The following is a 46,061-nucleotide window of genomic DNA, read 5'->3' as shown; positions in this document are numbered from 1 at the left end:
GGCTACGCCAGGTCGGCGGGATGACACGAACCCCTACCTCTGCAAAGCGGCTGCCCCCCGCCCCGGGCCCGTTCGTCCCCGCGCTCGTCGGCGACCCCCGCGCGCTGTGCAACGGGCACGTCCTTCTCCCCAATAGGAGGGCTTCGTGTCATCCCGCCGACCTGGCGCAGCCTTACCGCACGTGTCAAGGGCGGCGCGTCCAGCTTTGCCCGCCACTTCACTGGAGCCTCGCGCCGCCCTTGACACGTGTGGTAACCCGGAGGGAGGTCGGTGGGATGACACGGAGTCCGGGACCCCGCTGGGTCAGCAGTTCCCAACGGAACAAGGGAAGGACGGAACCGGGGGATGTCATCCTGCTGATCTGCCCGTCCGGCGAGGACGCTTTTCAATGCTTTTCAATGCTTTTCAATGCTTTTCAATGCTTTTCAATGCTTTTCAATCTTTCAAAGCTTCCAAGCTTTCCGAGAACGCACCTACACCGGGGTGAGGCGGAACAGCCGCGCGCGCCGGCCGGAGCGCGCGGCGTACTCGTCGTAGACCGGTGCGGCGCCGCTGCGGGAGAGTTCCGCCCGTGCCGCGCCGACATCGTCACCCTCAGTCAACAACTCGGCCACCACAGGCACCACCCGACCGCGGAACGTCACCTCGGCGCGTGGCTGGTGCAGCAGGTTCGTGCTCCACGACGGGTGCCGCTCACGGCCCCAGTTGCTCGCCACGACATACCAACCACCCTGGTGCGGGAAGCACAGCAACGGCACCCGGCGCGGCATCCCGGTGCGTCGTCCCGTGGTCGTCAGCACCAGGGACGTGAACATCATCTCGCTCGGGATCACCCGGCCGCCCGTCAGCCGCGAGACCAGCAGGTCCAGCCGGGGCAGGACGCGCGGGCCGACGAGGGCGAACGGACGGCTGCGGGCGACGGCCCGGATCAGGGGGTGGACTCGGCGGGCCACCGGGTGCTCCCCTCCGCGGCGGGCGCGGCCGGCGGTTTGCCCGCCCGGAGCACCCGAAGCGCCGTGGCCGGCTTCATCAGCGCGGGCGCCGAGTCGATCAGGCCCGCCACGCGCAGGAACGCGTTCGACAGGTGCGGGTCGCGCGGCGCGCCGGCCTGGAGCCGGGCCAGGTAGGCGTTGACGAAGCGCACCTTCGCCGTCCGCTTCCCCTCCACCCCCGGGAACGACAGGTCGCCGGTCGCCGCGATCTCCCACGGGTTGTCGATCACCTTCGCGATGTCGGCGAACCACCGGCGGAACACCGGCGCCGAACCCCGCCGCAGGTGCTCGCGCAGCTTGAGCACTTCCAGCGCGGCCACCGTCATGCCCTGCGCGTACACCGGGTTGAAGCTGGTCGCGCCGTCGCCGAGCACCAGGATCCCCGCCGGGAACCGGGTCAGCTTCTCGTAGTGGCGCCGCACGCTCGCCGGGTAACGGATGGCGGTCGGCGAGTCGATGCGCTCCGCGTCGCGCACCCACTCGTGGATCTCCGGGATGGGCAGCGACTTGGCGTAGGCCAGGAAACCCTCCTGGTCGGTCGGCGGCTGGTCGCCCAGGATGCCGGTCAGCGACAGCTGGTACCGCCCGCACGCGCGGGAGAACACCGCGCCGCGCGGGTGGCTCGGCGTGGCCACCGGGATGCACGCCACGTCGTCGCCCAGCAGGTCCTCGGGCAGCCGGTAGTGCTGGGTCACGTAGCTCAGCCCGATCTTGATCTTCTCCTCGGGTGCGCGCTCGTAGCCCAGCTCCTCCAACCACGCCGGGGTCCGCGAGCCGCGCCCGGTCGTGTCGAGCACCAGGTCCGCCTCGACCACCTCGGTGGTGTCGCCGCCCTGCGGCCGCACCCGCACACCGGTGACCCGGCCGCGGTCCGGCGTGGTGACCAGGCCGAGGATGTCGGTGCGGTCCCGGAAGACCACGCCGGGCAGCGCCGCGGTCCGGCTGCGCACGTGGCTTTCCAGGAGGGGCCGCACCAAGGACACAGTGGACAGTCCGGTGTGGACCTTGGCGATCTGCTCGCCGTTGAAGAACCAGCGCATGTTGCCGCCCAGGTCCCCGATGGGCATGCCCAGGCCGACCAGCTCGTCGGTCACCCCGGGGTACAGCTCCTCCAGGATGCGCAGGCCGCGGGCGAGCAGGGCGTGGGCGTGCCCGCCCTGGCGCACGCTGTTGCGCGGAGTACCGCTCACCCCGGAGAGGTCGTCGCGGTCGACCACGACCACTTCGCCGTAGAACTCGGCGAGCGCCCTCGCCGTCAGCAGACCCGCCATGCTCGCGCCGAGCACCACGGCGCGTTGACCCACGTCGGCCACGACACCACTCCTCACCGGGAAGGTTCGAACTCGGAGGCATCCGGACGGCGCCGCCCCGACCCGCCAGGGGGACGGCGCCGTCCGGCTTCAATCGGCCGCACGGGCCCGCTCCGGCCCGGGTGCGGCGTGGAACGCCGGTTCAGGCGGTCGCGGCGGCGATGGCGGCCGGGGCGGGCGCCTGCCGGCCGAGGATCAGGTCGGCGGCCTTCTCGGCGATGGCGATCGTGGGCGCGTTGGTGTTGCCGCGGACCACGGTCGGCATCACGGAGGCGTCCACCACCCGCAGTCCCTCGACGCCCTGCACGCGCAGCTCCGCGTCCACCACGGTGCCCATTGCGCACGTGCCCGCCGGGTGGTACATCGTCTGCGTCGCCCGCCGGACGTGCTCGCGCAGGTCGGCGTCGGACTCGGAGGCCGGCGCACCCACGTGCCGCTCGGTGTAGGGCGACAGCGCCCGCTGCCGCGAGATCTCCAGACCCCGGCGCACGCCCTCGACCATCGCGCGCATGTCGGCGTCGTCGTCGTAGTAGTTGTGCTGGACCTTCGCCTTGGCGGTGGGGTCGTTGGCCGCGATGGTCACGCTGCCCCGGCTGGCCGGCGTCAGCAGGCACGCGCCGAAGGAGATGGCGTGGTCGGTCGGCGCGCCCAGGCCGCCGTCGGCGAACATCACCGGACCGGCGAGGAACTGCATGTCCGGCGCGGACAACCCGTCGTGGGACCGGAAGAAGCCGCCCGCCTCGCCGACGTTGGACGTCAGCGGACCGGTGCCGTGCTCCTCGAACTCCTGCCCGTACTTCGGGTCGCCCGCGATGAGCAGGCTCACCGGCTGGGAGTGGGCGAACACCAGCATCACGTGCGGGTGGTCCTGCAGGTTCTGCCCGACCAGCGGCTGGTCCAGCACGACCGGGACGTCCAGCGCCTGCAACAGCCCCGCCGGGCCGATGCCCGACAGCTGCAGCAGCTGAGGCGAGTTGTAGGCGCCCGCGGAGATGATGACCTCGCGCTCGGCCCGGATCTCCAGCTCCTCGTCCAGGCGCGAGGCGATGATGCCGGTCGCCCGGCCGCCGTCGAAGGTCACCCGGTGCACCTGGAGGTTGGTCTCCACGGTCAGGTTCGGCCGCGACATCGCCGGGTGCAGGTAGGCCACCGCGGCGCTGGACCGCCTGCCGTTGCGCTGGGTCACCTGGTACAGGCCGAACCCGTCCTGCTCGGCGGCGTTGAAGTCGTCGTTGGCCGCGTAGCCCGCTTGGAGCGCGGCATCGACGAACGCCGTGGACATCACGTTGCGCGACCGGCTGTCCGAGACGCCCAGCGGCCCGCCGACGCCGTGGTACTCCGACGCGCCGCGCTCGTTGTCCTCGGCGCGGATGAAGTACGGCAGCAGCTCGTCGTAGGACCAGCCCGGCTGGCCCCAGCCGTCGTAGTCGGCGCGGTTGCCGCGGATGTAGATCATCGCGTTGATCGAGCTGGAGCCGCCGAGCACCCGCCCGCGCGGCAGGTAGATCCGGCGACCGTTGAGGTTCGGCTCGTCGTGCGTGTCGAGGTCCCAGTCCAGCCGGGTGCGGAAGAGCCGGCCGAAGGCGGAGGGCACGTGCACGTTCTGAGAGGTGTCCGCCGGTCCCGCCTCGACCAGGAGGACCTTGACGTCCGGGTCCTCGGACAAGCGCGCCGCGAGCACGCATCCCGCCGAACCGGCACCGACGATCACGTAGTCGTACATCCGCTTCTCCTCTTCCGGGGGACTGCCGCAAAGAATGGCGAAACCCCACGGCGGGAAACATCTTCAAAAATGCGCCGAGTGGCCGTTTCTTCGAAAGTGCGCAGTTGCCCCAAATGCCGGATCGTGGCTGTCCGCGCGCCCTCCGATCTCGCTAGCGTGGAGTCCCCCGGACCGAGAGGCGCACGCGCATGCAACCTTTCCGCATCGAGATCCCGCAGGCCGACCTGGACGACCTGAACCGCAGGCTGGACAACACCCGGTGGCCGGACGAGGTGCCCGGCGCGGACTGGGCGCGCGGCGTGCCGGTCGGCTACCTGAAGGACCTGGCCGGGTACTGGCGCGACGGCTTCGACTGGCGGGCCGTCGAGGCCCGGCTCAACGAGCTGCCCCAGTTCACCACCGAGATCGACGGCGCGAACATCCACTTTGTGCACGTCCGCTCACCCGAACCCGACGCCACCCCGCTGCTGATCACGCACGGCTGGCCCGGGTCGTTCGTCGAGTTCCTGGACGTCATCGGGCCGCTCACCGACCCGCGGGCGCACGGCGGTGACCCGGCTGACGCCTTCCACCTCGTCATCCCGACCCTGCCCGGCTTCGGGTTCTCCGGTCCGACCGGCGCGGCCGGCTGGGACGTGGACCGCGTGGCCAGGGCGTGGCAGGTGCTGATGGCGGAGCTGGGCTACGACCGGTACGTCGCGCAGGGCGCCGACTGGGGCAAGCTCGTGACGCTGGAACTGGGCCGCATCGACCCCGAGCACGTGGCGGGCGTGCACCTGAACATGCTGGTGACGTTCCCGCCGCCGGACCCGGCGGAGATGGCGGGCCTGAGCGAGGCCGACATGGGCAGGCTCGGCAAGCTGCTGTACTTCGACCTGGAGGGGTCGGGGTACATGAAGATCCAGGCCACCCGGCCGCAGACGCTGGCGTACGGCCTGACGGACTCGCCGGTCGGGCAGCTGGCGTGGATCGTCGAGAAGTACATGGAGTGGACCGACTCGCAGCTGTCGCCGGAGGAGGCGGTCGACCGGGACCGGATGCTGGCGATCGTGACGATCTTCTGGCTCACGGCGACGGCGGGCTCGTCGGCGCAGCTGTACTACGAGTCGACCGACCGGACGAACCAGAACGTGGCCGCCCGCTGGGCCGGTCCGTGGCCGCTGACGGTGCCGGCGGGCGTGGCGGTGTTCCCGCACGACCCGGCTCCGCCGGTGCGCCGGTTCGCCGACCGGATCCTGCCGACCATCACGCACTGGTCGGAGTTCGAGCGCGGCGGCCACTTCGCCGCGTTCGAGGAGCCCGACCTGTTCGTGGGTGACGTGCGCGCCTTCGCCCGCTCGCTCAAGCAGGGCTGAGGCGCCGAGTACCGAGGACGCCGCCGGTAGCACCACCACCACCACCGGCGGCGTCCTCGCGCGTCCGGGGCAGGTTCCCCGGCAGCGGACGGGAAGTCACCGCTCGGGCCACCGGCCCGCCACGGCAAGCCCCGCACACGAAAAGAGGTCCCGCCCGGAGCACCGGGCGGGACCTCTCGAACCTGCTCGAACCGAACGCCGAACCGCGGTGTCAGCGCGGCGCGACCTGGCCGTCCGCACCCAGTCGGGACAGGACCTCGATGGTCGCCTCGGCCGTCCGCCGCACCTGGTCCTCGCCGATCACCAGCGGCGGGGACATGACGATCACGTTGCCGTACGGGCGCACGATCACGTTGTGCTCGCGGCGCACCGCGTCGGCCACGCCCTCGGCCACGATCGGGATGCCCATCGGCTGCTTGGTCTCCTTCGAGACCACCAGCTCGATGCCGACCGTCGCGCCGACCACGCGCACGTCGCCGACCTGCGGCAGGTCGATGGCGGGCGCGAGGGAGCTCTTGAACCACTCGCCGACGTTCAACGAGCGGCTGACCAGGTTCTCCTTCTCGATGATCTCCAGGTTGGCCAGCGCCACGGCCGCCGCCACGGGGTGGCCCGCGTAGGTGTAGCCGTGGAAGAAGCCCTCGTTGCTGGTGACGACCTCGGCGATGGCGTCGCTCATCAGCAGGCCACCCATCGGGATGTAACCGCTGGTCAGGCCCTTCGCGATGGTGATCATGTCGGGCTGCATGCCGCGCGGCGCCGAGTCGAACCACGAGCCCGTGCGCCCGAAGCCGGTCACGACCTCGTCCGCGATGAGCAGGATGCCGTTGCGGCTGAGCACCTCGCGCACCCGGGGCCAGTAGTCCGCCGGCGGCTCGTGGACGCCGCCGCCCGCCATCACGGGCTCACCGATCATCGCGGCGATGTTGCCCGCCCCGATGCGCTCGATCGTGGCCTCCAGCTCGGCGATCAGGGCGTCGGTGACGTCACCGCCGCCGTACATCTCGTGGTGGTAGGGCCACACCGGCGACAGCTTCTCCACGTTCGGCAGGTTCGGGCCGACGTAGGTCTGCATCATCTCGAACCCGGTCGCCGTGCCGCTGCCGTAGGAGGCGCCGTGGTAGCCGAAGTGCCTGGCCAGGATCCACGTGCGGTCCGGCTCGCCGCGGCGGTTGTGGTAGAGGCGGGCGGACTTGATGGCCGACTCGACGCTGTCCGAGCCGCCGGAGGTGAGGAACACCCGGTCGATGCCCTCGGGGGAGAGCTGGTTGAGCCGGTACGCCAGCTCGATCGCCTTGTCGTTGGAGTAGTCGAAGAAGCCGGTGTAGTACTCGAGCGTCGCGATCTGCTCGGCCGCCGCGTCGGCCAGCTCGCGGCGGCCGTGGCCGACCTGGGACAGCCAGTTGCCACCACCGGTGGCGTCGATGAGCTCGTTGCCGGCAGCGTCCCAGACCAGGGCACCGTCACCGCGGACGATCACCACCCGGTCGTTGCGGTCCATCCGCTGGTGCGGGTGCACCAGGAACTTCCGGTCGAGACCTGCCAGCTCGGTAGCGGACGCGGACTGCGTCGGCAACGCGGAAGAGATCGTCACAGTCACTGTTCCTAACGTGAGAGCGGAAAAATCATCGGTGGACAATCGAGCGGACGTGCGACTCGACTACGCGCCGTCACTTACTCGATGAAACTAGCCGGGAACGGGCCTCGCGCCCTTCTCCGAGAATGCGCATTCTCGACTCGGCGGAGAATTCATCGCGGAACCGGTGGAATCGGTGCCGCGGCGACGGCGCGGCGGGTCTTGAGCGCGAGCGCCAGCAGCCCACCGAGCGCGATGGCGCCCGCCGCGACGGCCAGCGCCGGTCGGCTCGCGGCCACGAAGGCGGTCCCGAACGCCTCCCGCGCCAGGGCGCCGAACTGCTCCGCCTGGTCCGGTGGGAGGCCGGCGGGTACCTCGACCCCGCCCTGTTGACCGGCGCCGAGCCGCAGCCCGTGCGCGGCGGCCTCCTCGACCGCGTCGAGGAACCGGGGTCGGACGTCCTCGGGCAGCCGGGTGGACAGCGCCGCGGTCTCCTCCCGCAGCGCCGCCACGAGCCGGTTCTGCAGCACCGCGCCGACGACCGCCGCACCGAGCGCGGCCCCGGTCTGCCGGGCGGTGTTGAGCACGCCGGAGGCGATGCCGACGCGTTCGGGTGGGATGCCGCGCATGGCCTCGGTGGTGGCGGGTGCCAGCGCGAGCCCCATCCCGAAGCCGACGAGCAGCATCGGCACGACGAACGTGGCGGGAGTCGACGTGGCGTCGGGTACGAACGCCACCCCGAGCACGCCGGCCGCGTAGAGCGCCATGCCGGCGGTCAGCGGTACTCGGCCCCCGATCCGGTCGGCCAGCCGCCCGCCGACCGGTGCGACGGCGCTCAGCGCGATCGTCCACGGCAGTGCCGTCACACCCGACATCAGCGGGCTCATGCCGAGCAGGGTCTGCGTCTCGATGACGAACACCAGCAGCAGCCCGTACACCGCGAACGACGAGATGAGCGTGATGCCCGTGGCGATCGAGTAGTTGCGGTCGCGGAACAGGTCCAGTGGCACCAGTGCTTCGCGCTGCCGCCGTTCCCACAGCACGAACGCCACCGCCAGCACCGCGCTCAGCACGAGCACCGCCGGGATGCTCACCACGCCCGTGATCGCGCCCCAGTCGTGCCGCTGCCCCTCGACCAGCGCGTACACCAGCGCCAGGAGCGCGCCGGTGGCGAGGACGACGCCGACCGCGTCGAACCGGTGCGGTCGGCCGGCGCGCAGGTCCGGCACGAACTTCAGCGCCAGCACCACGCCCAGCACGCCGAACGGGATGTTGAGCAGGAACACCGCCTGCCAGCCGAACGACGTGACGACCAGCCCGCCCACCGTCGGCCCGCTCACCGCCGCGACGCCCGCCACGGCGGTGAAGATCCCGAACGCCGCGCCCCGCCGTTCGGCGGGGAAGATGCCGGAGATCAACGTCAACGCCTGCGGTGTCAGCGCCGCCGCGCCGATGCCTTGCAGCACCCGCGCGCCGATGAGCAGACCGGGTGACGCGGCCAGCCCGCACAGGACCGAGGCGACCGTGAAGACGGCGAGCCCGGCCACGAACACCGCCCGCGGTCCGATCACGTCACCGACGCGACCGAACACGATCAGCAGCGAGGCGAACGCGAGCAGGTAGCCGTTGAGCACCCACAGCACCTCGTCGATGCCCGCGTCGATGCCCGACATGATGTCCGGGGCGGCGGTGTTGACGATCGTGGTGTCGAGCAGGATCAGGAAGTTCGCCAGGCACAGCACCACCAGCGCCCGCCAAGGCCGTTGCTGTTGCTGTTGCTGCACCTCACACCTCCGTCGCGCGGTGCAGCAACCCCGCCATCCGCCGGGCCGCGGTGAAACCGGCCCAGGACACCAGCTCCACCAGCCGCCGGTCGTCACCGCCGAACGCCGCCACGGTGCCGTCATCGACCTGGTAGGACGCCATCGCCACGAGTAACGCCAAAGTCGCACCCGGCCTGTCGTCGGCGGGCAGGTCGGCCACCGCCTCGGTGACCCAGGCGCGGCTCAGGCCCGGCGGTGTGCCGTCCCACGCGGCCACCCGGTCCAGCACCAGCTCCCGCGCGGGCCGCGACAACGCCCGCGCCCCACCGGCGTCGAACGCCGCCGCGATCCGGCCGAGCGCGTCGCCGATGACCGGGTGCCCGGACGACCAGGCCAGGTCGTCCGGCCGCGGTGCTTCCGCCAGCAGCCGCAACGAGCGGCCCGGCGGGTGTTCCTCGCGCGCGGTCGTGCCCATGAACCGGCCCAGGAACTTGCGGGCGGGCGCGGGCGCGTTGGGCGGTAGCGGCGAGTCGCCCAGGAAGACGTTCACCACGCGGTTGAGGTAGTGGAAGGCCACCACCACGCCGAGCAGCTCGGGCAGCTGCTCCGCCGGGAACGGACGCGGGCCTGCCCTGCCCGCCCACGTCTCGACGTCCTCGAACGTGGTGCTGGTGAGGCCTTCCAGGGTGGCGGTGTGGACGGAGACGCAGTAGGGGCAGGTGTTCGAGCGCGACACGGCCGCCGCGACCGCCTCCTTCACCGCGCGCGACGCGTGCCCCGACGCCACCAGCGTCTCGCGCAGCAGCGACCACGACGCGGCCAGCGCGACCGGCGCGGGGGAGTGCAGCGCGACCGGCGGCGCGAGCATCCCGAAGTCGGCCTCGACATCGGCGTACACGGCGGCCACCAGGCCGGTCGCCCCGCCCGGTCGCACCGGCTCGACGTAGCGGATCTGGTTCAGGGAACGGCGCAGCGCGGTGCGGACGATCCTGCCCATCGGAAGCTCCCTAGGTGGCACGAGGTAAGACGGTCGGCACCGGACGCGCCGCGCCCGGCATCCCGAGCCCGAACGCGGAGCCCAGGAGGGCGAACGCGGCGGCGACGCCGATCGCCGGGCCGAAGCCGGCGGCGAACGCGGTGGGCGACCCCAGTCCGCCGAACGCGCCGAACACCGCGCCCAGCACCGCGATGCCGAAGACGCCGCCCAGGATGCGCAGCACCGTGAGGACGCCCGAGGCCTGCCCGATCTCCTGGGGCGCGACCGCGCTCACGATCGACTTCTGCGCGGCGGGCATCGCCATCGACACGCCGACGCCGCCGATCACCAGCGGCGGCAGCATGTCGAGGTAGGTCAGGTCGGACGCGGTGATCGCGGCCAACCACGCCATCGCCAGGCCCTGCATGAGCAGCCCGACCACCATGAACCGCCGCTCGCCCAACCGGTCGGCGAGCGCGCCCGCGATCGGCGCGCAGACCATGAGCGTGGCGGTCCAGGGCATCAGGCGCAGCCCGGCGTCGAGCGGACCGTGGCCGAGCACCTCCTGCAGGTACTGGGCCAGCAGGAACAGCGTGCCGTACAGCGAGGCGTACAGGCAGAAGTTCGCCACGTTGGCGCTGGTGAAGGCGCGGATGGTGAAGAAGCGCATCGGCATCATGGGCGCGGGCACCCGCTGTTCGTGCCGGACGAACAACGCGACCAGCAGCACACTCGCGGTCAACGAGGTGATCACCTCGACGCTCACCCAGCCGGCGGCGTCGGCGCGCACCAGGCCCCACACGAGGCCGAACGCGCCGGCGGTCACCAGCAGCACGCCGAGCGGGTCGAGCTTCGTGCCGGGGCCCCGGCTGTCCGGGATGTGCCGCAGCACGAGCGGGATCACCACCGCGCAGACGGGGACGTTCACCCAGAACACCCACTGCCACGCCAGGCCCTCGGCCACGACACCGCCGACGAACGGCCCGGCGAACGTCGCCACCCCCGTGATCCCGCTGAACAGCCCGAGCGCGCGGCCACGCGTCCGCGGCGGGAACGCGGTGCCGAGGATGGTCAGCGCCAGCGGCAGCACCATCGCCGCGCCCACGCCTTGGAACGCGCGTGCGGTGACCAGTGCGCCGACCCCCGTCGACAACGCGCACGCCGCGGAGGCGAAGGCGAACAGGGTCAGCCCGGCGACGAGGACGCGTTGCCGCCCGAACCGGTCGCCCAGCGCCGCGCCGACCGGCAGCAGCACGGCGAACGCGAGGCTGTACGCGTTCACGGTCCACTCGAGCGTGGCGAAGCTGCTGTCGAGGTCGCGTTGGATCGTGGTCAGCGCGGTCGCCACCACCAACACGTCGAGCGCGACGATGAACGACGACGCGGAGGCCAGGCCGAGGGCCCAGCGCTGTGCGGTGTCCATGCGCGGTGTGGTCACGCGTAGATGCTCCCGCCGATGGCCGCGGAAACCTTCTTCCGGACTGCTCGGCCGCCGGCCGGCTCGGGGACGGCTGCGCACGCACGAAGATGGCTGGGCCCGACGACCCTTGCGACGATGGCGGGACCGAATCGCCTGAGTCACGGGAGAGGCATGCCGATGAGCGTCGCAGATGTCGTGAAGGTCCCCGAGCGGATCATTTCCGCGTGGGCGGCACAGGACCCCGACGCGTTCGCGGAGGTGTTCACCGAGAAGGGGACCCTCGTCCTGCCGAACGACGTCCTGCTCAAGGGGCGCGAGGAAGTGCGCCAGTTCATGAAGAACGCCTTCGCCGGGCCGTACGCGGGTACTCGGGTGACCGGTGCCCCGGTCGACGTGAAGGTGCTGGGCGAGGACGCGGCCGTGCTGGTCACGCAGGGCGGTGTGCTCGCGCCCGGTGAGACGGAGGTGGCGCGGGAGCGCGCGATCACCGCCACCTGGGTCGTGACGCGGGAGGACGGCGAGTGGCGGCTCGCCGCGTACCAGAACACGCCGCGCTTCTGAGAGCTCACCGACGCGACCCCCGGCGGAACCCCGCCGGGGGTCGCGCTCGTGTGCGGCACGCCGTGGAACTCCGCCGGCGTTCCCCGTGGAAGTGGTCAACCCGGACAAAGCGGAACCCGGCCGCGCGGGAGGACCGTGCGGCCGGGTTCGAGCGTCGACTCAGTCGTGCACCAGGTCCGGCAGCAGGTTCTTCACGCCGCGTCGACCGCTGGTCTCACCGTCCGGCGACGGGGCGCCGTACTTCACGTTCACCCCGCGCGCCTGCAGCGCCTGCACGATGCCGGGCATCGCGCGCTCCGCCAACGCGGCGATGGTCAGCGCCGGGTTGACCGTCAAAGCGCCCGGCACGGCCGCGCCGTCGGTCACGAAGATGCCCGGGTGGCCGCGCAGCTCGTGCCGGTCGTCCAGCGCGGAGGTCTCCGGGTCGTCGCCGATCCGGCACGACGCCAGCGGGTGGACCGTGTACGCGCCCACCACGTCGTTGGTCCACGGCATGACCTTCGACAGGCCGTCCTTCTCCATGATCTCCTTGACGGCCGCGTCCGCCTGCCGCCAGCCGAACAGGGTGTTCTCGGTCGGGTTGTAGGTGATCGGCCCCCGGCCCAGCATCTGCTGGGAGATGCGGATCGAGTTGCCGGTGGGCGGGGGAGTGCCGAAGACGCCCTCGTTGTCGTCCTCGGTCATCGAGAAGATCGTCAGCCAGGACTGCCACTTCTCGACGATCTTCTTCTTCTCGGCGCCGAACCAGGTGGGTGTCCCGGGCAGGGCGTCCGGGGTCTGCGCCAGGATGGTGCCGAACCCGGGCGGGAAGTACAGCTGCTCCAGGCAGAACCTCGAGAACTCCGGCAGCGAGCCGTCCAGGTTGTCCCAGCTCGCGACGGTCGGGCCCTTGCCGATCTGGTTGGCCGCGTAGGACAGGTCGTCCTCGCGCGACAGGCCCAGCAGGTCGCGGGCCTTGTGCTCGTCGATGATCGCCGTGTTCAACCGCTCGCCGTTGCCGGAGAAGTACCGGCCGACGGCGTGCGGCATCTTGCCCAGCGTGTCCTCCGAGCGCTGCAGGATCACCGGCGTGGCGCCCGCGCCCGCCGCCAGGATCACGATCTTGGCCTCGATCTCGCCGCTGCCGACGCTGACCCGGTAGTCGACGTCGTGGATCACGTTGTAGCTGACGCGGTAGCCGCCGTCCGCGGTGCGGACCAGCTTCTGCACCTCGTGCATCGGCCGGATCTCCGCGCCGTGCGCGATGGCCGCGGGCAGGTAGTTGAGCAGCAGGGAGCGCTTGGCGTCGAACTTGCAGCCCGCCATCATCCAGTTGCAGTTGGTGCACAGCTTGGTGTCGATGGCGACCGGCACGGGGTTGGCGGTGCGGCCGGCGTGGTTGCAGGCCGCGCCGAACAGGCCACCCGCGTAGCTCACCTGGTCCCAGTCCTGCTTGGTGACCGGCAGCGCCTCGCTGACCTTGTCGTACCAGGGGTCGAGGGTGTCGCGGGTGATGGAGCCGGGCCACATGCGCCGACCGATGCTGCCCTTGCGCTCGAAGATGAACCGCGGCGCGCGGGGCATCGCGGCGAAGTACACGACGCTGCCGCCGCCGACGCAGTTGCCGCCGAGCAGGCTCATGCCGTTGCCGACGACGAAGTCGAAGATCCGCGTGTACGAGGAGCCCAGCAGGTAGTCGTGCTCGAAGTCCTTGCTCTCCAGCCAGGGTCCTCGCTCCAGCACGGTGACCTTGGCCCCACCGGCGGCGAGGTGGTAAGCGGCGATCGCGCCGCCGAACCCGCTGCCGACGATGAGGACGTCGGTGCTTTCGGTGCTCGTCATGGAAACTCCAATCGCCGGGCCTGACGGGCGCGGCAGAACGTGGCGGACACGGGTCAGGCGGGGTTCCCGGACGGCGTGGTGTCCGGGTGCTTGCGCGCGAGCGGCCTGCCGTAGGTGAAGGCGGGGAACCTCCAGAGGCCGTCGGCGTCCGGCTTGGAGAACTTCATGGCCTTCAGGCCGGGGTGTCCGGCGGCGATGGCGTCGAGGGTGTGCATGTGCGCGCCGGTGTCGAAGGCCATGTTGCTGAACAGCGTCAACGCCACCCAGCCGTCCTTCTCCGGGTGGCCGGGCGCGACGAGCCTGGCGACCAGCGCGGTCCGGTGCTCGAACGCCAGCGCCACGAACGGCGGCACGTCCTCGTCCAGCTCCAGGCCGTGCTCGGCCGCGTAGTCGCGGGCGTGCCCGTTGAGCATCTGGGTGAGGCTGTCCAGCCCTTCCGCGACGCCGGCGGCCGGTGTCTCGAGGAGGTCGACGGCGCCGGCGACCACCGCACCGCCGCCCTCGCCGGCACCCGCGATGGCGCGGTCGTCCGGCGAGCGCTTCGCCCCCGGCACGATGGTGTCCGCGAACGCCTCCAGGGTCATGGTCCGCATGGCACGATCCGGTGCGGTGTCCGATTGCACGGGTGATCCTTCCTCCGGGTCGGCGAAGAATGGGCCGGCCGACACCCGAAGACATCGGGCGGCCAACTTCCGAAATGTCCCGGGGTCCGTTAACCCCGGTGTTCTGACCATGATCCGACCGGAGAACTCGAAGATGCTTCTCCGTGCTTGCCCAGAAGGCCGAACTAGTGCATCTGCAGGTGGTCGCTGGGCCGGTGGCGGCACCTGTCGCACGACTGGGAGCAGGTATTTCGCCTCCGCTGACCGGCCCACTGGCGGTTGCCCGCATTTGCTGCGGCGAATGGTGGGATGATCAGCAATGGTAACCGAAAGAGAGTCATTCATCGACTCCGCGTAGTCCCCCGAAAACGTGCGGTCACAAGGTCGTCCCGGCGGCCGCCCGATGATCACGCAAAGCTCGTTCTCGCTACCTTGCGCAGGCTGTAGAGGTCATGTAGCTTGCAAGAATCATAGTGATGACTGGGGAATCTCTGGGGGTTCTTCGAAGGCTTGGGCGCCATCGGGACCCGGGACTGCGGCCCAATCTCCGTCGCCGGTGGGCCGGTCGTGGTCGGAGTTGATGTTTTCACCTCTGTGAGCAATTCTCTGCGATATGGGGGTCGTAGTAGTGGGAGAAGTACTCGAGCGAGCAGTGGGCCGGGTAATCGACTTCATGCACGAGAACATCGGTGAACAATTCACGATCGACGACATGGCGCGTACCGCGAATTACAGCAAGTTCCACTTCTCGCGGGCGTTCCAGCGGGTCACCGGGGTCTCGCCGGGTCGGTTCCTGGCCGCCATCCGATTACAGGAAGCCAAGCGACTGCTCGTCTCCACCTCGCTGACCGTGACCGACATCAGCCACCGAGTGGGCTACACCAGCGTCGGCACGTTCAGCTCCCGTTTCCGCAGCAGCGTCGGCATCTCGCCGACCACCTACCGCCAGCTCGGCGGCTTCGCCGTGCACATCCCGATGGCACGGCGCGCGGGCAACCCGCGCTCGGCCACCGTGCAGGGTGAGATCTCCGCCCCGCTCGGCGGCGCGCACGGCCTCATCTTCATCGGCCTCTTCCCGGACGGCATCCCGCAGGGTTCACCGATCAGGTGCACCGTGCTCAGCCGCCCGGGTCCTTTCGTGCTCACCTCGGTCCCGCCCGGCACCTGGCACCTGCTCGCGCACTCCGTGGCGCTGGGCCACGAGTCGATGCTGGGCGACGGCCCGTTCTCCGACGGCCTGGCGCTGTCGGTCGCGTCGTCGGGCCCGATCACGATCCGACCCGGTGTGCCGGTTCGGCACGCCGACCTCACCCTGCGCCCCATCCGCGTCCTGGACCCACCGGTCCTGCTGGCGCTGCTGGACGTGCGCACGGTCGCGCTGGGGGCGGGCGCCGCCTCCTGAAGTCCCCCACGACGGGACCGCCGCGATCGGACGACCGGGACACTCCGCACGCAGACCAAGCGAAAGGGCCGCCCCCGACCGGGGCGGCCCTTTCGGTGTGCGGGTGTCAAGCGACGCGGTGCACGGTCATCGGCAGACCACCGCGGATCCGCAGCGACAGCATCGGCTCGGGTACCACGTCGTAATCGGGCACCGTGCGCAGGTCCAGCTCGCGGGCGATCATGGCGATGGTGAACGTCGCCTCCATCATCCCCAGGTGGTTGCCGACGCAGAACCGCGGGCCGGCGCCGAACGGGATGTAGGCGTAGCGAGGCCGGTTGTGCGTGGTGTCCGGGTTGAACCGCTCCGGGTCGAACCGGTCCGGCCGGTCCCAGAACGCCGGGTGCCGGTGCAGGGTGTACGGGGAGACCAGCACGTCCGAGCCCTTCGGCACGAAGTAGCCGCCGACCTCGTCATCGGCCTGCGCCACCCGCGTGAGGATCCACACCGGCGGGTACAGCCGCATGACCTCCTCCACGACCATCGACGTGTAGCGCAGGCCGTGCAGGTCCTCGTACTCCGGCATCCGGTCGCCGAGCACGGACCGCGCCTCGGCGCGGACCCGCTCCTTGATCTCCGGGTGCCGGTCCAGCAGGTGGAACGTCCACCCCAGCGTGCTGGCCGTCGTCTCGTGCCCGGCCAGCATCACCGTCACCAGCTCGTCGTGCAGCCGCTGCCTGCCGAACGCGGGATCGGCCTCCTCGGCGGTCGACGCCATCACGCGCGACAGCACGTCGTCGCTGTCGGCACTGCCGTGCGCTAATCGCCGTGCGGTCAGCTCGTCGACGACCCGGCGCAGTTCCTTGCGCGCCTTGCGGAACCGCAGCTGGTGGGGGAGCGGTACCCACATGGGCACCGCGCTCATCGACACCATCTCGAAGATCGCCTGGTCCTGCACGGCCTCGAAGGCGTGCCCCATCTGCTCGAACTCCGACAGGTCCTCCGACAGCAGCGTGCGCCCGAGGACGTCCAGGGTCAGCCCGGTCATCTCCTCCATCAGGTTCAGCGGCTCGCCACCGACCCCGGCGCGGAGCCGGTCGACGAGCCTGCCCGCCGACTCGGCCACCGCGCCCGCCTGCCGCGCGATCCGCTTGTGCTGGAACGCGGGCTGGGTCGCCTTGCGCTGCTTGCGCCACAGCTCACCCTCGCTGGTGAGCAGCCCGTCGCCGAGTGCGCGGCGGGCGTGCACCAGGCCGATGCCCTTGTGGTAGTTGGCCGCGTTGTCCGCCAGGACGTGCTTGGCGTGCTCGGGGTGGTTGAAGAAGTACAGCGTCTTGGGTCCGATGGCCATCCGGACGGCGTCGCCGTACCGGTCCGCGGCCGACGTCATCAGCGCCAACCGGTCACCGACCAACTTCTTGAGCAGGCCAAGCGTCGCGCTGCGCGGAGGTCCCGGAGGGGTCCGCCGGACGCCGGCCGCGATCCCGGTCATGTCGGCACGACCTCCGTCTTCTTCTGCGCACCGTTGCCGTTGAGGGAGGCGTCGGCGGCGGCCTGCTCGACGGGCGGCTGCTCGGCCGCCGCCATCGCCTTCTGCTGGGCCGCGAACTCGGCGCGCGAGCGGTCCACGATGTGCAGTGCCCACAGGAAGCCACCGCGGATGAGGCACACGATCGCCGTGGCGAAGAAGATGCCGTAGGGGATCGACATGCCCATCAGCACGCCGTAGACCGCCGCCACGCCGCCGCCGAAGGCCACCTGCGACAACGGCCGCGAGGGGCTCGTGCCCGGGTCGGTCACCATGTAGTTGGTGAACAGCACGAACGCGACACCGGACATCATGCCCAGACCGGCGGGTATCGAGACGTCGAGCAGGAACCCGCGGATCACCGCCTGGAGCACGAACCCGATGATCCACGCCATGATCAGCCACAACCGGCCGGTCAGCATGCCGTTGAGCATGGTGCCGCCGATGAGGATCAGGACCGGGATCAACCAGTCGACGAACGTCCCGACGTGCTCGGTGAAGTGGTAGGGCGGCGCGATGGACGCCCACGGGAACACCAGCAGGATCACCGCGATGCCGAAGTTCGACGGGTTCATGTAGTGCCGCATCCGACCGCGCACCGGAACCCGCAGCACCCACTTCGCGCCGACCGCCACGGTGACGCCGAAGATCAGCGCCCACACGTTGTCGTTGACGTAGATGAGCATGTTCATCGCCAGGCTCGTGATGTGCGCGGGGTAGAGGAACTCCATGAGCCCCCGGAACCCGTTGCCGGCGAACCGCGGCGCGCGGCCCTCCTGCCGGGCGCCCACCACTTCCAGGAAGATCTCCACCGTGTAACCGGTGGCCAGCGCGATGAACGGCCACAGCCACGGCTGCTCGAACCCGAGGACCGTGTAGCCGACGATGTTGAAGACGGTGATCGAGATGGCGAACCGCCGCAGGGCGGTGACCACCTTGGGATCGTGCCGAGGCGGGCTAGGTTTCGTCTCAGCCATGTTCGTCACTTCTCCTTGGCCTGGTCGCCGAGCTGCAGGTCGTGCCAGCCCGCGGACAGTGTCAGGTCTTGTTCGTGGATCGAGCCGTCGCGGTCGCGCCACTTGACGTGCACCTCGACCGGCCCGGACTGCTTGCCGAGTCCGAAGTGGACTTCGTGGCTGCGCTTGCCGGAGTGGCCACTGCCGCCGTCGACCCGGTTGATCTGGGTGCGCCCGTCGGCGGTCTTGATCGTCACCTGCGCGCCGATCACGGGTGAGCCGACGGTGTCGTCGCCGTCCTGCTCGTGGGTCAGCCGCAGGCCGAGGAACTCGTTGGACGACTCGCCGGTGTTGCGGTAGAACACCGGGTCCTCCCACTGCCGGGAGATCGCCATGTCGAGCCGGCCGTCGCCGTCCACGTCACCGGTCGCGATGCCGCGGGTCGGCACGGGGATGTCCATGCCCAGCGTCGGCGAGAGGTTGTCGTAGCGGCCCTCGGCGTTCTTGACGAACAGGTGGAACCGCTGGCTGCCGCCCACGTCGTCGCCGGCGGTGACGTACGGCCACCACATCGGGTTGGCCAGCAGCGCGTCGTTCGCCGTCGCCAGCTCCTGCAGCTGGGGCCAGCGGTTGACGTCGCCCTTCACGAACCCGGTCGCCTGGGCGACTTCCAGCTCACCGCTGTTGTCGAAGTCGGACAGCTTCACGTCCCAGCCCCAACCCGACCAGGCCAGCAGCAGCGGTCCGCTCTCGTCCTCCCACGGCGCTCCGCCGTCGCTCAGCGTCGACTTCATGTCCTCGCCCGTGCTCATGAAGGCGAAGTGGCTCTCCTCGATGCCGAACGAGGTGGTGATGTTGCTGACGAACATGTCGTAGAGGCCGTCGTCGTTGAGGTCGCCGAAGTCGACACCCATGCCCTTGAACGAGTCGACGCCGACGTTCTTGGACTTCGGCTCGAGCGGCGTGCGGGAGTTCTCGACCACCGCGAACTCGAACTTGCCGGGGGTGGACCGGTTGTGCAGCAGGCGGTCCGGGCCGAAGTCGTGCGCCAGGTACAGCTCGGGCAGCAGGTCGCCGTCGACGTCGTTGGAGCTCGACGCCAGCACCCAGCCCTTGGACGCGTCGTGCGGGATCGCGTTGTCGTGCTGCTTGAAGGTGGCGGTCGGGTTGGACCCCGCCGTGCCGCCGGTCCACTCGAAGATGTAGTCCTCGCCACCGTTGAGCGCCGCGGACATCGAGGCGTTCATCTCCACACCGGTGTCCTTGCTCGGGTCGAGCACGGGACCGTGCGGGAAGTAGTTGCCGATGTAGATGTCGTCGTGCCCGTCACCGTCGAAGTCGGCCACGGTGGCGGAGTTGGAGTTCCACTCCGGACCGGAGTAGCGCCCGCTCGACGCGCCGGGCACCAGCTCGGTGGCCTCGAACGAGTCGGCGGTCAGGTCCTCCTCGCCCGCCTTGGCCAGGTGCAGGATCGGCGTGCGGCCCCACAGGTAGACCAGCAGGTCCATCGCGCCGTCTTCGTTGAAGTCACCGGGGACGCAGCCCATCGGGGCCATCACGTCGTTCACCGGCAGGCTGCCGGAGCTCAGCGCGAACGGCGCGTACCGCGGTGCCTTCCCGGCCTCCGGCGCGGGCGTGATGACGACCTGGTCGATGCGCACGTCCACGAAGCAGATGTCGTTGGACAGCCCGTCGCCGTCGAGGTCGTTCATGGCGATGGCGGAGCCGACCGACGAGATCCACGCGTCGATGTGCTGGTAGTCCTTGTTGACCTTGCGGATCGACTGCTGGGTGTAGCCGCCGGGCAGGGCGATGGACTCGGGCGCGAACCCGAAGCCCGAAGCCAGTTCCTGCTTCTCGGCGGCCGACGACTCGGGCAGCCTCGCCACCGAGAAGGTGGCGGCGACCAGCACCAGCGCGAGGATCCCGGGTAGTTGCCTGCGCAGCCAGCCGGTAGTGGCGCTCACGTGCCGACTCCTTCCTGGTGGACGAACTCTGCGGCGATGCGCTGCCGCCACGTTTCGAACGCGGGCTCGGAACCGTCGGTGATCGGCGGCGCGGGACGCACGTCCTGCGTGATCCGCGCGGCCTTCTCCGGCTCCATCCCGCAGAAGATCCGGGTCGCCATTCCGGTGTGGGGCACGATCAGGCCCGCCTTCACGCGTGCCTCGGCGGCGAACGCGCTGGCCTGGGCGACCATCCCGGCGTGCTGCCCGGAACGTTCCCGGAACAGCTGCAACTCGTCCTCGGTGACGCCGCCCGCGTAAGTGGCCGCCAGGCCCGCACCGGAGTACAGGTCTTCGCGGCGGTGCTCGGGGAAGCCGTCGATGAGGTCCGCGACGTGCTCGGCGTCGGTTCCGCCGACGAACCACATCGCGCGACCGATGCCCTGGTCCAGCGCGCGCAGCGTGTACGCCCGCGGTCCGGAGGCCGGCCACGGGAAGTCGTGGTCGACGTGCTGACCGTGCACGTACTTGTCGGTGTGGAAGTAGGCCTGGTGGAAGCCGTAGCCGTCGAGGACCAGCCAGCGCAGCAGCGGGTCCGTCGTCGTGTCGGCGGGCCACCGGAACTTCGGCAGCCGGGCCATCGCCCAGCCGATCCCGACGTAGACCATGTAGATGTGCTCGGCGGCTCGTCCCTCGAGGAACTGCTCGACGTGCCGGGAGTGGCCGAAGGGCATCCCGTCCAGCATCGCGAAGCCCATGCCGGCGCCTTCGTAGGCGAAACCCTTGAACCTCGTCGGCAGTCTCTCGAGGGCTTCCTCGGCATCCCGCGGGTGGCGGGACTCGACCGCGTAGGCGTACCCGGAGATGAACATCCGGCCGACGGTCTCCAGTAATTCCTTGGATTCCGAGTTCTTGACCCTGAAGCCGCGGGTCTCCATCAGCGTTTCGGATATCTTCGGAGTCAGTAATCGGCGCCGCAAGGCGCGCAACGCACTCATCTACATCCCCCCAACGTCGGGCGACCATTAACGGGACAGGAACGGGAAAATAGTTGCAGCGCGGCGCTCGGCGCGGCTACTTCCGGCTTGCGGACTCGCGACCGGAAAATCCGTGATCACGCGACGGGACGCGTGCGCATTGCCGCGAAATGCGCACGAATCCTGCTGCGCCACACCTCGTACGGCGGTACCGGTCCCTCGGTGTCGGGTGCGACCGCGGTGGCGTCGGCGAGTTCCGACGCGGCCTCGGGGGTGATCTCCGCGAACGTTTCGACGGCGGTGGCGCTGTGCGCGGGGACGAATCCCGCGTGGACCCGGGCCTTCACCGCGAAGACCGAGCCCAGTGCCAGCTCCGGGCGGTGCTCACCCGCGGCGGCGGGCAGCGTGGCCAGCTCGTCGGGCGTGCCACCACCGGCGAACGTCGCCGCCAGGCCGACACCGCTCCACAGGTCGGCGTGCCGAGCCGGGTCGAACCGGCCCAGTGCCCGCGCCACCTCCTCGGCCTGTGCGCCGTGGATGAACCACAGCGCCCGACCGATGCCCTGGTCGATGGCGCGCGGGAAGTAGTCGGGTCGGCCCTGCCACGGGTAGGAAGGGGGCACGCGCTGCTCGTCAACCCACTTGCGGCTGTGGAAGTAGGCCAGGTCGAACCCGTAGCCGTCGACCGCGAGCCAGGTCATCGTCGGGTGGTAGGGCGAGCCGGCCAGATCCGGCACGACCTTGCGCCACAGCCCGCGCGGCAGGTGGTTCATGGCGAAACCGATGCCGATGTAGGCGACGAACAGGTGCTCCGCGCCCGGTCCGTTGAGCAGGTCGCGGGCCCGCGTGCCCCGGCCCATCACGTCGCGGATGGTGAACGCCATCGTCGCGCCCTCGTAGGCGAAACCGCGCAGTTCGGGCTCCACGAACCCGAGCCGCCGCACGATCTCGTCCTGGTCGCGGGAGTCGATACCCCACTCGAAGCCGCAGACGACCGACTGCGGGATGGCGTCCAGCTTTGGCGCGTACTCCGAGGACGCGCCGGGGAAACCGCGCGCGCCGAGCGTCACCTCCTGCAACGAAGGCGCCATCAAGAGCCTGCGCAGTGATCCCAGCGTTGTCGACATGGTGCCAGACCCCCAGTGCGTGTCGGGATTCTCGGTGTCCTCGGTCCGGACGTCGAGCGCTCCCAGGATCGGTCCGGAACGTCGGCGAAACCTTCTCCGAACATGCGCAATCCGTGGGCGAAACGGGTGGTTGGCACTGCGGGCCGGAATTCTCGCCGGTACCGGGTTCCCTTTGTCGGATCCGCACGGTGTTCCGGAGAGGAGAAGTCGGTCGCCACGGCGGTGCGCGGACCTCGGCGCGCTCCCACCACTCCGGGCGAGGCGCCGGTAACCGACCGTCGAAGACCGCTGAATCGTGGCAATGCGTGACGGCCCGGAACTCCGCGGAGTCCCGGGCCGCGAGTGCGTGCGTCAGTCCACGTTGGACAGCGTGAACTGGCCGGGCCGCCTGCCCTCACCGGCCGGACCGCGGTAGGCCTGGGCGATCTCCAGCCACTGCGTGGCGATCTCGCCCTCGGCCCGCACGTCCAGGTCGGCGTGGTGCCGCCGCCGGGTCACCAGCAGGCAGAAGTCCTCCGCCGAACCGGTCACGCGCTGGGCGGCGTCCTCCGGGCCGAAGGACCACAGCGTGCCGGACGGCGCGGTGATCTCGAACCGGAACTCCTCCGCCGGTGGCTCGCTGCCACGCGCCAAGTAGCCGAAGTCCTTGGTGCGCACCGCGAAACCGACCAGGAAACCGAGCCGGTCGTCCCACTCCCGACGCACACCGAGGGCGTCGGCGACGTCCTGGCCGTGCCCGAACAGCTCCATCATGCCCGCGCTGGCCAGCACCGCCGGCGGCAGTGGGTTCACCAGCCACGGCACCGTGGTGTCGGCGGGCACGGCGGCCAGCGCCTCGATCGCCTTGGCCTTGGTCTCGTGCCAGCGAGCCAGCAGCCCAGGGGTGTCGAGCGCGAGGTGCGGCGCCATGGCGCCATCGACGTTGGCGTTGAAGTCGGAGGACAGGCTCGCCGTCATCGCCTGGAACCGGTCGGGGTCGGCCGCCGCGAGGCCCGCCATGCCGAAGATCGAGATCAGGTGTGCCACCTGGTGCTTGACCGTCCAGCCCGGTGACGGCGTCGGCCGCGACCACTCGGAGTCGTCCAGGTCGGCGATCATCCGGTCGAAGTCGTCGCCCGTGGCCCGGAGCGCCGTGATCACATCCATGCGCATGTCCTTCGCTCGAGTTGACTGAGCCCTGACGATGCCGCAGGAGGCAGCGGAAGTCTTCTCACGTCGTGCTCTAAGCCCCGCCGCCCGACCTCACGCGGAACCGGCACGTCAGCGGCCGACCGAACGGCTCGTGCGGCTGACCGCGACCGGCCGGGCGGCGCACCCGTACCGCCGGTGCGGGCCTGCCGCCCGACGGGCGGTGGTGCCATCGTCGGGCAGCAGGTCCAGCGAGCGCGGTCAGGCGACGCCGGCGGCGATGAGCTGCTGCCAGATCACCCCTTGGTCGACGACCTCGACGCCGAGCTTCTCCGCCTTGGCGGTCTTGCTCGCGCCGACGTCCGCGCCGGTGATCAGGTAGTCGGTGTTGGCCGAGACCGAGGTCGCGGTGGTGGCGCCCGCCTTCTCGCAGAGCCGCTGGAAGGTCGGGCGGGGCACCTTCTCGCCGGAACGCGGGTCGCTGATCGCACCGGTGATCACCACCGTCTTGCCCGCCAACGGCGCGTCCGACGCCACGACGGGCGGCAGGTCCTCGTCCCGCACGTCCAGCGACACCCCGTGCTCCCGCAACCGTTCCAGCTCGGGCCGCAGCCGGGTCAGGTGCTCGGTCAGCGAGGCCGCGACCTTCGGGCCGATGTCCTCGACCTCCACGAGCCGGTCCTCACCGGCGTCGGCGACCTCCTCCAGCGAGCCGAACCCGGCCCGGCACAGGCGGGTGGCGGTGCCCTCCGAGGCCATCGGGATGGCCAGGCCGATCAGCGCGCGACGCAGACCCACGGCACGGCTCGCGGCGATCGAGTCGATCATGCGGGTGGCCGAGGTCGCGCCGATCCGGTCGAACTCCAGCAGCTGCTCCTTGGTCAGCCCGTAGAAGTCCGACGGGTGCTCCAGCAGCCCCGCCTCGGCGAGCCGCTCGATCCACACCGGACCGACCGCCTCGATGTCCGCCGCCGCCCGCGACGCCCAGTGGATCAGCCGCCGCACCGTCTGGGCGGGGCAGGCCACGTTGGTGCAGAACAACTCGCGGCTGTTGCCCTGCTCGGTCACCGGGTGCCCGCACGACGGGCACGCGTTCGGTGGCACGATCTCCAGCTCCGCGCCCGTGCGCTTGGACTCGTCCAGCACACCGGCCACGAACGGAATCACGTCGCCGGCTCTGCGGATCAGCACCGTGTCGCCGATCCTGATGCCACGCGCGCGGATCACCTCCTGGTTGGCCAGCGTCGCGCGGGTGACGGTCGTGCCGCCCACGAACACCGGCTCCAGGTGGGCGACCGGGGCGATCTTGCCCGTCTTGCCGACGTCCCACACCACGTCGACCAGCACCGTCGTCTTCTCCTCGGCGGCGAACTTGTACGCCAGCGCGCCGCGCGGCGAACTCGACCGGGTGCCGGCGGCCGCGAACGCGTCCCGGTTCGCCAGCCGCAGCACCGCGCCGTCCAGGTCGTAGTCCAGGTCGTTGCGACCTTGCTCGATCCCGGTGACGACCGCCAGCGCGGCCTCGGCGTCGGCGCAGTGCCTCATGTCGGCGACGTCGAACCCGAGCGCGCGCAGCCCCTCCTCCAGGTCGGCGCGGGCGCTGTCCGCCTCCGAGGTGTCCAGGTCGAAGGCGAAGAATCGCAGCCTGCGCTCGGCGACCGTGGCCGCGTCCTTCGCCCGCAGGGTGCCCGCGGCGGCGTTGCGCGGGTTGATCAGCGGCTTGTCCGGGTGGGCGGTGTTGTAGGCGGCGAACGTGGACCGCAGCATCACCGCCTCACCGCGCACCTCGACCCGGCCGGCCGCGCCGACCCGCTCCGGCACGCCGTCGACCAGGGCGCGCACCAGCGGCGTCACGTCGTCACCCACCGTGCCGGTACCGCGGGTGACCGCACGGGCCAGCCGCCCCTCCTCGTAGACCAGCGCCAGCGACAGCCCGTCCAGCTTCGGCATGACCACCACCGGCTGGCCGGGGAACCGGTCGAAGAACGCCTCGACCTGCTCCGGTCTGGTCGCCTTCTCCAGCGACAGCATCGGCCGCGAGTGCCGGACCGGCGCGTGCAGCACGGTGGGCGCGCCCACCTGCTCCAGCGGGTTCGGGTCGGGGGCCAGCTCCGGGTTCGCCTCGACCAGGCCCCGCAGCTCGTCCTCGATCGCGTCGTACTCCGCGTCCGCCACCAGCGGCGAGCCGCGGTAGTAGGCGTCGCGCAGGGCGACGACCTGGTCGGCGAGTTCCTGGATGCGTTCCCGAGCGTTCACGGCTGACAAGTTACCGGCGACCACCGACAATTCGCGGTGCGGACGATGCCCGCGGGCACGAATCTCGGTCGCGTGGCGGCCCGATCCGCCCTACCTTCTGCGTCGAGCAGAGGAGAACCGTGGAGCAGATCAGCAAGCGACTGATGAACTGGGCGTCCATCCTGGACCCGGGCACGCGCGAGCAGGCGGAGAAGGCCTCGCGCATGCCGTTCATCTACCCGCACCTGGCGCTCATGCCCGACGCGCACCTCGGGAAGGGCGCCACGGTCGGCAGCGTCATCCCCACCTTGGGCGCGATCATCCCGGCCGCCGTCGGCGTCGACATCGGCTGCGGCATGATCGCCGTGCGCACCCAGTTCACCCTGGACGACTTCCGCGACCGCCCGCTCGCACCGCTGCGCGTGGCGATCGAGAACGCCGTGCCGCTGTCGGCGGGCAAGTACAACACCCGGCTGACCGACACGGCGCGTGAGCGGGTGGAGGTGCTCAGCCGAGGTGCCGAGAAGGCCGGCTTCGAGCCCGGCCGCTACGCGGGCAACTGGGAACTGCAGCTCGGCACGCTCGGCAGCGGCAACCACTTCATCGAGGTCACGCTGGACGAGACCGGGCGGGTGTGGCTGTTCCTGCACTCCGGGTCGCGCGGCGTCGGCAACAAGATCGCCCAGAAGCATATCCGGATCGCGCACGAGCAGTGCGAGCGCCGGTGGATCGACCTGCCCGACCCGGACCTGGCCTACCTGGTCGAGGGCGAGGACGAGTTCTGGCACTACATCCGCGAGATGCGGTGGGCCCAGGAGTTCGCCTGGCTCAACCGCGAGGAGATGATGGACCGGGTGGTCGACTGCGTCGCGGAGTGGACGGGCCGTGAGGTGGACCGGCAGGAGGTCTTGAACTGCCACCACAACTACACCGAGCAGGAGACCCACTTCGGCAAGAAGGTGTGGCTGTCCCGCAAGGGTGCGATCAACGCCGAAGAGGGTCGGGCGGGCCTCATCCCGGGTTCGATGGGCACCGCGTCGTACGTCGTGGTCGGCAAGGGCAACCGCCTGTCGCTGAACTCGTCGCCGCACGGCGCCGGCCGGGAGTACTCGCGCTCGGCCGCGCGGCGGGCCTTCGACCGGGACGATCTCCGCAAGGCGATGGTCGGCATCGAGTACCGCGACACCGACGCGTTCATCGACGAGATCCCGGCGGCGTACAAGGACATCGACGTGGTGATGCGTGACGCGGCGGACCTGGTCGAGGTGCGCCACACGTTGCGGCAGATCGTCAACGTGAAGGGCGACTGAGCACGGCATGTAGTTGAGTGGTCGCGTGAGGTGAGGTCGGCTACGGTCGGCCTCATCTCCGCAGGTCAGCTCATTCCGGACCCCGACTATGCATGGTCATGCAACGTCGTGCATACTTCTGGTCGTGTCCAAGGTGCTCACTTACCTCCCCGCCGGCGAACACGTCGGCATCGCGTTCTCCGGTGGTCTCGATACGTCCGTGGCGGTCGCCTGGATGCGGGAGAAGGGCGCGGTGCCGTGCACGTACACCGCGGACATCGGTCAGTACGACGAGCCCGACATCGCATCGGTCCCCGGCCGCGCCGCCGCGTACGGCGCCGAGATCGCCCGCCTGGTCGACTGCCGGGCGGCCCTGGTCGAGGAAGGACTCGCGGCGCTGGCCTGCGGTGCGTTCCACATCCGCTCCGGCGGCCGGGCCTACTTCAACACCACGCCGCTCGGCCGGGCCGTGACGGGCACCATGCTGGTGCGCGCCATGCTCGACGACGACGTCCAGATCTGGGGTGACGGCTCCACCTACAAGGGCAACGACATCGAGCGGTTCTACCGCTACGGCCTGCTGGCCAACCCGTCCCTGCGGATCTACAAGCCGTGGCTGGACGCCGCGTTCGTCGGCGAGCTCGGCGGTCGCACCGAGATGTCGGAGTGGCTGCAGGCCCGCGGCCTGCCGTACCGGGCGAGCACGGAGAAGGCGTACTCCACCGACGCCAACATCTGGGGCGCGACGCACGAGGCCAAGTCGCTCGAACACCTCGACACGGGCATCGAGATCGTCGAACCGATCATGGGCGTGCGGTTCTGGGACCCCGAGGTCGAGATCGCCACCGAGGACGTCACGGTCGGCTTCGACCAGGGCCGTCCGGTGACCATCAACGGCAAGGAGTTCTCCTCCACCGTCGACCTGGTGCTGGAGGCCAACGCCATCGGCGGCAGGCACGGCCTCGGCATGTCCGACCAGATCGAGAACCGGGTCATCGAGGCCAAGAGCCGCGGCATCTACGAGGCGCCGGGCATGGCGCTGCTGCACGCCGCGTACGAGCGCTTGGTCAACGCGATCCACAACGAGGACACCCTCGCCGCCTACCACACCGAGGGCCGCAAGCTGGGCCGGCTGCTGTACGAGGGCCGCTGGCTGGACCCGCAGGCGCTGATGGTGCGCGAGTCGTTGCAGCGGTGGGTCGGCACGGCGGTCACCGGCGAGGTGACGATGCGCCTGCGCCGCGGTGAGGACTACTCGATCCTGGACACCGCCGGTCCCTCGTTCAGCTACCACCCGGACAAGCTGTCCATGGAGCGGACCGAGGACTCGGCGTTCGGGCCGGTCGACCGCATCGGCCAGCTGACCATGCGCAACCTCGACATCGCCGACTCGCGCGCCAAGCTGGAGCAGTACGCGGGGCTCGGCATGGTCGGCAGCCAGACGGCGTTGATCGGCACGCCGCAGGTGACGCCGACCGAGCTGATCGGCGCGATGCCCGAGGGCGGTGCCGAGGTGATCGCCTCCCGCGGTCGGGTGGCCGACGACGAGCTGCTCGACCACGCCGCCCTGGAAGCCGGCAACGACTGAGCCGCTCCGGGCGCTGACGAACGTTCGGCCGAGGCGCCCGCGCCGGTCCACGTGCGACGTGGCCGGTGCGGGCCTCGGCGTTCGGCGGGCGCCTCGGGCCTCACAGCCCGTGCCGGCGGTCGCCCGCGACGAGTTCGGCGACCCTGGCCTCGGATGCGGCCGAGAACGGGCTCCGGTAGTCCTCGACGGCCAGTCGGGTCTCCTCCGCGATCAGGTCGGCGTTGATCTGGGCACCGGCGACGGCACCGGCCGCGGCGGCCCCGCCGACCTGCGCGGCCAGGTCGGTGACGTTGCCCGCGACCCACACGCCGGGCACCTCCGTGCGGCCCATCGCGTCGGCCGGGATGTGCTCGCCCATCCCGGACGGGTGCGGCACCGGCCGCAGTCCCAGCGCGGTCAGGAAACCGGCGCGGGCCACCATCCGTGACGCGACCGCGACCACTTCGCGGCCGACCGTGCGGCCGTCGGCCAGCCGCACGGCGACGATGCGGTCACCGGCGATCTCCAGCGACGCCACCTCGCCCGCCACGACCTCGACACCCCGCGCGGCCAGCTGCTCGGCCTGCTCGGCGGTCGGCGGCTGCGTGTGGGCGAAGAACGTCACGTCGGCGCTGAGCTGCCGGAACATCAACGCCTGGTGCACCGCCATCGGCCCGGTGGCCAGCACGCCGATGGCCTGGTCGCGCACCTCCCAACCGTGGCAGTACGGGCAGTGCACCACGTCGCGGCCCCACCGCTCGCGCAGGCCCGGCACGTCCGGCAGCTCGTCCACCAACCCCGTGGTCACGAGCAGTCGACGTGCGCGGACCGTGCGGCCGTCGGCCAGCGACACCGCGAAACCGCCGCCGTCCCGCGTCACGGCGTCGACCTCGCCCGTTACGACGTGACCGCCGTAGCGGCGGACCTCCGCCCGGCCGAGTTCCACCAGCTCGGCCGGCGGCATCCCGTCCCTGGCCAGCAGCCCGTGCGCACCGTCGGCCGGCGCGTTGCGCGGCGACCCGGCGTCGACCACGACCACCGACCGCCGCGACCGCGCCAGCATCAGCGCACCGTTCAACCCGGCGGCACCGCCGCCGACCACCACCACGTCATAGCTGTCGCCCAGCTGAAAAGTCATCGCGACCACCTCCGCGACCACCATGCGTGAGTGGTGGGCGGAACGGCAAACGTTGTTGCCGATTCCGCAACGAGGGGCCGGCCCCCGGCTCCCACCGGGCCGGCCTCCCGTCAGGTGCTCAGAACCTCACCGTGGCGCAGCCGACCCGGGGACCGGCGGTGCCCGCCTTGCCCGGCTCGGTGGCGGTGCGCTGGGCGTGGACCACGACCGAGCCCGCCCGCCGGTCGGCGAACCGCCAGGGCACGACCGCGCCGACGACCGCGCGGCCACGGTCGTCGGTGGTGAAGTCCAGCCAGATCTCGTTCTCGGGGTTGGCGTAGGCGGGGTCCACCGACGGCTGGTTGGGGTCCACCACGTGCTGGTGGTGCGCACCCGCGTCGGTGGGTGCCGCGCCGCACGGGTACTGGTGGGCGTGCGCGCCGTAGGTCCGGTTGGGGACCAGGCCGTACACGCTGAGCAGTGCCTTCGTGGAGTGCCGGAGCGGGGTGGCCACGACCATCACGGCCGCGCCCGGCGCGATCAGCGCGGTGTCGTAGGTGTAGGCCTTGGTCGCCGCGTCCGGGGTGGCGAAGCGGGCCACCGTGATCGCGACCCCGCTGCCGTGAGGGCTGTCCGCGGCTGTCGCCGGCGTCACCGCCGTCGCGAGCAGTCCGCCGATGATCAGGGGAACCAGACGTTTCACACTTCTGCCTCTCGTGGGAAAGGCGGCGGCTGGGGTCGAAATTAGCACCGATCACCCGGCCCCGCTTTCACAGCTAATTCGGGGGCGGTGAACGGCGGGTCTGCCCCACACTGGGCGGCGTGCTGCTCACCCTGACCACAACCCACCGACCAGCCACCGACCTCAGCCACCTGCTGCACAAACACCCGGATCGGGCGCAGTCGTTCACCACCTCCTCCGGCACCGCGCACGTGTTCTACCCGCGCGCGGACGAGGAGGAGTGCACGGTCGCGCTGGTGCTGGAGGTCGACCCGGTGGCCCTGGTGCGCGGTCCCGGCAGCACGCTCACCCAGTACGTCAACGACCGCCCGTACGTCGCGGGCTCGCTGCTCACCGTCGCACTCGGCTCGGTGTTCCGGACCGCGTTGAACGGCCGCAGCAAGAGCCGCCCGGACGTGGCCGCCACCCCGATCCCGCTCACCGTGCGCGTCCCCGTCCTGCCGCACCGCCTGGTGGAACGGCTGTTCACGCCGCTGGGCTGGACCGCGCACATCACGCCCCTCCCGCTCGGCGACGGCGACGACTCGCGTTACGCCGACGTCACGCTCACCGGAACGCTCACCCTGTCCGAGGCCCTGAAGCACCTGTACGTCCTGCTGCCCGTGCTCGACGGCGACAAGCACTACTGGGTGTCCGAGGACGAGGTGGACAAGTTGCTGCGCGCGGGGGAGGGGTGGCTGGGCACGCACCCGGACCGCGAGCTGATCACCACCCGCTACCTGATGCGCCGCCGCCCGCTGGTGCAGTCCGCGCTGTCCCGGCTGGCCGACGTGGAGGAGGTCGAGCCGGAGGAGTTGGACAACGCGCTGGTCGAGCCCAAGGTCTCGCTGGCCGTGCAGCGGCGCGAGGCCATCCTCGACCAGCTCAAGCAGGCCGGCGCCCGGTCGGTGCTCGACCTGGGCTGCGGTGGCGGCGCGTTGCTGCGCGCCCTGCTCGAACACCCCGAGTTCGACCGCATCCAGGGCGTGGACGTGTCGTCGAGCGCCCTGGCCACCGCCGAGCGCAGGCTGCACGTGGACCGGATGTCGGATCGGCAGCGCGCCCGCCTCACGCTGCGCCAGTCGTCGCTGACCTACGCCGACCCGGAGCTGCAGGGCTACGACGCCGCCGTGCTGATGGAGGTGGTGGAACACCTCGACCCGGACCGCCTGCCCGCGTTGGAGCACTCGGTGTTCGTCGTGGCACGACCGCGCACGGTCCTGGTCACCACGCCGAACGTCGAGTACAACGCGTTGTTCGAGACCCTGCCGGAAGGCCGGCACCGGCACTCCGACCACCGCTTCGAGTGGACCAGGGCGGAGTTCGAGGACTGGACGAACGGTGTCGCGCAGCGCCGCGGCTACACCGTGCGGCACCTGCCGATCGGACCGGTGGACGCCGAGCGCGGCGCACCGACCCAACTCGCCGCCTTCACCCTCGTCGAACACAGCAGCCTGGGGGAAGACTGATGGAACTGAAGATCCCGGACCTCTGCCTCGTGGTGCTGGTCGGCGCGTCCGGCTCGGGCAAGTCCACGTTCGCGCGCAAGCACTTCCTGCCGACGCAGGTGCTGTCCAGCGACTACTTCCGCGGCCTGGTCGCCGACGACGAGAACGACCAGTCGGCGTCCGCCGCCGCGTTCGAGGCGCTGCACTTCGTGGCTGGCAAGCGCCTGGACGCGGGCCGCACCACGGTGATCGACGCGACGAACGTGCAGCGGTCCGACCGCGCGCAGCTGGTGGAGCTGGCCCGTGCGCACAACGTGCTGCCGGTCGCGATCGTGCTGGACCTGCCGGAGGAGGTCTGCCTCGCCCGCAACGCCTCCCGGCCGGACCGCGACTTCGGCCCGCACGTCGTGCGCCGCCACCGCGCCGCGCTGCGCAAGTCGTTGAAGCACCTCGGCAAGGAGGGCTTCAAGCGGGTGCACGTGCTGCGCACCCAGTCCGAAGTGGACGACGCGGTGATCGTGCCGGAACGGCTGCTGAACGACCTGCGCCACGAGACCGGGCCGTTCGACGTGATCGGCGACGTGCACGGCTGCCGCGCCGAGCTGGAGGACCTGCTGGTCAAGCTCGGCTACACGCCGGTGCGCGACGACGCCGGACGCCCGGTGGACGCCGTCCCGCCGGTGGGACGCCGTGCGGCGTTCGTCGGCGACCTGGTCGACCGCGGCCCGGACACGCCCGGTGTCCTGCGCCTGGTCATGGGCATGGTCGAGGCCGGGCACGCGTTCGCCGTGTGCGGCAACCACGAGCAGAAGCTGGTGCGTGCCCTGCGCGGCCGCAACGTGCAGGTCAAGCACGGTCTGGCGGAGTCGCTGGCGCAGCTGGCGGCCGAGCCGGAGGAGTTCCGCGAGCGGGTCGTGCGGTTCTGCGACGGCCTGATCGCGCACTACGTCCTCGACGGCGGCGACCTGGTGATCGCACACGCGGGCCTGCCGGAGAAGTTCCACGGCCGCGCGTCGGCCCGGGTGCGCAGCTTCGCCCTGTACGGCGACACCACCGGCGAGACCGACGAGTACGGCCTGCCGGTGCGCTACCCGTGGGCGACCGAGTACCGCGGCAAGGCGACCGTGCTCTACGGGCACACGCCCACGCCCGAGGTCGAGTGGATCAACAACACGATGTGCCTGGACACCGGCGTCGTGTTCGGCGGCAGGCTCACCGCGTTGCGCTACCCCGAGCGCGAGGTCGTGTCGGTCGACGCGCACGAGGTCTGGTACGAGCCGGTGCGCCCGCTCGTCGTGCCCGAGGCGGAACGGGAGCCGGACGTGCTCGCGCTGTCCGACGTGACCGGCCGCCGGTTCGTGGAGACGGCCCACCGCGGCCGGATCGGCGTGCGCCCGGAGCAGGCCGCGTCGGCGCTGGAGGTGATGAGCCGCTTCGCGATCGACCCGCACCAGCTGCTGTACCTGCCGCCGACGATGGCGCCGACGGCCACCTCGCAGCGACCGGACGTGCTCGAACACCCGGAGGACGCCTTCGCGGAGTACCGCGGCGCCGGCGTGCGCGAGGTGATCTGCGAGGAGAAGCACATGGGGTCGCGCGCGGTCGTCCTGGTGCGCCAGGAGGGCGGTGGCGTGATCCACACGCGGACCGGCCGGGCGTTCTTCGACCCGCCGTTGGGCGACGAACTGCTGGCCCGCGTGCGCGAGGAGGTGACCAGGGCCGGTCTGTGGGACGAGTTCGACACCGACTGGCTGCTGCTCGACGCCGAGCTGCTGCCGTGGAACGCCAAGGCGTCCGGGCTGATCAAGGAGCAGTACGCGGCGGTCGGCGCGGCGGCGACGGGTGCCCTCGGCGTCGCGGTGGACGTGCTGGCGCGGACCGCGGACCGCGGCATCGACGTCGGCGACCTGTTGGCGCGCACGCGGAACAGGCTGGCGAACGCCACCGGCTACCGCGACGCCTACCTGCGGTACGTGCGGCCGACCGACGGGCTGGCCGGCGTCACGATCGCGCCGTTCCAGCTGCTCGCCGCCCGCGGCCGGACGTTCCACGACCGCGACCACCGGTGGCACCTGGACGTGCTCGGACGCCTGGGCGGCGAGCACTTCACCCGGACCAGGCACCTGGTCGTCGACACGACGGACGACGAGCAGGTCGCCGCGGGCATCCGCTGGTGGGAGGACCTGACCGCGGCCGGTGGTGAGGGGATGGTCGTCAAGCCGCTGGCCAACCTGGTGCGCGGCGACCGCGGCCTGGTGCAGCCGGGCGTCAAGGTGCGCGGGCGCGAGTACCTGCGGATCATCTACGGCCCCGACTACACGGAGCCGGAGAACCTGGAACGCCTGCGCAAGCGCGGTCTGGGCGCGAAGCGGTCACTGGCGATCCGCGAGTACGCGCTCGGCCTGGAGGCGTTGGAGCGCGTCGCCCGGGACGAGCCGCTGTGGCGCGTGCACGAATGCGTGTTCGCCGTGCTCGCCCTGGAGTCGGAGCCGGTCGACCCCCGCCTCTGAGGTGTCACGCGGTGCCGGGCAGCCGACCGAGCCGCCACCCGGCGGTTGCCCAGCACACGCCCCAGACCAGGAAGAACGGTGACCACAGCAGCAAGTCCCACCACGCCAGCATCCGGGCCAACTCGGCGTGCTCGGGCGGCGGCGCGCTGATGCCGGTCAGGACCAGCGCGTCGCCGACGAAGCCGAACCCGGCCACACCGATCGACCGGGCGATCATGAAGATGCCCAACACCCAGGCGACCACCCTCAGCAGGCGCGGCAGGACCGTGCCCCGGACGGTGGCCAGCGCCACGACGACACCCACCACCGCCGCAGCGGCCAGCACCCAGTGGCTCGTCACGAAGAAGGGATCGCGGGCGAGCAGCCGGTCACGCAGGTGCGGCGGCAGGGGGTCCTTGTCCGCCAACGCGTTGGCGCCCAACGCCTGGGCGAGCTTCATCGAGCCGTAGGCCGCCGCGCACGCCGCCGCGCCGTACCCGCCCAGCCGCGCCCGGTCAGGCCGCGACACGCTTCGTCCCCGTCACGTAGGACCGCACCATCTCCACGCACAGCCCGCCGACCACGAGCCCCAGCACGCCGTGGTACCACCGCCAGCCCACGGCCAGACCGATGAACCCGTCCAGCACCATGATCCCGGCGCCACCCACCACCGCCAGCGCCATGACGGCCAACACCACCAGCATCAACGTCCGCGGCACCTTGCGCAGCACCCACGGCGTGACGGTCGCGAGGGCGACGCACGCGCCCGCCAACCCGGACGCGGAGGCGAACCACTGCGCCACGGCCGGGTCCAGGAAGTAGGCCTCGGTCTCGGCGGCCGACACGGGAGGCCCGCCCGGGAACCCGAGCCGGGCCTGCGCGGCGAACACGGCTTTGCCCGCGGCATACCCGAGGAACAGCAACGCCAAGGTGTACGCCGGCCAGCGCCGCCGGCGCTCGGGATCAACCATGGCCCGACGATAGGGCCGCGGGAACCGCCGCATCCCCGATCATGAGGAATGCGACGGTTCCCGCGGGTGTCCTCTCAGCCGGACGCGGTGGCGGCTGAGAGCCGGTCGAACCGCTCTCAGACCCGGCAGGGGCTCCCGCCGGGCTCGGTCGGCTCGACGTTGGCCCTCGCCTCACCGAGCACCACGTCGGTCAGCAGGGTGTCCAGCGCGAACGCCCGCTGCACCACGCTGGTCGACGTGGTGGTGGTGCTGTTGAGCTGCAACGACCCGATCACCAACGGGATGGTCAGCGGCGCGCTGCCCACGGCGATCTGGACCCCGTTGATCCGCAGGCTCGCGATTTGCGACGAACCGGCGAACACCGGGTTGAGGTTCGCGTCGCACGTCACCGAGGCGTTCGCCTGGATGACGCCCACCTCGATGGTCACCAGCAGGCTGCTGATGCGGGTGTAGTCGACCCGGGCACTGGACACCGCGCCGTCACCGGGTGCCGGCGGCGTGGCGAGCAGGTCGTCCGGTGTCTGGTCGGTGCTCGCGGTCAACGCGTTGGCCCGCACGGTCAGGATGCCCGCCGACAGGTTCACGTTAGCCACGTTCTCGTAGTCGTCGACGCACGGCACGTCCGGCGGGTTGGCCCGCGCCACCACGATCCCGGCCAGGTTCAGCGCGGTCGCCTGGCAGGAGAACACGCCGGTCCGCTCCGAGGTCTTGATCCGCAGGTCCGACAGCACCGGGCTGTCACCGGACGGGCTCGCCGTCAACGTCGCCCGCACCTCGATGTACCGGCCGACCCGGGCGAACTCCACCCCGTTGGCCACCGGCGTGAACGCCTCGCCGGCCAGCCCCGCCTCGGTGTCGGACGTGCGGGCCTCCACCGTGATCGACGTGCCCGGCGGGACGCTGCCCTGCGCCTCGGTGTTCCAGGTGACCGTGCCCCAGGTCTGGCCCGCGACACCGCCGTCCTGCACCACCGACCACGTGCCGACCGGTGCGGTGATCTCGCCGAGCACCGAACCGGTCATGTCGCTGTAGTTGTACGGCCCGGCGCCGGCACCGAGGTCGACGGTCAGGTCGACCGCGCCGACGGTGAACCCGCCGTTGCCGACCGGACCGGCGGCCGGGTCGATGCGCTGGGCGTTGTTGGAGTTGATGTTGGTGACCCACACCTTGCCGTTGGTGTCGACCGCGACGCCGGTGGGGCCGTTGCCGCCGGGCAGGACCACGTTGCCGACGAACGTGCCGTCGGTGCGCAGGTGGCCGACCGTGTTCGTGCCGTTGTCGAGCGCGTGGGCGACCCAGACGTTGCCGTCCCGGTCGACCGCGACGCCCTGGGCGCGGGGGTGGCCGTGCGGGAAGGTGCCGAGGACGTTGCCCGCCGGGTCCAGCTTGACCGTGTTGCCCGAGTTGACCTGGGTGTGCCAGATCTCGCCGGTCACCGGGTCCATGCCCAGGCCGTAGTCACCGTGCGAGGCGTCCAGGCAGGCGCCCGTGCCGGTGCCCGGCTCGTACCGCAGCAGGTTGGCGCCGAACCGGGCCGACCACAGCGTGCCCGCCTGGTCGACCAGGCCGCCGTAGCCGCCGCAGCCGAAGCTGACCGGCGCGGTCAGCGGCGAGCCGTCGACGCCGGAGATCTTCTGGTGCTGGGTGTTGGAGCCACCGGTCCAGAGGTCGTTGTTGGCGTCCACGGCCACCGTGCGGGTGTTGGTGCCCGCGACCCGGCTGTAGGTGATCAGGCACTCGTCGGCCGCCGTGGTGACGCCGCCGTTGGCGTCGGCACCGCCCGCGTTGGTCCACGGCCGGATGTCGCCGAGGCCGCGTGACGTGGCGTACAGGCCGTCCTGGTCGCGGTCGACGCAGGTGTTGTAGCCGAACGGGCCTTTCAGGTAGTCGCCGGCGGGGTTGGGCGTGCCGTCGGCGTTGGTCCGGGTGCCGCCGCGGATGACGCCGACCCGGGTCACCGACCCACGACCGCCGTCCGCCTCGTTGCGGTTGGACAGCCAGGTGTTGCCGAGCTTGTCCACGGTGGTGCGGGACGGGTTGCGGCCCTGGCCGTCCGGCGCGGACAACCACTCGCCGACGATCTCGCCGGTGTTCACGTCGATGCGGACCATCGTGCCGCGCGCGGAGGCGGCGACGTTGACGTAGGGGAAGAACACGCTCTGGCGGTTGAGCTGGAGCTGGTCGTTGTTCGGGGCGTCGTGGTTGACGTCTTGGAGCACGCCCTGGTCGAAGTCGGCGTCCAGCGTGTAGAGCACGTCCTCGCCGGAAACGGGGGCGGCGGACGCCGACGGAGTGCCGACGAGGGGGATCAGGAGCGTGCCGACGGCAGCCAGCACTAGGGATCTTCGCGGGTGACGCATGGATCTGCCCTTCATTCGGGGTTCGGCAGGCATTCGGGCATTTCCGTCACGTGACAACCGGGTGTCGAAGGCCGGCGGGCACCCGTTACCGCACCCGGAAAGGTGAGTAGACGATTCGGCAGAAATCGGGTCCGGGATTCATCCCTTTCCGAGCGCGGACCGTCCGAACGGCCCAGTGTCAGGCTCCGCGAAGGTGAGCGTGGACGGTGTCGAGTAGGCCGTATGGTGGACTCCCTGGGCTGGTCCGGGCGCATCCGCCCGGTGTCGCCGTCAACCGGCCGGACCCGGCCGGACCCGGCCGACATTCCTCCTGGCTCGGCATACGTAGGCCGCCGGTCGTGCTCGTCGGATTCGTCGCGCCGCTGATCGCGAGCAGGCGCGGCGCTACGGGCGGCGCAATTTCGTCAACCTGAGCCGTTCGTCGTCGGAAAGTGCCGAATCGGTCAAAACGCGCACACCGCGCGCGCCGATCGGCTGGCCGTTCACCGAAGTCACCCAATTGGTCGGCACATCGGTGAACAAGGTGACTTCCGGCGTATCGGCGAAATGGCCGTAACCCAACACCGTCGACCGGCTCACGCTCGGGCCGTTGAGCACCACGTAATCCTGGTCGGCCGGCCCCGGGTCATCCACCCACGGCACCTCGTCACCCAGCGTCCAGCCGCCGACGCCGCCGTAGCGCAGCAGGAACGTGCGGGCGTGGTGGATCGTGACCACGTAGTGGTGGTCGCAGTCCGGGTCGACGGGCACGGGCGTGCGGGTGAAGTTCAGGCCGTAGGAGACGCCCGCCGCGCGCAGGCTGCGCGAGAACGCGGCCAGGTCGCCGCCGCTCGTGCTGATCGCCCGCGACAGCGCCGACCACGCGCCGGTGGCCGTCTGGTTCGGCAGGCGGGCACCCGGCCACGGGTCCCGAATGGTCATGCCACCCCAGATGAGGCGCACGGCGGGGGCCGGCCAGACATTGTCGCGCTCACCCCGGTAGAGGGTCATGTCCGGCATGGGAAATACTCCTCGCGAGGAATTCGTGAAGAGGAATCGGCTCCGATCCTACGCTGAGTAGGAGGAAGCGCGGACGAATTCACCGCCAAGGAGTACCGGGCCGCGAAAATACGGTGTTAAAAGGGGGAATATGCAGTGTCGTGTGCGGTGGGGCACCGCCGAGCGGGCGAAGGGGCCCGCCGCTGGGCAGCGGCGGGCCCCTCCGGGGTGTCACGACGGGTGGACCGTCCGGGCTAGCGCGGGAACAGGTCCCGGTACGAGCCCTGCGTCTGCACGTTCAACTCGCCGACGCGGATGGCCTTCGCCGTCGCGGTCCGCGGGTCGCGGATGTCGAGCACGTCGAAGCCCTTGGCCATGTCGGACGAGAAGATGTAGCCGTTGTAGTAGTACGCCGACCACGAGCCGCCGCCCGCGCCGTTGGGCAGCGGACCGCGCTCGAACCAGCCGATCTCCTTGGGGTTGCGGGAGTCGGTGAAGTCCCAGATCGAGATGCCGCCCTGGTACCACGCCTGCACCATGATGTCGCGACCCTGCACCGGGATCAGCGAACCGTTGTGCGCCACGCAGTTCTCCGTGTCGCCCTGGGTCCGGGAGATCTTGTAGTACGAGCGGAACTCCAGCTCCCGGTCGTCACCGCGTCCGGTGATGTCGTAGATGCCGTCCGCGCCGCGGGTCGGACCGATCTTCTCGTTGCAGGTCGGCGCGCCGCCGCCACCGAGCTCGTCGGTGAAGACGACCTTGGTGCCCTCGTTGTTGAAGGTGGCCGAGTGCCAGAACGCGAAGTTCACGTTGTCCTGGACGCGGCTGATCTCGCGGGGCCGCTCCCGGTCGGAGATGTTCCACAGCACGCCGTCACCCATGCAGGCGCCGGCCGCGAGGTCCTTCGACGGGTACACGGTGATGTCGTGGCAGCCCGAGGTGGCGCGGACGTAGCCCTCCTCGATCGTGCCGTCACGGCCGGGGTTGCCGCCGTCCGGGAACAGCACGGTCTCGCTGAGCAGCGAGGCCGACGCCGGGTCCTTCAGCGGCACCTTGACGATGCTGATCAGGTCGTGCGGCGGCTGGCAGTCCGGGAAGTTCGCGTTCGGCCCGTACGACGAGACGTACAGGTAGACGTTCTTGCCCTTCTTGTCAGGCACCAGCGTGTGCGTGTGCGAACCGCACTTGGTCTCGACCGCGGCGACGTACTTCGGGTTCTTCTTGTCGCTGATGTCGAAGATCTTGATGCCCTCCCACGCGTCCTTGTTGGTCGCGGAGAGCGGCGTGCTGGCGCAGGAGTTGTCGCTGCGCGAGGAGTCGGTGGACAGGAAGAGCAGGTTGTCCTTGACCGAGATGTCGTTCTGCGAGCCCGGGCACCAGACCGTGCTCACGATGGAGGGCTTGCGCGGCCGGCGGATGTCGTAGATGACGAAGCCGTCGTAGTTGCCGTCGAACGCGTAGCCGTTCTGGAACGCCAGGTCGGACCACGTGGACGAGGCGGTGAAGGGCGCCGGCTTCGGCAGGTTCGCCAGGTGCTTGATGTTGCGGGTGTGGCGGATCTCGTCGACGCCGGGCAGGCCGGTGGCCGCCTGCTCCTGGCTCGACAGCTGCGTCTCGGACAGTCCGGCCAGGTCCGCGTCGTCCGGCGCCGCGGTCGCCTGCGGCGCCCAGGCCACGACCGACAGGCTGAGCGCGAACGCGCCCAGGACCGCCGCCGGCCTTCTGCGGCGGCGGGTCACTTCACGTACTTCCACTTCAGGTTCCCCTTCCAACCCGGTGCAGGGTCCGCAGTATCACCCGTTCGCAAGGCTAAGTACCAGACCCGATCGTCGGTAAATTTCTGACTTCCGGCAGGTGGGACCGCCGGGTACGTTGGCGGCCGACCGGAGGTTCTAGGGGGTAGCGGGATGCGGATCGTGTTCGTCGCGGTGTTGGTGGCCGTCCTGGCGGGCTGTACGTCCCAGCCGGACGACCAGCCTCCGATCATCGCGCCGCAGGGGCCCGGTGAGCAAGCGAAAACCTTGGCGCCCGAGGATTTCGGCACCGATCGCTGGGTCGCGCCGAGTGATGCGGACCTGCAGTACGTGGCCCGCATGATCGTCCACCACCGACAGGCGCTGGAGATGACCGCCCTGGCGCCGGAACGCGCCCAGAACGAGACCGTGCGCGGCCTGGCGTCGCGCATCCACGACACCCAGGGTCCGGAAATCGCCGCGATGGAGCAGTGGCAGCGGCAGTACGCGGAGAACGCGCCCGCGCACGGCCACGGCACCCAGCTGCCGGAGGTCGACCACCGGTCGATGCCGGGCATGGCCACCGACGAGCAGTTGGCCGCGTTGAAGGCGGCGCGCGGCGCGGACTTCGACCGGCTCTTCCTCCAGCTGATGATCGCCCACCACGAGGGTGCCGTCCGGATGGCGATCGAGGTCCTGTCGTCGGGCCGTGACGTGCGGGTCGAGGAGATGGCCAACGACGTGGCCGTGTCGCAGACCGACGAGGTCGAGCGGATGAAGGCCATCACCATCCCCTGACCCCCGCGTGTCCTACCTCCCGAACGCGAGAGTCCAACGCTCAGAACGCGAGAGTCCAACGCTCAGGACCCCTGAATTCAACGTTCAGGTGCACCCCTGAGGGCGGCTCGGGGTGGTCTAAGGGAAGATCAACCGATCGGTTGATGCGAGGTGTGGCCCGCCGTGTGATCCGGTCGGACGCCGTCGCGACGACGCTGGTGGCATGGCAATCATCGAGGTGGAAGACCTCGTCAAGACCTACGACCGGAAGGTCGCCGTGGACGGTGTCTCGTTCACCGTCGACGAAGGGGAGATCTTCGGCATCCTCGGCCCGAACGGGGCGGGGAAGACGACGACCGTGGAGTGCGTGGAGGGCCTGCGCTCCCCGGACGGCGGCACGATCAGGGTCGACGGCCTGGACCCCCGACGTGACCGGGCGGAGCTGCGCACCCGGCTGGGCGCGCAGCTGCAGCAGAGCGACCTGCCCGACCGCATCCGGGTCGGCGAGGCGCTGGACCTGTACGCGTCGTTCTACCGCGACCCGGCCGACTGGCGGGAGCTGCTGGCACGCCTGGGCCTGGCCGACCGCGCCAAGACCGAGTACCGCAAGCTCTCCGGCGGCCAGAAGCAGCGCGTCTCCATCGCGCTGGCGCTGATCGGCAAGCCCAAGGTCGCCGTGCTGGACGAGCTCACCACGGGCCTGGACCCGCAGGCGCGCCGCGACACGTGGGAACTGGTCGAGCAGGTCCGCGACACCGGCGTCACGGTCGTCCTGGTCACCCACTTCATGGAAGAGGCCGAGCGGCTGTGCGACCGGCTCGCCCTGATCGACGCGGGCAAGCTGGTCGCGGTCGACAGCCCCGCCGGGCTCGTGTCCCGGGTGGACGGTGAGCAGCGGGTCCGGTTCCGGCCCGCCACGCCGTTCGACGTGGCGCTGCTCGCGGACCTGCCCGAGGTCACGCAGGTCGAGCGGCACGGTCCGCAGCTCGTCGTGACCGGCACGGGCAACCTGCTGCACGCCGTCACGTCCGTCCTCGCCCGCAACCAGATCGTCGCCGCCGACCTGCGCATCGAGCAGGCGGGCCTGGACGACGCCTTCATCCGCCTCACCGGCCGCAAGCTCTCGGAGTAACCGCATGCTGAAGATCGTCAACACCGAGTGGAAGCTGTTCCTGCGCGAGCCGAGCATGGTCGTGTTCGCCGTCCTCTTCCCGGCCATCCTGCTGCTGGTGCTCGGCGCGATCCCCGCGTTGCGCACCCCCGACCCGAACTTCGACAACCAGCGGTTCATCGACGCCTACATGTCCTCGCTGGTCGTGGTCACGCTGGCGTTCCTGGGGCTGAACAAGCTGCCCACCACGGTCGCCACCTACCGCGAGAAGGGCGTGCTGCGCCGCTTCTCCACCACCCCGGTCCACCCGGCACGCCTGCTGGTGGCGCAGGTGCTGGTCAACCTGATCGCGGGCGTGATCTCGATCGTGCTGCTCATGGTCGTGGGCCGGGCGGTGTTCGACATCGACCTGCCGCACCACCCGCTCGGTTTCCTGGTGACGTTCCTGCTCGGCATGCTGTCGCTGTCCGCCATCGGCCTGCTGGTCGCGGCCTGGGCGCCGAACGCGCGGACCGCCGGCGGTTGGGCGACCGTGGTGTTCATGCTGGTCATGTTCTTCGGCGGCGTGTACCTGCCCCGGTTCCTGCTGCCGGACTTCCTCAACACCATCGGCGAGTACCTGCCGCCGGGCGTCGAGGCGTTGCAGGAGTCGTGGCTGGGCGCCGCGCCGGACCCGGTGCACCTCGGCGTGCTGGCGCTGGTCACGGTGGCGGCGGGTACCGTCGCGGCGAAGTCGTTCCGCTGGGAGTGAGGGGTGCGCGTGGGCAGGGCCGATCTCGACGACTGGGAGAAGCGCCTGGACGCCGTCGGGCACCTCATCCCGTACTTCGTGCTGGTCCTGCCGACCGCCGTCTACCTGGCGCTCGAACCGGACCCGTGGCAGACCCAGGTGGTCAACGTCGGCATCGCGGCAGCCACCGGCCTGTGGATGCTGTGGTGGTTCACCCTGCACCCGGGCTGGCGGTCGAGGACCGGGCTGATGGCGGTGTTCTTCGTCGGCGTCCTGGTGGCGTACGCGGTGCTGGGGCTGCGTGAGCCGATCTTCGGGTTCTTCTCCTTCGCCGGGTACGTCTACGCGATCGAGGTGCTGCCCGGCCGGTGGAAGTTCGCCGGGGTGGTCGCCAACGGCGTGCTGGCGGCCACGTCCCTGCACGGCGGCCTGCCGGCGGCGGAGTTCGGCGCGATCGCGATCTACCTGGCGATCGTGCTGGTCATCGTGACGATCGCCGGTACGTTCACCATGCTCGGCCTGGTCACCACCGAGCAGTCGCGGCGGCGCAAGGAGATGGTCGCCGACCTGGCCGCGATGATGGAGGAGAACGCCGGTCTGCACGCCCAGTTGCTGATCCAGGCGCGCGAGGCCGGTGTGCTGGACGAGCGGCAGCGGTTGGCGCGGGAGATCCACGACACGCTCGCCCAGGGCTTCGCCGGCATCATCACGCAGCTGCAGGCCGACGAGAACCCGCCGCGGCACGTCGAGACCGCGTTGCGGCTGGCGCGGGAGAACCTGGCCGAGGCCCGTCGTTCGGTGCACGCCCTGCGCCCGCCGGCGCTGGTGGACGCGAACCTGCCGGACGCGTTGGCCGAGGTCACGGCGGGCTGGACGGATCAGACCGGGGTGGCCGCGTCCCTCCACACGACTGGTGCGGCGCGCGCTCTGCACCCCGAAGTGGAGGTGACGTTGCTGCGTGCCGCGCAGGAGGCGTTGTCGAACGTCGCCAAGCACGCGCGCGCTTCCCGAGTCGGGTTGACCTTGTCGTACATGGAGGACGTGGTGACGTTGGACGTGCGCGACGACGGCGCGGGGTTCGACCCGGAGGCGCGGACGGACGGGTTCGGGCTGGTCGGCATGCGGCAGCGGGTGTCCCGCCTGGCGGGCGCGCTGGTCGTGGAGTCCGAGCCGGGCGGCGGCACGGCGGTGTCGGCGTCGGTGCCCGCGATCCCCGCCGAGGTGGCGCCGTGATCCGCGTGGTGATCGTGGACGACCACCCGGTGGTGCGCGACGGGCTGCGCGGGATGCTCGCGAGCACCGGTGACGTCGACGTGGTGGGTGAGGCGGCGGACGGCGAGGAGGCGGTGACCGTGGTGCGGGCGCTGCGGCCGGACGTCGTGCTGATGGACCTGCGGATGCCCGGCGTGGACGGCGTCACGGCCATCGAGCGGCTGCGCGACTGTCCGACCCGGGTGCTGGTGCTGACCACGTACGACACGGACAGTGACGTGCTGCCCGCGATCAAGGCGGGTGCGACGGGGTACCTGTTGAAGGACACGCCTCGTGAGGAGCTGTTCCGGGCGGTGCGTTCGGCGGCCAGGGGAGAGGCGGTGCTGTCACCGTCCGTGGCGACCAGGCTGGTGGGTCAGGTGCGGCAGCCCGTGGCGGAGCCGTTGAGCGACCGCGAGGTGGAGGTGCTCGGCCTGATCGCGCGCGGCAGCACGAACCGCGAGGCGGCGGCGAAGCTCTTCATCAGCGAGGCGACGGTGAAGACGCACTTGGTGCACGTCTACGCGAAGCTCGGCGTGAAGGACCGCGCCGCCGCCGTGGCGGTGGCCTACGAACGGGGACTGCTAGGCGCTTAGCCGCGCCGCCGCGGCAGGTCCCACGATCGCGAACGCCAGTGCGGCCGAGACTTCGGTCCTCCCGATGTGCGTGAGGACGACCAGCATGTCCCCCTTGTTCAGCACGAGCTGGCACAGGTACGTGTCGTCGGACTTGTGGAAGCACATCGCGAACTGCGCGTCCGCGTGCAGGTCGACCACGGTCAGCTCGCCCACGGGGGTGTAGGTCTCGGCATTGAGTTCGGAGGGCGGGCAGTCCAGCGAGGCCCGTGCGAGGTCGACGGTCTCCTCGGCGGCGCCGGGCCGGCGGTACGGGATGATCGTCTGCACCACGGCCGCGCCCTTGGCGGTTCCCCAGTAGTGGGTTTCCTGGACCGTTGCCATGGCACCATCGGTCGCCAGCTCCTGCGGGCAGATCACGACGAAGCCCATGCCTTCCGGGTCGCTGCCCTTCGGCTGGAAACCGAGCGGCGCGAGCTCGTCGTCGGGGATGCGTGCCGCGGTGACCTGGGCCTGGAGCGCGGCCGGGTCGGGCTTCACCTCCGTGGTCGTGCTCGACGGCGGTGACGCCGCCGCCGGTGCCTGTGCCGTGCAGCCGACCAGCGCCAACAGCACGAACAAGAGCCCCCCCGAGTCGCATGAGGACGAACGCTATGACACCGAGCCCGGGTATGCGCTCCAGTCGCCCCTGAGCCGGGCCATGACGTCCTTCCCGTGCCGGTGGGCGCGTTCGGCCGGGCGAAGCCGGCGAGCACGGCCCCGCCGAACGCTTTCGAGTCGGTGTTCTCAGTGCTCCGGTCAGCACCTGCGGCTCGTGGCCGCTCCGGGGTACGTCGTCTGCTCGGGTTCCGCCTCCGGGGTTTCCTCCGGCTAGTAGTCGATGCGGTCGGTGCGGGACAGCCACGCCGCGAACGGCGCGGTGTCCTCGCCCGTGGAGAGCTGGTGCACCGGCAGGCTCCAGGTCTCGCGGGGCCTGCCGAACAGCTCGTGGAACTCGCGGTCGTCGAACCCGGCCGCGGCGGCGTCGTGCCGGTCGGCGGCGTAGACGACCCGGTCCACCCGGGCCCACAGCGCGGCGGACAGGCACAGCGGGCACGGCTCGCACGAGGACACGAGCACGCAGCCGGTGAGTCGGAAGTCGCCGATGGCCTGGCACGCCGTCCGGATCGCGACCACCTCGGCGTGCGCGGTCGGGTCGAGCGTCGGGGTCACCTGGTTGGTGCCGGTGGCGATCACCTCGCCGGCCCGGATGATCACCGCGCCGAACGGTCCGCCGCCTTCGGCGACGTTGCGGGTGGCGAGCTCGATCGACTCGCGCAGCCAGGTGTGCTCGGGGGACACGGACGTGGTCATGGGGTACTCCTCGGGGCGTGCGCGAACGCACCACGGTGGCCGCGTCGTTCGGGACGGGGACGGGCGCGGGGATCGAATGCCGGATCGGGGGCCGGATCAGGTGCCGGTGATGTGCTCCGGTCGCACGGGCACGCGGGTCAGGGCGAGGCCGGTGGCGGCGCGGATGGCCGCGACGATCGCCGGGGTGGAGGAGATCGTGGGCGGCTCACCGACG

38 protein-coding genes (1 of these 38 cut by a window edge) are annotated in these 46,061 nt (G+C 70.8%); 12 read left to right on the top strand and 26 right to left on the bottom strand.

The window, feature by feature from the left end:
• Positions 1 to 473: 473 nt before the first annotated feature.
• The 3 genes from A6A25_RS44605 to A6A25_RS06265 form a co-directional block, all read right to left on the bottom strand.
• Complete coding sequence (locus A6A25_RS44605) at positions 474 to 953, bottom strand: nitroreductase family deazaflavin-dependent oxidoreductase (RefSeq protein WP_073886808.1); 480 nt, start codon at positions 951 to 953, stop codon at positions 474 to 476.
• Positions 929 to 2,305: an FAD-dependent oxidoreductase gene (locus A6A25_RS06270; protein ID WP_241828519.1), complete on the bottom strand. Its 1,377-nt coding sequence runs from the start codon at positions 2,303 to 2,305 to the stop codon at positions 929 to 931. The genes A6A25_RS44605 and A6A25_RS06270 overlap by 25 nt, the downstream gene beginning before the upstream one ends.
• A 139-nt stretch (positions 2,306 to 2,444) precedes the next feature.
• Entirely contained in the window at positions 2,445 to 4,025 is a 1,581-nt protein-coding gene (locus A6A25_RS06265; RefSeq protein WP_073886807.1) for a GMC family oxidoreductase, read from the bottom strand.
• 188 nt (positions 4,026 to 4,213) lie between these two features.
• On the opposite strand from A6A25_RS06265, the gene A6A25_RS06260 reads away from it, so the two are divergent.
• Positions 4,214 to 5,380 carry an epoxide hydrolase family protein gene (locus A6A25_RS06260; protein WP_073886806.1) on the top strand — a complete coding sequence of 389 codons (1,167 nt, stop codon included), beginning with the start codon at positions 4,214 to 4,216 and terminating at the stop codon, positions 5,378 to 5,380.
• Between the two features lie 211 nt (positions 5,381 to 5,591).
• On the opposite strand, the gene A6A25_RS06255 is transcribed toward A6A25_RS06260, so the two are convergent.
• The 4 genes from A6A25_RS06255 to A6A25_RS06240 form a co-directional block, all read right to left on the bottom strand.
• Positions 5,592 to 6,974: an aminotransferase family protein gene (locus tag A6A25_RS06255; protein WP_073886805.1), complete on the bottom strand. Its 1,383-nt coding sequence runs from the start codon at positions 6,972 to 6,974 to the stop codon at positions 5,592 to 5,594.
• Positions 6,975 to 7,129: 155 nt separating this feature from the next.
• Positions 7,130 to 8,740 carry a DHA2 family efflux MFS transporter permease subunit gene (locus A6A25_RS06250; protein ID WP_073886804.1) on the bottom strand — a complete coding sequence of 537 codons (1,611 nt, stop codon included), beginning with the start codon at positions 8,738 to 8,740 and terminating at the stop codon, positions 7,130 to 7,132.
• Between the two features lies 1 nt (position 8,741).
• Entirely contained in the window at positions 8,742 to 9,716 is a 975-nt protein-coding gene (locus A6A25_RS06245) for a carboxymuconolactone decarboxylase family protein (RefSeq protein ID WP_073886803.1), read from the bottom strand.
• Between the two features lie 10 nt (positions 9,717 to 9,726).
• Positions 9,727 to 11,133 carry an MFS transporter gene (locus tag A6A25_RS06240; RefSeq protein WP_241828518.1) on the bottom strand — a complete coding sequence of 469 codons (1,407 nt, stop codon included), beginning with the start codon at positions 11,131 to 11,133 and terminating at the stop codon, positions 9,727 to 9,729.
• Positions 11,134 to 11,292: 159 nt separating this feature from the next.
• Between A6A25_RS06240 and A6A25_RS06235 the strand changes: the two genes are divergently transcribed.
• A complete protein-coding gene (locus tag A6A25_RS06235; protein WP_241828517.1) occupies positions 11,293 to 11,676 on the top strand; it encodes an SgcJ/EcaC family oxidoreductase in 384 nt (127 codons plus the stop codon).
• A 159-nt stretch (positions 11,677 to 11,835) separates the two neighbouring features.
• Here the strand turns inward: A6A25_RS06235 and A6A25_RS06230 are convergent, their stop codons facing one another.
• Positions 11,836 to 13,497: an FAD-dependent oxidoreductase gene (locus tag A6A25_RS06230; RefSeq protein ID WP_073886801.1), complete on the bottom strand. Its 1,662-nt coding sequence runs from the start codon at positions 13,495 to 13,497 to the stop codon at positions 11,836 to 11,838.
• Positions 13,498 to 13,550: 53 nt separating this feature from the next.
• Complete coding sequence (locus A6A25_RS06225; protein WP_073886800.1) at positions 13,551 to 14,090, bottom strand: DUF5987 family protein; 540 nt, start codon at positions 14,088 to 14,090, stop codon at positions 13,551 to 13,553.
• A gap of 682 nt (positions 14,091 to 14,772) precedes the next feature.
• Here A6A25_RS06225 and A6A25_RS06220 point away from each other — a divergent pair.
• Positions 14,773 to 15,501, top strand: a complete 729-nt coding sequence (locus A6A25_RS06220) for a helix-turn-helix transcriptional regulator (protein WP_198932586.1) — start codon at positions 14,773 to 14,775, stop codon at positions 15,499 to 15,501.
• A 106-nt stretch (positions 15,502 to 15,607) separates the two neighbouring features.
• Here the strand turns inward: A6A25_RS06220 and A6A25_RS06215 are convergent, their stop codons facing one another.
• The 7 genes from A6A25_RS06215 to ligA form a co-directional block, all read right to left on the bottom strand.
• On the bottom strand, positions 15,608 to 16,972 hold the full coding sequence (locus tag A6A25_RS06215) for a cytochrome P450 (RefSeq protein ID WP_073886798.1): 1,365 nt from the start codon (positions 16,970 to 16,972) through the stop codon (positions 15,608 to 15,610).
• Positions 16,969 to 17,985 carry an enediyne biosynthesis protein gene (locus A6A25_RS06210; RefSeq protein WP_073886830.1) on the bottom strand — a complete coding sequence of 339 codons (1,017 nt, stop codon included), beginning with the start codon at positions 17,983 to 17,985 and terminating at the stop codon, positions 16,969 to 16,971. The genes A6A25_RS06215 and A6A25_RS06210 overlap by 4 nt, the downstream gene beginning before the upstream one ends.
• Positions 17,986 to 17,990: 5 nt before the next feature.
• Positions 17,991 to 19,931 carry a CRTAC1 family protein gene (locus A6A25_RS06205; RefSeq protein ID WP_073886797.1) on the bottom strand — a complete coding sequence of 647 codons (1,941 nt, stop codon included), beginning with the start codon at positions 19,929 to 19,931 and terminating at the stop codon, positions 17,991 to 17,993.
• Complete coding sequence (locus A6A25_RS06200) at positions 19,928 to 20,908, bottom strand: DUF1702 family protein (protein WP_073886796.1); 981 nt, start codon at positions 20,906 to 20,908, stop codon at positions 19,928 to 19,930. Before A6A25_RS06200 ends, A6A25_RS06205 begins: the two co-directional genes overlap by 4 nt.
• A gap of 116 nt (positions 20,909 to 21,024) precedes the next feature.
• Complete coding sequence (locus A6A25_RS06195; RefSeq protein WP_073886795.1) at positions 21,025 to 22,014, bottom strand: DUF1702 family protein; 990 nt, start codon at positions 22,012 to 22,014, stop codon at positions 21,025 to 21,027.
• A 351-nt stretch (positions 22,015 to 22,365) separates the two neighbouring features.
• Positions 22,366 to 23,160 (bottom strand): TIGR03084 family metal-binding protein, encoded by a 795-nt coding sequence (locus tag A6A25_RS06190; RefSeq protein ID WP_073886794.1) that lies wholly within the window; start codon positions 23,158 to 23,160, stop codon positions 22,366 to 22,368.
• A 243-nt stretch (positions 23,161 to 23,403) separates the two neighbouring features.
• Complete coding sequence (gene ligA, locus A6A25_RS06185; protein WP_073886793.1) at positions 23,404 to 25,398, bottom strand: NAD-dependent DNA ligase LigA; 1,995 nt, start codon at positions 25,396 to 25,398, stop codon at positions 23,404 to 23,406.
• A gap of 119 nt (positions 25,399 to 25,517) precedes the next feature.
• Here ligA and A6A25_RS06180 point away from each other — a divergent pair, with 119 nt between their 5' ends.
• Both A6A25_RS06180 and argG read left to right on the top strand, forming a co-directional pair.
• Entirely contained in the window at positions 25,518 to 26,687 is a 1,170-nt protein-coding gene (locus A6A25_RS06180) for an RtcB family protein (protein ID WP_073886792.1), read from the top strand.
• 124 nt (positions 26,688 to 26,811) lie between these two features.
• Positions 26,812 to 28,254, top strand: coding sequence for an argininosuccinate synthase (gene argG / locus A6A25_RS06175; protein ID WP_073886791.1), 1,443 nt, complete (start codon positions 26,812 to 26,814; stop codon positions 28,252 to 28,254).
• A gap of 100 nt (positions 28,255 to 28,354) precedes the next feature.
• On the opposite strand, the gene A6A25_RS06170 is transcribed toward argG, so the two are convergent.
• Both A6A25_RS06170 and A6A25_RS06165 read right to left on the bottom strand, forming a co-directional pair.
• On the bottom strand, positions 28,355 to 29,371 hold the full coding sequence (locus A6A25_RS06170; protein WP_073886829.1) for an NAD(P)/FAD-dependent oxidoreductase: 1,017 nt from the start codon (positions 29,369 to 29,371) through the stop codon (positions 28,355 to 28,357).
• Between the two features lie 118 nt (positions 29,372 to 29,489).
• Positions 29,490 to 30,053 carry a superoxide dismutase gene (locus A6A25_RS06165; RefSeq protein ID WP_198932584.1) on the bottom strand — a complete coding sequence of 188 codons (564 nt, stop codon included), beginning with the start codon at positions 30,051 to 30,053 and terminating at the stop codon, positions 29,490 to 29,492.
• A gap of 119 nt (positions 30,054 to 30,172) precedes the next feature.
• Between A6A25_RS06165 and A6A25_RS06160 the strand changes: the two genes are divergently transcribed.
• Entirely contained in the window at positions 30,173 to 31,540 is a 1,368-nt protein-coding gene (locus A6A25_RS06160) for a 3' terminal RNA ribose 2'-O-methyltransferase Hen1 (protein WP_073886790.1), read from the top strand.
• On the top strand, positions 31,540 to 34,029 hold the full coding sequence (locus A6A25_RS06155; RefSeq protein ID WP_073886789.1) for a polynucleotide kinase-phosphatase: 2,490 nt from the start codon (positions 31,540 to 31,542) through the stop codon (positions 34,027 to 34,029). The genes A6A25_RS06160 and A6A25_RS06155 overlap by 1 nt, the downstream gene beginning before the upstream one ends.
• A gap of 4 nt (positions 34,030 to 34,033) precedes the next feature.
• On the opposite strand, the gene A6A25_RS06150 is transcribed toward A6A25_RS06155, so the two are convergent.
• From A6A25_RS06150 to A6A25_RS06130, 5 genes are all read right to left on the bottom strand, one after another.
• Entirely contained in the window at positions 34,034 to 34,537 is a 504-nt protein-coding gene (locus tag A6A25_RS06150; protein WP_073886788.1) for a DUF3995 domain-containing protein, read from the bottom strand.
• A complete protein-coding gene (locus tag A6A25_RS06145) occupies positions 34,524 to 34,979 on the bottom strand; it encodes a hypothetical protein (RefSeq protein WP_073886787.1) in 456 nt (151 codons plus the stop codon). The genes A6A25_RS06150 and A6A25_RS06145 overlap by 14 nt, the downstream gene beginning before the upstream one ends.
• 116 nt (positions 34,980 to 35,095) lie before the next feature.
• Positions 35,096 to 37,315 carry a hypothetical protein gene (locus tag A6A25_RS06140; RefSeq protein WP_198932583.1) on the bottom strand — a complete coding sequence of 740 codons (2,220 nt, stop codon included), beginning with the start codon at positions 37,313 to 37,315 and terminating at the stop codon, positions 35,096 to 35,098.
• Positions 37,316 to 37,723: 408 nt separating this feature from the next.
• On the bottom strand, positions 37,724 to 38,338 hold the full coding sequence (locus tag A6A25_RS06135; RefSeq protein WP_073886786.1) for a hypothetical protein: 615 nt from the start codon (positions 38,336 to 38,338) through the stop codon (positions 37,724 to 37,726).
• Between the two features lie 233 nt (positions 38,339 to 38,571).
• Entirely contained in the window at positions 38,572 to 40,071 is a 1,500-nt protein-coding gene (locus A6A25_RS06130) for an LVIVD repeat-containing protein (RefSeq protein ID WP_073886785.1), read from the bottom strand.
• A gap of 153 nt (positions 40,072 to 40,224) precedes the next feature.
• Between A6A25_RS06130 and A6A25_RS06125 the strand changes: the two genes are divergently transcribed.
• From A6A25_RS06125 to A6A25_RS06105, 5 genes are all read left to right on the top strand, one after another.
• The gene (locus A6A25_RS06125; RefSeq protein WP_073886784.1) at positions 40,225 to 40,848 is read left to right on the top strand and encodes a DUF305 domain-containing protein; all 624 of its coding nucleotides are present in this window, start codon (positions 40,225 to 40,227) and stop codon (positions 40,846 to 40,848) included.
• A gap of 202 nt (positions 40,849 to 41,050) precedes the next feature.
• On the top strand, positions 41,051 to 41,959 hold the full coding sequence (locus A6A25_RS06120; protein ID WP_073886783.1) for an ABC transporter ATP-binding protein: 909 nt from the start codon (positions 41,051 to 41,053) through the stop codon (positions 41,957 to 41,959).
• 4 nt (positions 41,960 to 41,963) lie between these two features.
• Complete coding sequence (locus tag A6A25_RS06115; RefSeq protein WP_073886782.1) at positions 41,964 to 42,689, top strand: ABC transporter permease; 726 nt, start codon at positions 41,964 to 41,966, stop codon at positions 42,687 to 42,689.
• Positions 42,690 to 42,698: 9 nt separating this feature from the next.
• Positions 42,699 to 43,901 (top strand): sensor histidine kinase, encoded by a 1,203-nt coding sequence (locus A6A25_RS06110; protein ID WP_241828516.1) that lies wholly within the window; start codon positions 42,699 to 42,701, stop codon positions 43,899 to 43,901.
• Positions 43,898 to 44,515 carry a response regulator gene (locus tag A6A25_RS06105; protein WP_073886780.1) on the top strand — a complete coding sequence of 206 codons (618 nt, stop codon included), beginning with the start codon at positions 43,898 to 43,900 and terminating at the stop codon, positions 44,513 to 44,515. Before A6A25_RS06110 ends, A6A25_RS06105 begins: the two co-directional genes overlap by 4 nt.
• Here A6A25_RS06105 and A6A25_RS06100 read toward each other — a convergent pair.
• The 3 genes from A6A25_RS06100 to A6A25_RS06090 all read right to left on the bottom strand — a co-directional run.
• On the bottom strand, positions 44,504 to 45,115 hold the full coding sequence (locus tag A6A25_RS06100) for a hypothetical protein (protein WP_073886779.1): 612 nt from the start codon (positions 45,113 to 45,115) through the stop codon (positions 44,504 to 44,506). The genes A6A25_RS06105 and A6A25_RS06100 overlap by 12 nt on opposite strands.
• Before the next feature lie 249 nt (positions 45,116 to 45,364).
• Complete coding sequence (locus A6A25_RS06095; protein WP_073886778.1) at positions 45,365 to 45,847, bottom strand: nucleoside deaminase; 483 nt, start codon at positions 45,845 to 45,847, stop codon at positions 45,365 to 45,367.
• Between the two features lie 96 nt (positions 45,848 to 45,943).
• Positions 45,944 to 46,061 carry the final stretch of a xanthine dehydrogenase family protein molybdopterin-binding subunit gene (locus tag A6A25_RS06090; protein WP_073886777.1) on the bottom strand. Its footprint extends 2,108 nt past the window's final position, so only the last 118 of its 2,226 coding nucleotides appear in the window; the start codon falls outside the window, past its right edge — the gene reads right to left on this strand; it ends in the stop codon at positions 45,944 to 45,946.

Source organism: Saccharothrix sp. CB00851 (assembly GCF_001905065.1).
Classification (GTDB): Bacteria; Actinomycetota; Actinomycetes; order Mycobacteriales; family Pseudonocardiaceae; genus Actinosynnema.
The sequence above is the reverse complement of the archived record's forward strand: the minus strand, read 5'-3'. Positions and strand labels throughout refer to the sequence as shown.

Coding starts and splice junctions, on each gene's coding strand:
- A6A25_RS06225 (WP_073886800.1), bottom strand. CDS start 14,090: ATGCGGACCATGACCCTGGAGGCGTTCGCGGACACCATCGTGCCGGGG.
- A6A25_RS06215 (WP_073886798.1), bottom strand. CDS start 16,972: ATGACCGGGATCGCGGCCGGCGTCCGGCGGACCCCTCCGGGACCTCCG.
- A6A25_RS06125 (WP_073886784.1), top strand. CDS start 40,225: ATGCGGATCGTGTTCGTCGCGGTGTTGGTGGCCGTCCTGGCGGGCTGT.
- A6A25_RS06260 (WP_073886806.1), top strand. CDS start 4,214: ATGCAACCTTTCCGCATCGAGATCCCGCAGGCCGACCTGGACGACCTG.
- A6A25_RS06095 (WP_073886778.1), bottom strand. CDS start 45,847: ATGACCACGTCCGTGTCCCCCGAGCACACCTGGCTGCGCGAGTCGATC.
- A6A25_RS06145 (WP_073886787.1), bottom strand. CDS start 34,979: ATGGTTGATCCCGAGCGCCGGCGGCGCTGGCCGGCGTACACCTTGGCG.
- A6A25_RS06230 (WP_073886801.1), bottom strand. CDS start 13,497: ATGACGAGCACCGAAAGCACCGACGTCCTCATCGTCGGCAGCGGGTTC.
- A6A25_RS06170 (WP_073886829.1), bottom strand. CDS start 29,371: ATGACTTTTCAGCTGGGCGACAGCTATGACGTGGTGGTGGTCGGCGGC.
- A6A25_RS06120 (WP_073886783.1), top strand. CDS start 41,051: ATGGCAATCATCGAGGTGGAAGACCTCGTCAAGACCTACGACCGGAAG.
- A6A25_RS06155 (WP_073886789.1), top strand. CDS start 31,540: ATGGAACTGAAGATCCCGGACCTCTGCCTCGTGGTGCTGGTCGGCGCG.
- A6A25_RS06235 (WP_241828517.1), top strand. CDS start 11,293: ATGAGCGTCGCAGATGTCGTGAAGGTCCCCGAGCGGATCATTTCCGCG.
- A6A25_RS06200 (WP_073886796.1), bottom strand. CDS start 20,908: ATGAGTGCGTTGCGCGCCTTGCGGCGCCGATTACTGACTCCGAAGATA.
- A6A25_RS06245 (WP_073886803.1), bottom strand. CDS start 9,716: ATGGGCAGGATCGTCCGCACCGCGCTGCGCCGTTCCCTGAACCAGATC.
- A6A25_RS06190 (WP_073886794.1), bottom strand. CDS start 23,160: ATGGATGTGATCACGGCGCTCCGGGCCACGGGCGACGACTTCGACCGG.
- A6A25_RS06195 (WP_073886795.1), bottom strand. CDS start 22,014: ATGTCGACAACGCTGGGATCACTGCGCAGGCTCTTGATGGCGCCTTCG.
- A6A25_RS06265 (WP_073886807.1), bottom strand. CDS start 4,025: ATGTACGACTACGTGATCGTCGGTGCCGGTTCGGCGGGATGCGTGCTC.
- A6A25_RS06135 (WP_073886786.1), bottom strand. CDS start 38,338: ATGCCGGACATGACCCTCTACCGGGGTGAGCGCGACAATGTCTGGCCG.
- A6A25_RS06115 (WP_073886782.1), top strand. CDS start 41,964: ATGCTGAAGATCGTCAACACCGAGTGGAAGCTGTTCCTGCGCGAGCCG.
- A6A25_RS06210 (WP_073886830.1), bottom strand. CDS start 17,985: ATGGCTGAGACGAAACCTAGCCCGCCTCGGCACGATCCCAAGGTGGTC.
- A6A25_RS06220 (WP_198932586.1), top strand. CDS start 14,773: ATGCACGAGAACATCGGTGAACAATTCACGATCGACGACATGGCGCGT.